General features: G+C 63.3%; 37 protein-coding genes. 9 read left to right on the forward strand and 28 right to left on the reverse strand.

The window, feature by feature from the left end; genetic code table 11:
- From GE027_RS11190 to GE027_RS11205, 4 genes are all read right to left on the reverse strand, one after another.
- On the reverse strand, positions 1 to 5,440 hold a 5,440-nt coding region (locus GE027_RS11190; RefSeq protein ID WP_153557284.1), incomplete at its 3' end, for a beta strand repeat-containing protein.
- A gap of 165 nt (positions 5,441 to 5,605) precedes the next feature.
- Positions 5,606 to 13,099 (reverse strand): dockerin type I domain-containing protein, encoded by a 7,494-nt coding sequence (locus GE027_RS11195; RefSeq protein WP_153557285.1) that lies wholly within the window; start codon positions 13,097 to 13,099, stop codon positions 5,606 to 5,608.
- The gene (locus GE027_RS11200) at positions 13,096 to 13,584 is read right to left on the reverse strand and encodes a response regulator (RefSeq protein ID WP_153557286.1); all 489 of its coding nucleotides are present in this window, start codon (positions 13,582 to 13,584) and stop codon (positions 13,096 to 13,098) included. Before GE027_RS11200 ends, GE027_RS11195 begins: the two co-directional genes overlap by 4 nt.
- Before the next feature lie 245 nt (positions 13,585 to 13,829).
- Positions 13,830 to 14,948, reverse strand: coding sequence for a sigma-54 interaction domain-containing protein (locus GE027_RS11205; protein WP_153557287.1), 1,119 nt, complete (start codon positions 14,946 to 14,948; stop codon positions 13,830 to 13,832).
- 329 nt (positions 14,949 to 15,277) lie between these two features.
- On the opposite strand from GE027_RS11205, the gene GE027_RS11210 reads away from it, so the two are divergent.
- Both GE027_RS11210 and GE027_RS11215 read left to right on the forward strand, forming a co-directional pair.
- Positions 15,278 to 16,315 (forward strand): Lpg1974 family pore-forming outer membrane protein, encoded by a 1,038-nt coding sequence (locus GE027_RS11210; RefSeq protein WP_153557288.1) that lies wholly within the window; start codon positions 15,278 to 15,280, stop codon positions 16,313 to 16,315.
- A gap of 205 nt (positions 16,316 to 16,520) precedes the next feature.
- Positions 16,521 to 16,724, forward strand: coding sequence for a hypothetical protein (locus GE027_RS11215; protein ID WP_162006687.1), 204 nt, complete (start codon positions 16,521 to 16,523; stop codon positions 16,722 to 16,724).
- Between the two features lie 312 nt (positions 16,725 to 17,036).
- On the opposite strand, the gene GE027_RS11220 is transcribed toward GE027_RS11215, so the two are convergent.
- From GE027_RS11220 to GE027_RS11235, 4 genes are all read right to left on the reverse strand, one after another.
- Entirely contained in the window at positions 17,037 to 17,642 is a 606-nt protein-coding gene (locus GE027_RS11220; RefSeq protein WP_153557290.1) for a hypothetical protein, read from the reverse strand.
- A 236-nt stretch (positions 17,643 to 17,878) separates the two neighbouring features.
- Positions 17,879 to 18,616, reverse strand: coding sequence for a hypothetical protein (locus GE027_RS11225; protein ID WP_153557291.1), 738 nt, complete (start codon positions 18,614 to 18,616; stop codon positions 17,879 to 17,881).
- Positions 18,609 to 19,235, reverse strand: coding sequence for an imidazole glycerol phosphate synthase subunit HisH (gene hisH / locus GE027_RS11230; protein ID WP_153557292.1), 627 nt, complete (start codon positions 19,233 to 19,235; stop codon positions 18,609 to 18,611). Before hisH ends, GE027_RS11225 begins: the two co-directional genes overlap by 8 nt.
- Before the next feature lie 131 nt (positions 19,236 to 19,366).
- On the reverse strand, positions 19,367 to 21,145 hold the full coding sequence (locus tag GE027_RS11235) for a response regulator (protein ID WP_153557293.1): 1,779 nt from the start codon (positions 21,143 to 21,145) through the stop codon (positions 19,367 to 19,369).
- A 484-nt stretch (positions 21,146 to 21,629) separates the two neighbouring features.
- On the opposite strand from GE027_RS11235, the gene GE027_RS11240 reads away from it, so the two are divergent.
- Positions 21,630 to 23,600 carry a hypothetical protein gene (locus GE027_RS11240; RefSeq protein ID WP_153557294.1) on the forward strand — a complete coding sequence of 657 codons (1,971 nt, stop codon included), beginning with the start codon at positions 21,630 to 21,632 and terminating at the stop codon, positions 23,598 to 23,600.
- A gap of 240 nt (positions 23,601 to 23,840) precedes the next feature.
- Positions 23,841 to 25,799, forward strand: a complete 1,959-nt coding sequence (locus GE027_RS11245; protein ID WP_153557295.1) for a RecQ family ATP-dependent DNA helicase — start codon at positions 23,841 to 23,843, stop codon at positions 25,797 to 25,799.
- Between the two features lie 255 nt (positions 25,800 to 26,054).
- Here GE027_RS11245 and GE027_RS11250 read toward each other — a convergent pair whose 3' ends face one another.
- The 16 genes from GE027_RS11250 to GE027_RS11325 all read right to left on the reverse strand — a co-directional run bounded on the left by GE027_RS11250 (position 26,055) and on the right by GE027_RS11325 (position 41,608).
- Complete coding sequence (locus tag GE027_RS11250; protein ID WP_153557296.1) at positions 26,055 to 27,512, reverse strand: RecQ family ATP-dependent DNA helicase; 1,458 nt, start codon at positions 27,510 to 27,512, stop codon at positions 26,055 to 26,057.
- Between the two features lie 184 nt (positions 27,513 to 27,696).
- Positions 27,697 to 29,694: an ATP-dependent helicase gene (locus tag GE027_RS11255; protein WP_153557297.1), complete on the reverse strand. Its 1,998-nt coding sequence runs from the start codon at positions 29,692 to 29,694 to the stop codon at positions 27,697 to 27,699.
- 52 nt (positions 29,695 to 29,746) lie between these two features.
- Positions 29,747 to 30,982, reverse strand: a complete 1,236-nt coding sequence (locus tag GE027_RS11260; protein ID WP_202617391.1) for a DUF819 family protein — start codon at positions 30,980 to 30,982, stop codon at positions 29,747 to 29,749.
- Positions 30,983 to 30,991: 9 nt separating this feature from the next.
- Positions 30,992 to 31,213: a translation initiation factor IF-1 gene (infA, locus tag GE027_RS11265; RefSeq protein WP_153557298.1), complete on the reverse strand. Its 222-nt coding sequence runs from the start codon at positions 31,211 to 31,213 to the stop codon at positions 30,992 to 30,994.
- Between the two features lie 755 nt (positions 31,214 to 31,968).
- Positions 31,969 to 32,904, reverse strand: a complete 936-nt coding sequence (locus tag GE027_RS11270; RefSeq protein ID WP_153557299.1) for a lactate/malate dehydrogenase family protein — start codon at positions 32,902 to 32,904, stop codon at positions 31,969 to 31,971.
- Positions 32,905 to 33,063: 159 nt separating this feature from the next.
- On the reverse strand, positions 33,064 to 33,948 hold the full coding sequence (locus GE027_RS11275) for a class II aldolase/adducin family protein (protein WP_153557300.1): 885 nt from the start codon (positions 33,946 to 33,948) through the stop codon (positions 33,064 to 33,066).
- Between the two features lie 120 nt (positions 33,949 to 34,068).
- Positions 34,069 to 34,347, reverse strand: coding sequence for a EutN/CcmL family microcompartment protein (locus GE027_RS11280; RefSeq protein WP_153557301.1), 279 nt, complete (start codon positions 34,345 to 34,347; stop codon positions 34,069 to 34,071).
- 2 nt (positions 34,348 to 34,349) lie between these two features.
- Positions 34,350 to 35,087: a hypothetical protein gene (locus tag GE027_RS11285; RefSeq protein WP_153557302.1), complete on the reverse strand. Its 738-nt coding sequence runs from the start codon at positions 35,085 to 35,087 to the stop codon at positions 34,350 to 34,352.
- A 338-nt stretch (positions 35,088 to 35,425) separates the two neighbouring features.
- Positions 35,426 to 35,680, reverse strand: coding sequence for a EutN/CcmL family microcompartment protein (locus GE027_RS11290; protein ID WP_153557303.1), 255 nt, complete (start codon positions 35,678 to 35,680; stop codon positions 35,426 to 35,428).
- A 121-nt stretch (positions 35,681 to 35,801) separates the two neighbouring features.
- Positions 35,802 to 37,280, reverse strand: a complete 1,479-nt coding sequence (locus tag GE027_RS11295) for an aldehyde dehydrogenase family protein (protein ID WP_153557304.1) — start codon at positions 37,278 to 37,280, stop codon at positions 35,802 to 35,804.
- Positions 37,281 to 37,300: 20 nt separating this feature from the next.
- Positions 37,301 to 37,609, reverse strand: coding sequence for a EutN/CcmL family microcompartment protein (locus tag GE027_RS11300; protein ID WP_153557305.1), 309 nt, complete (start codon positions 37,607 to 37,609; stop codon positions 37,301 to 37,303).
- 88 nt (positions 37,610 to 37,697) lie between these two features.
- On the reverse strand, positions 37,698 to 38,903 hold the full coding sequence (locus GE027_RS11305) for an acetate/propionate family kinase (RefSeq protein ID WP_153557306.1): 1,206 nt from the start codon (positions 38,901 to 38,903) through the stop codon (positions 37,698 to 37,700).
- A 29-nt stretch (positions 38,904 to 38,932) separates the two neighbouring features.
- Entirely contained in the window at positions 38,933 to 39,202 is a 270-nt protein-coding gene (locus GE027_RS11310) for a BMC domain-containing protein (protein WP_153557307.1), read from the reverse strand.
- Positions 39,203 to 39,350: 148 nt separating this feature from the next.
- Complete coding sequence (locus GE027_RS11315; RefSeq protein ID WP_153557308.1) at positions 39,351 to 39,644, reverse strand: BMC domain-containing protein; 294 nt, start codon at positions 39,642 to 39,644, stop codon at positions 39,351 to 39,353.
- A gap of 436 nt (positions 39,645 to 40,080) precedes the next feature.
- Positions 40,081 to 40,800, reverse strand: coding sequence for a phosphate propanoyltransferase (gene pduL, locus GE027_RS11320; RefSeq protein WP_153557309.1), 720 nt, complete (start codon positions 40,798 to 40,800; stop codon positions 40,081 to 40,083).
- Positions 40,778 to 41,608, reverse strand: coding sequence for a DeoR/GlpR family DNA-binding transcription regulator (locus tag GE027_RS11325; RefSeq protein WP_153557310.1), 831 nt, complete (start codon positions 41,606 to 41,608; stop codon positions 40,778 to 40,780). The genes pduL and GE027_RS11325 overlap by 23 nt, the downstream gene beginning before the upstream one ends.
- A gap of 419 nt (positions 41,609 to 42,027) precedes the next feature.
- On the opposite strand from GE027_RS11325, the gene GE027_RS11330 reads away from it, so the two are divergent.
- The 4 genes from GE027_RS11330 (at position 42,028) to GE027_RS11345 (ending at position 47,407) form a co-directional block, all read left to right on the forward strand.
- Entirely contained in the window at positions 42,028 to 44,061 is a 2,034-nt protein-coding gene (locus GE027_RS11330; RefSeq protein WP_162006688.1) for a hypothetical protein, read from the forward strand.
- A gap of 56 nt (positions 44,062 to 44,117) precedes the next feature.
- Positions 44,118 to 45,038, forward strand: a complete 921-nt coding sequence (locus GE027_RS11335; RefSeq protein ID WP_153557312.1) for a MotA/TolQ/ExbB proton channel family protein — start codon at positions 44,118 to 44,120, stop codon at positions 45,036 to 45,038.
- A gap of 105 nt (positions 45,039 to 45,143) precedes the next feature.
- Positions 45,144 to 45,551 (forward strand): ExbD/TolR family protein, encoded by a 408-nt coding sequence (locus GE027_RS11340; RefSeq protein WP_153557313.1) that lies wholly within the window; start codon positions 45,144 to 45,146, stop codon positions 45,549 to 45,551.
- A 134-nt stretch (positions 45,552 to 45,685) separates the two neighbouring features.
- The gene (locus tag GE027_RS11345; RefSeq protein WP_153557314.1) at positions 45,686 to 47,407 is read left to right on the forward strand and encodes a prenyltransferase/squalene oxidase repeat-containing protein; all 1,722 of its coding nucleotides are present in this window, start codon (positions 45,686 to 45,688) and stop codon (positions 47,405 to 47,407) included.
- Here GE027_RS11345 and GE027_RS11350 read toward each other — a convergent pair.
- Positions 47,404 to 48,114 (reverse strand): hypothetical protein, encoded by a 711-nt coding sequence (locus tag GE027_RS11350; protein WP_153557315.1) that lies wholly within the window; start codon positions 48,112 to 48,114, stop codon positions 47,404 to 47,406. The genes GE027_RS11345 and GE027_RS11350 overlap by 4 nt on opposite strands.
- Positions 48,115 to 48,400: 286 nt before the next feature.
- On the opposite strand from GE027_RS11350, the gene GE027_RS11355 reads away from it, so the two are divergent.
- Positions 48,401 to 49,777 (forward strand): DUF2254 domain-containing protein, encoded by a 1,377-nt coding sequence (locus GE027_RS11355; protein ID WP_153557316.1) that lies wholly within the window; start codon positions 48,401 to 48,403, stop codon positions 49,775 to 49,777.
- Between the two features lie 369 nt (positions 49,778 to 50,146).
- On the opposite strand, the gene GE027_RS11360 is transcribed toward GE027_RS11355, so the two are convergent.
- The 3 genes from GE027_RS11360 to GE027_RS11370 all read right to left on the reverse strand — a co-directional run bounded on the left by GE027_RS11360 (position 50,147) and on the right by GE027_RS11370 (position 57,424).
- Positions 50,147 to 52,324 (reverse strand): c-type cytochrome domain-containing protein, encoded by a 2,178-nt coding sequence (locus tag GE027_RS11360; RefSeq protein ID WP_153557317.1) that lies wholly within the window; start codon positions 52,322 to 52,324, stop codon positions 50,147 to 50,149.
- Between the two features lie 65 nt (positions 52,325 to 52,389).
- On the reverse strand, positions 52,390 to 54,858 hold the full coding sequence (locus GE027_RS11365; RefSeq protein ID WP_153557318.1) for a DUF1549 and DUF1553 domain-containing protein: 2,469 nt from the start codon (positions 54,856 to 54,858) through the stop codon (positions 52,390 to 52,392).
- A gap of 130 nt (positions 54,859 to 54,988) precedes the next feature.
- Positions 54,989 to 57,424: a serine protease gene (locus tag GE027_RS11370; RefSeq protein WP_153557319.1), complete on the reverse strand. Its 2,436-nt coding sequence runs from the start codon at positions 57,422 to 57,424 to the stop codon at positions 54,989 to 54,991.
- Between the last annotated feature and the right edge of the window lie 247 nt (positions 57,425 to 57,671).

The raw sequence follows: 57,671 nt of genomic DNA on the forward strand, positions 1-57,671 counted from the left end.
CTTGATCATCTCCGGTGGGGAACGTCGGGGCGCCGTTGGGTTCAGCGGCGTTGCTTTCACCATCGAAGGCGTTGCCGGCGGGATCGACAAGCGTGTCGCGGATGGTCAGGGTGTAGCGATCATCGGGCAGCGGTTCGGCAAACACCAACTCCACCGTCGCCGTAGCGATCTGGCCTTCGACCGGAGTGGCGTTGACCACGCGCACCGATTCAATAGCGACCAGTCCCGAATGGTCGCCACGGACTTCGAAGTGCCCCAGTCGCTGGGCCACCAGTTCATCCAGTGCCGGATACAGATCACCGGGAGCCCGACCGTTGGGGACAGCGCGGCCCAGTAGATCCGCCGGCAATCGATCTTCGCGATTCAGAATATCTCTCAGATTCAGCACCAGACTGTTAACCACCGGCGTGGGGCCTTGCGTCTGGCCATCGCTGCCTTTCAGACCGAACAGGTTGTACTGCGGATGGGTGGGGATCTGGATCGCTTGCAGCGGTCCGGCGCCGTCGGGATCGTAGACCTGCGGCCCGACCAGATCGACTTCGACCAGGTTGATCTCGTAGATATTGATTGCGTTGTCGGTCGCCCCGGTTACCCGCAGATGATAATCCGTCAACGTATCAGCACTGAAGGAGACCACGTCGCCATCGGCCACGTCGGTGCTGGCGGCGATCAAGGTTCCATCGGCGCGGTAGACGGCCGCATTCAATTCGCCGCCGCCCGGCAGACCGGCGATGCGATCGAACAGGACTTCGAAACTGAACGTGCCGATCTTTGGTGCTCGGAAGCGATACCAATCTTCATCGCCAGGCAGGTTCAGCCCGGTCGCAAAGGGATTGACCGCGGCGGCAAAACCGATGTTCGCTTTGACCGTGGACTGGAACAGATCGGGCACTTCGGTGGGATTGACCAGGCTGTCGTTCTGCTCAAACGGATCGGCGTGGAAAACCACCACACGTCCGGCACCGTCGGCACCGGTACCGCCGGTAATGGGATTCAGCGGCAGGATGTCGACGCGTTCGATCTGCTCATACACGATCGGTGGCAGCATACCCACCTGGACCGAACCGGCTCGCAGATCATGCGATTCACGGTGCAGGATCAGGTCGCCGGGACCAACGTCTTCGACAACCAGGCGGTCACTGGCCAGCGGTCCGCCGCCTTCGACCTGAACCTGCAACGTGGCTCCGGAATCGGCCACCACCAACACCTGGTCATCGCCGCTGGACGCATCGGCGACCGCGATCTCGGTGCTTGCCGCCAGCGTGACCGGCTTGCGAGCGGTCCCCAGCGAATCGACGACGCTGACCGTTCGAGCGGCCATGTCCACGATCATTTGGTCATCGGCGGCGGTGGCCACGGTCGAGAGGACATCGGCCGAGCCGCCCCCAGCGTCGACCGTGAAGGTCCCACCAAAATTGTCAAACGTCATCACGGGGACGGTCGCGTCGGAGTGTTCGACGCGGCCACCGGTGGGGGTCAGCGGCAGGTACATCAACCGCTCGTCGCTGACGCCGCCCAGCACATTCAGGTCGCTGGCTGCCGCTAGCGGATTGACCAGAACCAGATTTTCCAAGCTGGTATAAAGCACATCGCCCAGGCCCGGTTGACGGATCGTTTGCGCCGGGATGTCCCAGGTGACATTGCCACCGCCCACTTGATAGCTCAGGGTGTCGCTGCCAAACGCCGTGTTGACGGCAATCGTCACGCCCGCTCCCGGCGTCACGTTCACGTCATCGACGTCCGTACCGATTTCCATACTGATGGTGTCGGCATCGGTAGTGTCGTGCAGAAAGGTCGTTTGTTGATCGCCAAAGGTGATGGTGGACGAGCCCGTGCCGCCGACGACCGTGGCGCTGCTGTTCACGCCGGGCAGGTCGTCGGTCGAAGCGGCAAAGACGTCGACCCCGGTGCCGGTATTGAATGTCCGCATCTCGAGACTCTGATACTCGACCGGGGCGTACACGACCGCGGTGTCCGGTGTAGCGCCCTGCGTCACCCACTGAAACCCGCCGCCGTTACCGACCTGGGGGCTGAACAGCACGGTATCGTTGCCGCCCGCACTCGGCTCGTTCACCGTCAGGCTGTCCACCCCGCCATCGCCGATGAAGCTCAGGTCGTCCATCAGCGTGTAATTGACCGTCACCAAACCATCGATCCCGATCACCCCGTTTTTGGGATTGGCTGCGTCCTGCGTCAACACAAAGGCATCGGCATTTGCGGTGCCTTCGATCCGCAGCGAATCGGCACCATCGGGACCATCGCCATCGACGTTGAACTGCGAGAACTGGGTGTTGCCGCCGAGGAACAGCGAAACGGTGTCCTCGCCCTGCTCGCCGTTGATGTTGACGGTGCTGGGCGCCAGGAAGTTTTGCAGCGTGATGGTAACCTGGCCATCGTTGGCGAAGGTGGCTTCACCACCGCCGAGGCTGCGGAAGCGGATATCGTTGGACGCGTCGGTTCCCGAAACCAAAACCGTTCCGGCTTTGCCCTGGGCATCGAATTCGAGCCCGCCTTCGACGTCGGCAAACTGGATGGCTTGCCCATCGAACTGCAGCGTCGCGGCCACATCGTCTGGAAAAATCGGAGCTTGGAAGTTGGGCGTGGCATCGAGCGACTGCATCTCGATCACGTCCGTCCCGCCACCGCCATCGACGAAGATGCCCTGCTGGAAGATCGGATTGTTGTTGAAGAATTTGGGCACCCCTTGGAAGATCACGCGATCATCGCCGCCTTCCAGATCGATCTGCAGTTGCTCGATACTGCTCAGTTCGGTGATCGTCGTCGTCACCAACAACTGGTCGCCGGCCGAGGCTCCGAACTGGGTCTCGACAATGTTCAGGTTCGTCCCCATCAACGTCAGGTTCGCTCCGTTCCCACTGATGATCGGGGCTGGCGTGCCGGGATTGGGCGACAGGACTTCCACCGTGAAGGGGCCGCCGCTGCCGCCGGTAACGGTTACATTGTTCAGCGCCGGGGATGCTTCCAGCACAAGTTCAACCTGTGCGGCTGTGGCGTTGGCCGGCAGATTGGCTGGGATTGGCACCCCGCCGACGGCCAGGGAGAACGTGCCACCGACGGCATTGGCGGGCAGGGTGATGGTCTGCACGTCGTTGGTGGGCGTGCCACCGGGCTGGGTGGTCGTGACGCTCAGGTTCTGAGCCGTGGCGATCAGATCGTCATCGATCGAGATCAGCGGTTGATTATCGAGTCCCAGATCGTTGACGAAGGTTACCGTGTAGGGCCCGCCAGCCACGCCAGAGACGTCGATGTTCTGCGTCCCACCGATCGATGGCAAAGCCCCCAGGGCCGAGCGGACGGATGAGGGTGCAGCGTTGTAGGCGATCGGGCTGGTCGTTTCGCCGTTAAAAGTCAGGTTAAACGAACCGCCATTAGCCGCCGGAGTGACCGATATCGTTTGGACTTCGTCGACGCCGGCAACGGCGGGCGGGTTGTTGTTGGTCCGTACGGTTAAGGTCGTGTTCGAGCCGCTGGTATCAATTCCAATCAGTGGTTGATCCGTCCCTCCAAGCGCTCCGGTGTACTCGAGGACGTAATTCTTCGCAGCACCGGTGACGAGCAAATTCCCGGCACCGATCGAGGGCAGGTCCGTCAGGATGTTCTGAATCGCCAGCGGCGAAGCGTCCACGGGGATGGGCGGCGTTGTAAAGCCTCCGAACGTATGCGTGAACGTCCCCGTGGTGCCATCGAACGAGACACTCTGCTTCTCGTTCACTTGCAACACACCGTTGGTGGTCGTGGCGACCGAAGAACCGGCGGCGAAGCCGACCAGACTGGAATTGGCCGTGGTCAAGGTGGGCTGGTTGGTCCCGCTGAGAGCCCCTGTAAACTCGATGTCCCAGGGTCCGCCCAAAGCGTTGGGGCTGGTCACCGAAACGTTGTTCGTCCCGCCCACGGCCGGCAGCGCGGCCAGCGCTGCCCGCACGGCGCTGGGATCGGCGTTGTAGGGCAACAGCGCTGTGGTCTGTGCCCCCAATTGCAATGCGAACTGACCGCCGGTCGTCCCGGCGGGCAACGCCACCCGTTGAATCTCGTTGTCCAGTACCGAACCACCGACCACGGTCGGGTCGACCACGATGGTGCCGCCGGTGACCAGTAGGTTCGTTCCGTTGGCAGCCATGTTGGGTTGGTCCATGGCGGCCAGCCCAGCCCCATCAAATTCCACGGTCCATGCGCCGGCCACGCCGCCCACGGTAACCCCGGAAATCGACGTCAGGGCTGCCAGAGCCGTTTCGACATCGCCGGGGGTGGCATTGTGAGCGATCGGCCCGGTCGTCTGGCCATCGAAGGTCAGCGTGAAGGTGCCCGTCGCGCCAGCCGGCAACGCCACCGTTTGAATTTCGTTCTGAGCCGCTCCGCCGGTCGAGCTAGGCGCCAAGTACTCGATCCGCTGCAGGTTGCCACTAGCGTCGCTGACAATGCGAATGATGTCGTTAAAATCACTGCCGGGCACGACCAGCAAGTCGTTTCCTGAACCGCCGTGCACGCGGTAGTCCACCACATCGAACCGGTTATTCACCACCAGCTTGTCGCGGCCTTCACCGCCGAACAGTGCGATCCGCGGGTTGACCGGCGGCGCGATCTGGGTGACGCCCAAAACCTCGATCGGGTCGGTGCTACCACCGCCCATCAACACGTCGTTGCCGATCCCGCCGTACACTTCCTGGACGACGCCGGACAATTCCGAAAGGTCGGCCGTGTCGTTGCCATCCAAGAGATGCAGTTGGATGCCACCGCGACTGCCACCGCCCAGGATGTCAACGACTTTGATTAATAGATCATCCACCGGTCCGGGGATGACGCCACCGATTAAGTCACCAACGTTCAAAGAAGGAATGATCGTCGTGTCGAAGACTTCCAGTTCCGGAAAGATCGTCGTGTTCAGAACCTGATCGGCCGCCTCGAACAATTGTTGCACCTCCGACGGAAGGAACTGAGACAGGGCGTCGGGGTTGGGCACAATCGCTTCCACATCTGGAAAGTCCAAGCCCAGCAGATGCGCGGCCGGAATCTCCACGCCGGCAATGAATTCCACCGTAAACTTAAAATCCTCCAGCAGGTCGTCGTTAAACGCCGGCAGGTTCCGCTGCACGAAAATGTCGTCGTTCTGTTCGTTGATGTACAGGAATAGATTGAGCAGATCGCCGGAGACCTTGACGTCATTGGCTTCCTGGGGAAACGCGTGGTACATCACCGAGATGTCCTGCGGCGGTGTCGCGTTCAGCGAGGAAGAGGGAATCGACGACAGCAACGCTGAAAATCCCGCATTGACCAGTTGAGATTCGACCGTGCTGACGGTCAATTCCGGCAACACCACCGCCAACAACCGCCGGTCCTCTAACTGCTCCCCAGCGAGCGTCGTGTGGAGCTTTCTTCGAAGGGCACGTCGCGTGGGACGAACAGAACGCTTTCGGACGGTCATATCAAGCTCCGGAGCCGGGGGGGCGCACAACTAGAGGGGGTGACTACGTTGATCAACTAGGTGGGGGATTACAAGGATTTTCCGGATTTTTCTGACTGTTCCGATTTTCACGACTCCCGACCACCTCCGCTTCGAAGGTGGACGATTGCAGTTTGCCGGGTTGATTCAGCGTTCCGAGGCCAACAGCGTCAGCGTCGCGTCCAACTCGCGCTGCGCCGCTTCTTGGGTTTCGGAAGTGGCGACATCAAGCGTTTCGCCGGGCCAGTAAGGCGCAGCCGATTCGACGCGGCCGCCAGCGTCCAGCACGGCCAGTTCATCCGCGGCTGAGTACAGGTTTGCGGCGACCTCGGCGTCGATGTCGAGGGATTCGGCCGTCTTCGCCGCTTCGCCCTGTGGCGAGTAGGCCCGGCCAACACGCGCCAACCGGTTCACTTCGTTCACCACCCGCAGCATGTCGAACGGTTCGATTCGGCCGCTGCCGTCCACGTCGGGCATCATCCCGCCGCGCTGCACCCCGCCCGCTTCCATCGTCACTCCGGCCGCGAACGGGCCCATGCCGTAACGGTTCAGGTGGTTCAGCACCATCAGTATGTCTTGGGGATTCACCGCCCCGTCGCCGTTGACGTCGTAAGCGTTCTGGCCATTGGTCGCCCTCAGCCCCACAACCGATACCGTCTCGCCCGTCCCGGTGGCCGGCACCACAGGCGGGTCAAAGTTGCCCACGACCGGCAGCGCTTGCTCATCACCGAAACTCGCAAAGATGTCCGGACCGAACGGCTCGGGTGTGAAGTGCACGACGTTGCCAAGCAAGCCCTGCGGATCGGCGACGATCCGGTCGGTGACCGGCACCACCGGCTTGCCGCCGTTTTCAATCGACAGCACCAAACGGTCCAAGTCCGTGTAGGCCGCCGGATCGACCGTCTTGATCAGCGTTCCTTGAGCCACGCCGACCGTATTGTCCCAGTCATAGACTTCACCGCTGGGAAGAATGAAGAACCACTGGTTCGACGCATCCAAGAACCATTTTTCCTGCGCACCGTAGGCGTTGAAGAACGTGCTGGTGCTGTACTGGAAACCGTACTGTTGGTCCAGCGCCGCCAGCGGATCGCCCTGGCTGGTTAGGATCATCCAGTCGGATTGTTCGCCTGGTGCCACGCCCTCGGCGGCGGGGTTGTACAGACCGATATCGTCGATACCGTCGCCGTTGAAGTCGGCGGCCACGGGCAACTCACGCACGCCCGGAAATCCGAAGGTGAACTGGACGTCGGTAAAGCCGTCCAGGCCGTCGGCGGCCAGGTCCAGCGAGAACACGTCGTCGGCCCAGGCTCCGAGATCATCCTGGCCATCGCCATCGAAGTCGCCGGCGATGGGCAGCCCTTCCATATTGCCTGCCAGTGCCAGATCGACTTCGAAATCGTGATCGGTGTCCAGATACCAAACCACATCATCCTTCAGCCCCACCTCGTCACCGTTGACCGCATTGCCGTCGAAGTTACCGGCGAAGGGACGTCCGTTGACCTGAGTCGTTTCGAAGACCACCTGATCGGCCACGCCGTTGTTGTTGGTATCAATCATCCAGCGGAACTGTCCGGCAACCTGGCCGTAGGTGGCCAGTTTGTCGAAACCGTCGGCCACGTCGCCCGCACCGGCCACGAAGTTGCCGGCGAAGGTGTAGTCGGTTTGGAAGCCCAGCTTGTAGACGATGTCCTCGTTGGTATCGTCGCCGCCGAGGCCTTCGGGATCGAACTGGTTATTGCCGTTGGTATCGATGTACACGCTGCCCAGCGCGAACACCCCGATTTCCGCTCGCGTGTCGACGGTAAAACGCGCCACAAAATCACCACCGGCCTGACCGTCGCCGCTGGGGAAGGTGGGCAGACCGCTGGGTTCGGCCGCGTCGGCATCTCCGTCGAGCGCATTGCCCGCCGGATCCACGACCGCATCGGAGATCGTCAGCGTATAGCGATCGTCCGGCAGCGGGCGTTCGAAGTCGATACGTAGGCTGCCCGTGGCGGGACTGCCCGGCAGCAGCGGATCGGGCAGGAACGTCACACTGGTGATATCGATGCGACCGTTGTGATCACCGACCACCTGATAGTGGGCGGGATTCTCTGCCGGGTTGCCCGCTACGCCACTTTGCAGGGCGTCGTACAAGAAAGCCGCCACGCGATTGGGCAGATCCTGCACCGACACGGTCAGGGAATCGATCACCGGCGTCGGTCCATCGGTCGGTTTAACATCGAACAGGTCGAAAGCCGGCGCGTCGGTGATGAATACGTCGGTGACCTGCGGTCCTTGCGTGTCCACAAAGACGTCCAGGAACCCATACTCACCGCGGTTCCCCGCCAAGTCTTCGCCTTGCACCGCGATCTGTCGCAGTCCGTCGAAAGGAAAACCCGCCGAAGGATCATTCAAGTCGAAGGCGCCGCTGTGTCGCCACAGCCCGGCGGGAAAGGCTTCATCACCGTCCAAAGGCGCCGCGACGGTCAACCCTTGGTAGACATCCGAAGCGTTGACCACCAACGGCGATACCGGAGCGCCATCGGCCCACATCCGCACGATGGCATTCGCCTCGGCCAGGCCGACGAACCCCGGTGCCGTCTGGCTGGTGATCCGATCGACGATGGTCAGCGGATGTCCTTCCACGCCCGTATCGGTGGTCGCCGGATCCAAACGCACGGTCGGAGGGGCCGGAGGAAGCGTGTCGAGCGTCACCTGCAGTATGCCGCCCATCGCGCCGCGTCCGAGTTGGTCCGGCACAGCCCGGTCGCGCACCCACACCGCAGCTTCGATGAAGTTGTTGTGCCCTTCGATCAGGTCGCCCGCGGCCGCAGTGAACTGCCACGTGTTGCCCACGCCGGTGTAGAACGCAAAGCCGATCGAGACCTCGTTGTTAAAAACTTCCACGCCGTAGTCAAAAGCGGCATCGGGCGTATCGTTATCGGTCGTATCGGGCAACAGGTTCAGATTCAGGAACGTATCTAGACGGTCGTCGTCCAGGATGATGTCGAAGGTGGAGGTGGCAATCCGGGTCACATCGTCGCTGTCGTGACGCCCGGAATCCGAAGCCGCCTGCAGGTCGACGATCGCCGGCACCGGAGCGGCTTCGTTTTCAACCGTCACGTTGTAGACATTGATCGCATCGTCGACGCCCTCGACGCGCAGGTAATACGTCTGGTCTTCCACGGCCCCGTGGGTCAGTCGCAGGCCGACAAGGTTGCCGGCGGCGTCGAATAGGTCGGTGGCCGTGCCCAACGCGTTCCCATCGGAATCGTAAACCGTGGCGGCCAGCGTTCCCCCGCCCGGCAATCCGCTGCGTCCATTGGCCAGGGTTCCCAGCGTCTCGAAATACAAGCGGTAATCCAGCGTGCCGGTCGTGGCCGCGGTGACCTGATAGAAATCGCGATCATCGCCGCTGGCGCCATCGATGGTGGGGTCCAAATTAATTGTGGTGTTGGCTCCCAGGAATGTGGCACTGGGCAGCGTATCGTTGGGTTCGAAGGGATCTGGTTTAAAAACGATCCAGCGTCCGCTCGCATCGACGCCGGTCGCGCCGGTCAGCGGATCAGCCCCGTCGACGATGGCCACTTCGACATTCTCATAAACCACCTGCGGGACGAGACGTTCGCCAACGGCTTGTGGGTGATCCGGAGCGATCGTAAACGTCCCCGCATCGGGCGTGCGAGATAAGCGTTGCAGCACGGTGTCGCCCAAACCATTGTCGACGACCACCAAGCGGTCGCCGACGCGCGAATCGCCACCGCGAATGTGGTATCGGGGCACGACGGTCGCAACATTACTCGCGTTGGAAAACAGGTTGTCAGCGATCTCCAGACGTACCGTATCATCGCCGGCGAACAGATCGACTTGAACATTCTCGATGCCCGTCAACGACTCGAATGCGGACAGTCCATTTAGGACTCGGGTCAGGTTGGACGCATTGAGTTGCAAGAGTTCCAATTGGTCGTCAGTGGGCAGTTCGTGGTCGGTCGCAAAGATTGCCAACGTGTCGACGCCTTGGTCGCCAAGGTAGATATTGTTGCCAATGCGAGGGTTCGCTCCATCGCCACGTGGGTCACCCCCGGCCAAGGAATCGTCGCCCTCACCGCCGCTCAGCACATCGTTGCCGAAACCACCGACCAGGGTGTCGCGTCCTTCCTCACCAAACATCGAGAACGGTGTATCCACGGATACATTGCGAGCATCCAATACGTCATCGCCGCTGCCGCCACGCAGCTGCACGGATTGAAACGTCGTGGCTGAGGCATCGGCCACCGCATCAAAACGCATCGTGTCGTTGCCGGCCGCACCGAGCACTTCGATTGTCTCCAAGCCCGTGGGCAACGCGGCATGATCGCCGACAAAAACGTCATCCCCTTCGCCCAGGTTTACCAACAGATTGGTCTTATTGACGAATTCGATCGGTTCGAACTGGTCGATCGTGATCCGTGCTGCCGGTGCACCCAGAATCGTTGCTTCGGCGTAAGTCACCTGGTTGTCGTCCTGCAGCAAACTGGCCAGGGTGGGAACCGTACTAACGGAGAAATCGACAGCCGCAACGTTGCTGACCACCGGTTCCAGTTCCTCAAACCAGACCGTCTGCTGGCCGCCGGCGTCGAGGATTTGATGTCGTCCCGAACCCGGCAATTGGCCCACGCCCACGGCTTCACTATCGTAGGTTACGGTCAGATCATCGGTGTGCATGGTCAGCACGTCGAAACCGCGATCGTAGCCGACCTGGGTGATCACATCGTCGATCGGTGGCAGGAACGAACCGACAGGAAAGTTCGGCTCGGTAGAGCAAGTTCCATCGCCGTTGTAGCGAATGCCTTCGGGCACATCGATCAGGCCGTTGGTCGAATCGACAATCAACTCGTCGTTGCCGCCAACGCCGAAGACATTGATCTGCATGATGGCCGCCAACGGGACCGTAGCCACGGGCAGGGCGGAGTTCAGGAACACATCCAACAGCAGGGGATTGGCAGCACTGCGGACCAATCGGAAGACATCGTCCTGATTGATATGGTTCTCGTCGCCGCAAATTGTCAGCACCGGGGCTTCCTCGAGCACCTGTCGAACGTTGTCCACAACGAACGCTCCGCGTCCCAGCGTTCCGACGACCAGCAGGTTGTCGCCCTCGTCAAAGTCCATGTCCCAAACCGGTGCGTTCGGCAGATTGCTGCCCAGTTCCGTCCAGACGTTCGGGATTGTGCTGAGCATCCGATGCACGCCATAACGTCCACCGGCCAGCACCGCTTGGCTGCCATCGTCCAGCGTCACCAGTTCGATGGTCTGCAGGCGGGGATCCGAGAGGTTGCCGCTGATATTGGTCCACGTGGCTCCGGCATCGAAGGTTTCAAACACCTGCGTGTCGGTGGCGACCACTGCGTGCATGAAGTCGTCCGGGTCCATGTCGATGTCGCGGACAAACCCACCGCCCAACGCAGCCGTCGCGTTCAGCGGACCGGCGGCGACCGTTCTCACCAACACATTGCCTCCGACGCCCACGTACAACGCTTCGGGGTTGCCCACCGTACCGTAGGCGATCGCGTTGTTGGAGCTGATAACGCTGGTGCTGATTCTGGCAACGTTATCGCCTCGGTCGGTGGATTCGTAGATCCCGTTTCCGGCTCCGATGATCAGTCGATTCGGAGCCCCTTCATTGACGGCAATCGGCGTGACGAACTGGCCGGTCGGTACGGGGTCGCCGCCCGAGGCCAAGCCGACGGCCACATTGGTGACCACCCCGTTGGCCGCGTTTAATTCACGGCGGCGAAACCCGCCCAGGTTCTGGAAACTGCTATAGCGCAGCGACAGCCCACCACCGATCAAATTGTCCACCGCCACGTCGCCACCATCGGCGGTCGACACGCTGCGGTAGCTAAGGCTGCCGGTGGAGATCTCTTCGGTCGTCCCTGTGTCTTGGTTACCACTGATGATGATGTTGGAGTGATTGTCGTAGGCAACGTCGTGCATCTCGGTGACTTGCAAACCACCAGTCGCGTCGCTCATCAGCGAAAACCAATCGCCGTTATTGTTCTGTGGTGTGGTGCGAAAGTAGATGCCGCCGTCGTCCACTTCCACAAGGACCCCGTCGGCGCGGAAGCGCATCTCACGCGAGTCCGCGTGCGGCGAACTGCTCGATGCCGTGCCACCGCCGACAAAACCGGCGTTCTGCTGGTGGGTCAGATGTTCCCACTGAGGCGAGAATTCATTGTTGGTGGCCCCGGGATCCACCGCAGCAACACTGGCGTCGCCACGGAACAGATTGCCCGAGAAATCGGTCGCGCCCACGGGATTCGGGAAGGGCGAATCCTGCCGGTCGCCGCCGATATAGACGATGTCGTCGTTGGTGGGATCGACGCGGATCGAGAAATGAATCGCTCCCTGGCCGCCGGGTTTTTGCGAGGGGTTCAACCGCGCCAGCTCGCGAGCAAAATCGCCTGCGCTGGCGACGTAAGCACCGTTGCCGGCGCTGCCGTTCAGGGTGAACTGGTTGTTGGTATTAGGCACCGGCGTGACGGTCCATTCGCCATTGGCCGCCGTATTGCCCATCACGTCGTTGATGCGCAACAGGTCTCCATTGCGATAGGGTGCCGCGATCGCCGTGGTGATCACAATAGGCGTGGTATTGGTAGCGTTGGTAATGTCGATTGCCCCCTGGAGATACACCGGCAGATCCATCTCCGTCCAAGTCGCTCCCAGATCGTCGCTGAAGCCGATGTAATTAGACCGGCCCGCTTGCAGGACGCTGGCAAAAATTCGACCGCTGGTCGGCGACACCGCCATCTCGGCGTTGTTGTTGCTGCCAGCGGTGAATGCCGCCGTCAAAGCAGCGTCGGTCGACGCGTTGACCCAGGTGTTGCCCAGGTCGTCGGTGCGGAAGATGCCCACCCCGGCAATGGATACATACAAGCGGTTGTTATTGGTCGGGTCGCTGACCAGGTCGAAAGCGTTGCCGAAGGGCAGGCCATTGGTACCGGACAACAGCTGAAAACTCGCCCCGCCATCGGTCGTTCGATACACGCCCGCGTTGTTGCCGCTGACCAGGATCGTGTTGCCGCGTGGCGCCACGCCCGACACGTTCACGCCCTGCAGTCCGGCGACCGGCGTGTTGCCCAGTTCCGTCCAGGTATCGCCACCGTCGGTCGTCCGCAAAATCCCCGTGCGATCGCCGCCGGCTTGTCCGAAACTGCTGAACCGACCGATGCCCACAACCAGCGTGTTGTTCGTGGCGTCGGTCGGATCAAACTCCAATGCTCCGGTCGACAGCGTGCGGAACTGGTCGATCAACGGCTCGTAGGTGGGATTGGCCGCGGTGAAATCCGTCGACCGCCACACGCCGCCATTGGTTCCTCCCAAATAAGCGATGTCGGCGTCGGTGGGATGCAGGGCCAACGTATGGATCGCTCCGGCCACCGGATCGGCTCCCGGACCGGTGCTGGGAATATTCTCGACCTGACCATTATTGCTGGGCGAAGGCCCGCGGGCGATCCAGTCCGGCGCTCCGGAAAAGCTGACCGCGAGCAAGCGTCGCGACTCGAGCGACTCGACCAGAAGCCGGCGCTGCGAGCGAACGCGAGCCCGACGGGCTGTACTCCGCCGAGAGGCGAAGCGTGATAGGAACTGACGACGGCGGTCCGTAGGTGAAACATTCATTCGGGTGATCTCCGCGAGGGTGGTTCTGGACGTACGGAAAGCGGTTGAGAAGCGGGAGGCGAATCCACCGAAGGTGCGGCTGCCGGATGTTTCCCATCGATGGTCTTGCTCGGATCCAACCACCACAGTTGAGGCGGTTTACATAAATAGCCAGCTGCACCTACCCCTCGAGCCTGCCGTTCCTCCGCAGCAACGTAGCGATCGGCTACCAGAAAGAACCGCGCCCCGACAAAGCGCGGCCGCAAGGAACCGAGCACGTCCACGCCAGTCGCATCGGGCAGATGCATATTGACCAGCCACAACTGCACGGGCTGGCACAAAGCGAACTGCAATGCCGCCCGGCCGCTGTCTAAAAAGTGCAGCTGAACATTCGCCGGACGGGTCTCGTCAACGGTGCGGTAATCGTCCGGTCGTCCATCCACAATCACGGCTTGGACTGACGGCAATGTCACAGAGTGGTTTCCTTGCAGGCTGATACAACGCACGCGACGCGTATACAGCACAAAAGCAAGTGTCGGTCCACCACGCTGCGGCAAACCAGAAAGCGGTGTTTAACCACTGGTGGAATAAGGAGATAAAACATCGAACCGTCGTCCGGGGGCCCGTTCGCTGCGCCCGCCGGGGGACACAACAGGCCACAACTGGGGTATTGTGTGCCAGAGACCGCTGGCTTCTTTCGCACCAACGCCCCGCCGACTCGGTACGCCCGGCGCGAGCCGAGAAGGGCTCGCTAAGACGTCCCGGGTTTTCGCAAACCGTACTTCTTCATCTTGCGAGCCAACACGTGCCGGTCGATCGCCAGCATCCGGGCCGCGGCGCTTTGGTTGTATCCCACGGCCTGTAATGTCCGCTTGATATGCTCCGCTTCCACCTCCGGCAGCGTCCGCCAGCGCGCAGATGCTTGTCGATCACTCGCGCTCGCATCGCCGCCGGCCGTCACGGGATCGCTGGCCATCGCTTTCGTGGGCACAACCGGGTGCGACTGGGCTTGGCCGGCCGGCAAGCAGTGCGGTGCGGGCGGTCCCCGCAGCGGCGACCGATGAATGCGCAGCGCCTGCGGCTGGATGACGTCCTCGTCGGAGAGGATCGCGGCCGATTCGAGCACGTTCTGTAACTCGCGGACGTTGCCGGGCCAGTCGTGGTCCAGCAAGCGGTCCAGGCTGGCCGCGCACAGCGATTTCGCCGGCCACCCGTTCTCGCTGGCCAAGTCCTCGAGGAACTGCTCGGCCAACAGCGGAATGTCCTCCGGGCGATCCCTCAGCGGCATCGTGCCCAGGGTGACGACGCGGAGCCGATACAGCAGGTCCAAGCGAAAATTTCCGTCGTGCACCTCGCGGCCCAGATCACGGTTGGTCGCCGCGATCACGCGTACATTCACCGGGATCGGGTCGTGGTTGCCCACGGGCACGACGCAGCGTTCCTGCAGGCAGCGCAGCAACATCGCTTGAATGGTCGGTTCCAGCTCGCCCACTTCATCCAGAAAGATCGTGCCGCCCTCAGCCGCTCGGAAACACCCCAGCGAAGCGTAATCGGCACCGGTGAACGCACCTTTGACATGCCCGAACAGTTGGCTGGAGCAAAGCGGACCGCTGATCGAGGCGCAATCGACCGGCACGAATGCCGAATTGCAGCGAGGACTGACCTGGTGCAGGCAGCGCGCAATCAACTCCTTGCCCGTTCCCGTGGTGCCTTGAATCAAAACCGTGCTGGCCGAGGGGGCGACCCGCGTGATCTGCTCGCGCATCCGCCGGGCCCATGCGGAGCAGCCCAGAAAGCCAGCCGTAGGATCCTGCGGACCTCCGTGCTCCGAAAACGCTGCGGGCTGACTCGACAAGCGTGGTCCGGACATGGCGTTTGGCCTGACACAGGGGAACTTCGGGAGGGCTCCTTCCCCGAGCCACAGCCGCGGCTGCGGCGTGGCCGGTATCCACGGCACAACCTACCCAACCTACCAGTCCGGCCAACCATGTCAACCATTATGGGGCTCGGGACCCACCAGCGGTGCGGGACAGGAGGACCTTCGCACTCACGCCGATTGTGCCGATTGTTCCAGTGGTCCCGAGCGACCCCCTTGTTCGTGGTGTTCCGCCGGTAACGAACCGATTCAAGGAAACAGGCCCACCGACCTGGTGCGATGGGGAGCATGGAAGGACCACCAAACTTAACAGGATGAACACAATGAGAATGAATTCACGACTCTGGGTGTTGCTGGGAGTACTGGCCGTATTCTGCGGTTCGGCTCGAGCCGAGGAAGCCACCTCCGTGCAGGACTCGGCGATCCAGCTGGCCGCCTGCACCGAGAGCTACGACACCTGTGCTCCGGCTTGCTGCACGCCGCCCTGGGCACACCAGTCGGGCGTGTTTGGCGAACTGCTGCTGCTGCGTGCTCGCGACGCGGAAATCGCTTACGGCATGTCCGTCAACGGCGCGGTTCCCGAAGGACGCGTGGGCGTGCTGGATCCGGAATACGACCTGGGCTTCCGCGTGGGCTTGACCAAGGCGCTCGATCACTGCAGCAGCTTCAGCCTGTCCTACACCAATTTCAACAGCAGCCAGGACGATCGTCTGGACCAGGCAGCTCCGAACTCGATCCAGAAACTGCTGGTCCACCCGGCAGAGCCCAACGCGGCGGCCAACGTGCTGACCGCCTTCGGCGCTTATGACATCGATTTCCAGTTCGCCGATCTGGACTACCGCTTCGTCGTGCTCTCGAACGATTGCACCGCGGCGAACTTCACGATCGGAGCCCGTTACGGAAACCTCGACCAGGAAATGGCCGTGGTCTACACCGGTGCCGGCCTGACCGAGTCGATCACCACCGACATCGACTTCGACGGAGCCGGTCTGCGTCTGGGTGCCGACATCGAACATCACGGCAACCGCGGCCTGTTCGTCTACGGAAAGACCGCAGCCAGCTTCTTGGCCGGTGAGTTCCACGCCAACTACCTGCACGCCAGCACCGCCGATCCGGTCCGCGTCGCTTCGGAGTGGGAAGCCGGTCGCCTGGTCTCGATCCTGGACCTGGAAGTCGGTGCGGGCTGGCAACACTGCTCGGGCCTGCGAGCTTCGGTCGGCTACACGTTCAGCTCCTGGCTCGGCACCGTCAAAACCGACGACTGGATCGACGCCGTCCGCAACAACGGCCAAAGCTTCCGCGACCTGAGCGACGACTTCACCTTCGACGGATTCGTCGGCCGCGTCGAATACCGCTTCTAAGCCGCCGCAGCGCAGCCTTCTCCCCCATCGCAGCTCTTGTAGCCTTTGCCCGGCGATCTTTCGCTCGCGGGGCAAAGGTTTTTTTGTACGCAATCGATACCGGCGCGGCGGAGCACGCCGAGCGTCACCGGCCGAGGCAACGCTGCAGCCGGATCGTGATCGCGGCCCCCGGATCGTGATCGCGGATGGGGCCGCGGGTTGTGAGGTGGGGTGTTTAAATGCGCGTACGATCGAGTACGAGTACCGCTTCGCTGAGCACGAGCACGAGCACGAGCACATGTACAAGTACAAGTACGAGCACGAGCACGAGTACGAGCACGAGTACGAGTACGAGTACGAGCACGAGCACGAGTACGAGCACGAGCCGGAACCATCGCGGGCACTCGAGTTCGCGAGTCAGCGTGGTTGAAGCGTCCTATCCTCGGTCGCTGTCGGCACAGAAGACTTTGCGCAGTTCCACGTCAACTTGTCGCAATCGCTGATGCACCTGAGGCAGGGCCGGCCCCGCGACATAGCTCACTTCGACCAAGAGCAAACGAACGGTACCGTCGGCCTGCACCGTCACCGGCCTGCACCGTCACCGGCCTGCACCGTCACCGGCTGCCCGTCACCGGCCTGCACCGTCACCAGCTGCACCGTCACCGGCTGCCCGTCACCGGCCTGCCCTGGGGCGGGCTCGCGAAGCAGGTTCCCGGCAGCACCACTGGCGGGAACCGATTTTTCAGCGGAACGCGTTCGGGGTTTCGGCGCTGTCGATCCGAGGTAATCGTTTGGGCCGGGCGGCGCCGGCCGCCGGCGGTGCCTTCCATGACTCGTTCGCAGACGAGTTCGCAGTCGGCTGGGTCGCGAGACGAGCCTCCGCAGTGGAGACCTGAACAGGCTCCGGCGGCGGAGGGGACGTGCCGCCAGCGCGGGCCGCCAACCGCATCGCTCGACGCGCGGCCTCCAGGCGGGCCATGGCTTGCCGGAGCCGCAGCGGGGAAGCGTGTCGATCGAACCTTGAGGAATCACCCGGACCGGGCTGGGTCGATTCCTGCGGTGCCGCTGGTTGCCCCGCTGGGGGCAGGTCGCCCGGCGGCGACGGCCTGGATCTCGGCTGCGCGTCGGCGGTGCAGAATCCGTCGACCGGATGGTTCACCGGTTGGCCCGCATGGCCAGCGGCACCGCGCCCGGGCACTTCGGCCGGGAGCGTGGCGTAACCGGCATGTCGCAGGGCCGGTTCCCACGCCTCACGACGCGTACTGCACTCCCGGTGAGTGCAACCACCCACCAAGAACAACAGCGTGCCGCCGAGCAGCCAACAGGAAATCAAGCGGGATCGGGTCACGGCCAGAAAGCCTCCTCGGAGCGGAATCAGCAGCAGGAAATCGACCGATCTCCGGCTACTTTGCGAATCGACCGTCCGCTTATGACGCGTTGATCGATTATCCGGAGCCTTCCGCCCAGATCGTCGGAGCGTCCGGACCATGCGGCAAAACTGAAAGACCCGCCCCAGCCGCCAGAACCGGCTCAGCCGCTAGACAGCGTTCAGCCAAGAGAATCGGCTCAAGCCCGAGACACCGCTCAGCCGCCAGAACCTGCGGGAGCGTCACAGCTTATCAAGGCCGCGGTGAACTGCCAGCGAACGGTCTGGGGCAGGGGAGTCTCCAGCGACCGCGCGGCGGAGAGCCAAAGCCACTGGGCCGCCGGATCGGTCTGCCAGGCCAGTTCATCATCGGCCGCAGCGGGCAGGGTGCCGCCGCGACCGGGAGTTGCCGGACGCGTTGCAGTCAGTTGCAAACGGTGACCGCGGAGCGGACCGGCGAGTGCTAGCAGTGCGCGGTTCTGCTCGATCTCCAAGACCGCTCCCTCGGCAGCGATCCGGTACAGGCTGCCCAGATAGCCGGCCGGCCGGGCAAAGCGGCACGCGATATCAAACTTGACGCTCGCCAGCTCTCCGGCATTCCCTGTGGAGGCTCCCGGCGTGCCTTCGACACTGCTGCTCCAGTGTCCACAGCCGGCTTGCCCCACGGCCAGGATCGCGTCGCCGGGGCCGATGGGCTCGACCGAGACCTGCTGCAGCGGCGGATCGGCAGGCCACTGCTCGCTCGCCGGCAGCGGCAGCCCCGCCACCACGGCCGGCCCGGATGCCAGCAGAACCTGCTGGCCCGTACCGGCAGGCTCGCCGGCCAAGACGCCGAGGATGCGATGCGAGAAACGATCCTCGGCCCAGTGGCACTCCACGGCCAACCCGGCCGAACCGCCGTCGCGGACTTCGATGCGCCGCACTTCACGGTCCTCCACCGGCTGTGAATCAACCATGTTCGACCGCCGTGGGCAGCCGAGCAAAGCGTTCCAGCAGTCGCAGGCCGTTGGCTTGACTTTTCTCGGGGTGAAACTGGGTGGCGTACAGGTTGCCGCGCCGCACCATCGAGCAGAATTCGCCGCCGTAGTCGGTGCTCAGGGCGATCACCGAGGGATCGGAGGGCACGACATAATAGGAATGCACAAAGTAAAAATAGGCTCCGTCGCTGTCGTCGCCCAGAACGGGGGCGGGCTGCCGCACGCGAACCGTGTTCCAGCCCATGTGCGGGACCTTCATCGGGGCGGCGCGTTCGAACCGCACCACCTCGCCGCCCAGCACGCCCAGGCCGTCGAAGCAGCCGCCTTCATAGCCCTTTTCGAACAACAACTGCAGCCCCAAGCAGATCCCCAGAAAGGGTCGATCGGTAGCGATAAAGTCCCGGATCGGCTCGACCAAGTCGCGGCGTCCGAGCTCGGCCATGGCGTCGCCAAACCCGCCCACTCCCGGCAAGATCAGCTTCTCCGCCGTCGCGATCTCCTGCCCGTCGCTGCTGATGCGGGCTTCCAAGCCAACGCGTTCGATGGCCTTTTGGACACTCCGCAGGTTGCCCATCTGGTAATCGACAATGGTGATCATCCGGCAAGCTCGTCAGCACAGAACAAAAAGACAGGAAACGGCAAAGGCAATTGCAGAAAAGCAAAGGCAACCGCACCGAAACCGTTGATCCTAACGCGCTTCGGAGAACCGACAAGCGGGACCGCGGCCGCTCAGGCTTTGGCCCGCACCGCCTCGTTGGACTCCAGGATCGTTTCGACGACGTCGATCAATTGATCCAGGCGGAAGGGTTTGAACAGCACGCCCTTGGGATGCAGCCCGGCTTGGCGAGCCTTGACGATCGAGTGGCCGGGGTCGTAACCGAATCCGGTCATCAGCACCATCGGAACATGGCTCATGATATCGCTCAGTCGCCGCATCACCTGGTAACCGCTGAAGTCCGACAGGCGGATGTCGCTGATGATCACGTCGTAATCGACTTGGCCGATACTGCTGCGGACCATGGCCACGGCTTCTTTGCCCTCGTGAGCCGTTTCGACGATACAGCCGTAGCGTTCCAGCAGGTTGTGGGCGTCGTTGCGAACCGAATCGTCGGCGTCGACGACCAGGATGTGCTTGCCCCGCAGCATCGGATGCTGGGGCCCTTGGGCGCCGGCCGGCACGGCTTCCAGGGGCGTCATCCGCTGGCCGATCTGCTGGATCGTCTGTTTGATATCGCGGGCGTTCTGCAGGACGCGGCGAATCCGCTCGATCATCTCCGGCGAGTGACCGATGTAGGATTCCATCACGTTGACCGCGTCGTTGAGGATTTCGTCGACCGGCAGGGCCACGGCGCTGTGGATCGCATCACAGCTCTGCTGCGCCGTGTTGGCTTTCTGGGCAACCAACAATTCCAGCGTGTTCAGGGCGAAGGCGACATCGCGGGCAAAGATTTCCAAGAACTGCAGATCGTCCTCGCTGAACGCCGCCGGCTCGGGGCTTTCGACGTTGATCGTCCCGAGCACCTGGTCGTGCAGGATCAGCGGCACGGTCAACGAGCTCTTGGCTTCGGCCACGCCCGGGATGAACAGGGGATCGTTGGCGACATCGTGGCAGATATAGCTGATCCCGCGGGAGGCGACAAAGCCGGTGACGCCGTTGCCCTGGGGATGGGCGAACAATTGCCGATCGGCGGCCGCTTGATCGATCCCGACGCTTAACAGCGGCATCAGCACGCCGGTGGCCTGTTCCAGCAGGCGGATCTCAATGACTTCGAAGTTCAGCAGATCGCTCAGGTAGACGCGGATGTTCTCTTTGAGCAATTCAATCCGCTCATCGACCTCCATCAGAAAGATCTCATCGGGCCGCAGGTCGGCCAATTCGCGACCCGCCTTGTGAATCGCCGCCAGTTTCTGTTGCTGGAGGATCTCGTCGGTGACCTCACTGACGGTGACGATCAACTGGTGGGCGGCCCGGGCGTCCTCGAGGGCCCGGGAGTCCTCGAGGGCCCGAGCGTCCTCGAGAGACTGGGCGTCCTTCAGCGGCGCGGCATGCACGTGGAAGTAACGGTTGTCCTGCGTCAACAGCGTGCTGCTGCTTTCCTGATCGGTCGCCAACGCGGTGTGGAAGGGACAGAAGTCGGGTCCCATGATCTCGGGCTGGCCCAGCAGGGCATAGAAGTTGGTGCCTTTGGCGACGCCGCCCGAAGCGTCCAGCGTCTGGGGGTCGGCCCAGCGAATGATCCGGGCGTTGGCCCACAGGACCTGGAAGTCTTGATCCAGCAGGGCCACGCCTTGGGGAATGTCGCGGAGCATCCCGGCGCTGTGCTGCAGATGCACCAGCTCGCTGCCGACGGGCAAGCGGTCGCGGTCGATCCAGATCGCATCGAACGCTTCGCTGGCCAGCCGATCCATCGCTTCGGTGGCACTCTGCACCTGCACAATCTCAGCCTCGGCCGGCGGCGGACCATCGGTCGGGCGGTTGCCAATGCAGAGAATTCGTGGTGCGTTCATTCCCAAACTCACCCACCCCCAAGGTGCCTTCGTGCTACTTTCGCTCGCGACAGCAGCCCCACAGGGGATAATACGCGACTTTACGCCGGTCGCTATCCCTCTTTCCAGTGGATTCTATGACTTCTTCAACCGCCCGCCCGGGCCCGCGCGCGATCCTAAGCTGCCGCGGCCCGGCGGACAAGATCAATCATCGTCGTTTTGGGCCCCGCGAGCCCACTGAAAAATGCCGCGGCCGCTGCTCGAAAATCGCCCAGAATGACTGGAAAACGCGCGGTTTTTGAGAAGGTTGTACGGTAACCGACCAGGCCTCTCGCGTGCACTTACAGTTTTTCTATTTTCCCTGTTCGCGCGCTCCAAAATATGCTTGACACCACTACCCACAGGTCTACATTCAAGGCCGGGTGGTTAGCCCAGACTACGCAGCCGTTAAACTTCCTCGTTACTCAGTCCTGCGTCGGCGGGACCTTTTGAAAGGGTTTACTTCATGAGATCACGGTTTATGAGCGTGGTATTTGGCTTGATGGCGACGGCATTGGTTGCCTCGCAAGCCTTTGCCCAGTGTGGAGACTGCAGCGGATGCGCTGCCGGCTCCGGATGTGGTGCCGTCGGTGGCGGTGCCTATGCAAGCGGCCCGGTCGCAGCAGGTGCTGCGTGTGGCCCCGAGGTCACCTATCAAGAACGCACGGTTTACACCAACCAATTGGTTAACCGCACGCGGCTGGTGCCCGTAACCACCTATCAGCGCGAAACGCGCACCCGTACCCGCACCGTGACGCGCTGCGTCGCTTCGGTCCAGACCCGCACCCAGACCTACACGGTCAACGTGCCCCAGACCAAAACGCGGGAAGAAACCTACACGGTCAACGTGGCGGTTCCTTACACCGAAGAGGAAACCTACACCGTGCAGGTTCCCGTGACCACGCAGCAGGAACAGTCCTACCAGGTCTGCGTCCCCTACACCGAGAACGTCGAGCAGACGTATCAGGTGCAGGTGCCTTACACCGAAGAGGTGCCGTACACCGTGACGGTCTGCTACACCGAGCCGGTTGAACAGGCCTACACGGTGCAGGTTCCCGTCCAGAAGACGCGCACCGAAACCTATCAGGTGGCCGTGCCGTACACCGAAACCGAAACCCGGGAATACCAGGTTCAGGTTCCGGTCCAGGAAACCCAGGAATACCAGGTCACCGTGCCGTACACCGAAATGGTCGAACAGACCTACACGGTCCAGGTCCCGGTCACCGAACAGGTCGCCCAGGACTACACCGTCCAGGTGCCTTACACCGAAACCGTCACCCAGGAATACCAGGTTTGCGTGCCGCGTCAGGAAACCCGTACCGCCATGCGAACGGTCACCAAGTGCGTGCCCGTGACGACCATGCGGACGGTCACCGTCAACGAAGGTCACTGGGTCACTGAAGAAGTGCCTGTGGCTGCGGGCTACTCGGCCGGCTACGGCGGCGGATGTGGCGTGGCCTACGGTGGCTGCGGCGGCGGATGCGGATCCTGTGGCGATTGCGGCGGATGCGTGAGTGCCTGTGGTTGTGGCGCTGCGGCCCCGGCCCCGGCCCCCTGCACCGTCACGCGTCGTCGTTACGTCTGCACCCCGGTGACCAAAGAAGTCCCCCAGACGACCTACCAGCGTCAGACCCAGCAGGTGCCCTACACCTACACCGTCACGGTCAACAGCTACGAAACCCGCACCCGCGAAGTTCCGGTCACGCGTTACCGCACCGAAACCCGCCAGCGGATGGTCAACGTCTGCCGCTATCAGAGCGAAGAGCGGACCCGCCAGGTACCGGTGCGCCGCACCCGTACCGAAACCCGCACCCGTCAGGTCACGCGGATGACCACCGAAACCCGCACCCGCGAAGTTCCGGTCACCCGCACTCGGATGGAAGAGCGCACCCGCGAAGTTCCCTACACCGAGATGACCACCGAGCAGCGGACCCGGACCGTGCACGTGCAGCGTACCCGTCAGGAAGAGCGCACCCGCACCGTCACCCGTTGCCGCCTGGAAACCCGCACCCGCACGGTGCCGGTGACCCGCCAACGCATGGAAACCCGCACCCGCATGGTGCCGGTCACCACGATGCAAACCGAAGAGCGGACCCGTACGGTCCAGCGCACCCGCATGGAACCGCAAGAGCGCACCCGCACGGTGACCTACACCGAGTACGTGCCCGAAGAGCGGACCCGCGAGTACAACGTGACCGTGTACAACCAGGTCCAGGAAGAAGTGCCCGAGACTTACACCGTGTGTGTCCCCGTGACCACGCAGCGTGAAGTCCAGTACACTGAGTGCGTCCGCGTTCCGCAGACCGTTACCGTGCCGGTTTACAGCAGCGGTGCCGGCTACGGCGGATGCACCAATTGCGGTGGCGGAGCCAGCTACTCTGGCCCCGTCCAAGCGGCTCCGGTCGCAAGCAGCGGTTGCGCTGCCTGTGGTGGCTGAACCGACCCAGTTCAGTAGCTTTTGATTCGCCGTCGACCGCTCGCTGAAGCGGTCGACGCGCCACAGAACGCACCGTCGCGGCGACGACCCCGTCGGCTCGACAAATCCCTCGCCCCAGCAGGCCCTTCGCGGCTTGCTGGGGTTTTTTACTTGACCAAACGCTGCCCTTTAGTACACTACGCCAATTAGGCATACGATCTTTTCTATTCGGGGGAATCCGTGATGGGCAGTGAATCAGCGATGACTGGGTCGACACATTCGGCCTCGGCGACAGAAACGCGCGAGCTGGAATCGCAGCGGGCCTCGAAAGTCCTTCAGCAGCGGTTCGGGCTGGATTCCTTCAAGCCCGGCCAGCAGCGGGTGATCGGATCGCTGTTGGCCGGCCGCAACGCGGCGGCCGTATTTCCCACCGGCGGCGGCAAGTCGCTGTGTTATCAGCTGCCCAGCCAGGTCCTCGAGGGCACGACCCTGGTCGTCTCGCCGCTGATCGCCCTGATGAAAGACCAATGCGATGCGTTGGCCCAGCGCGGCATCCCGGCGGCCCGTCTGGACTCGTCCCTGACCGGGGCGGAGCTGCAGCAGGCCATGCGCGACATTCGCAGTGGCAAAACCAAACTGCTGTACGTCGCCCCGGAACGGTTCTTTAACGAGCGGTTTCGGGCCTCGATCGCTTCGTTGTCGATCTCGCTGTTTGCGATCGACGAGGCGCACTGCATCAGCCAGTGGGGACACAACTTTCGTCCCGACTATTTGAAGCTGGCCGAATTGACCAAACGGCTGGAGGTGCCGCGCGTGTTGGCCCTGACGGCCACCGCCACGCCCGAGGTTTTAGAGGACATCTGCGGGGCGTTCAACATCGCGCCCGAAGACGCGGTCCGCACGCCGTTCTTCCGGCCCAACCTGCAACTGCGCAGCCGCGTCCTGACCTCCGAAGAACACCTCCCGACGCTCACCGACCGTCTGCGTTCGCGCCCCGCCGGCCCGACGGTCGTGTACGTGACGCTGCAGCAGACGGCGGTCGACGTCGCGGAGCATCTGGCGGCCGCGGGCGTGAATGCCCGCGCCTACCACGCGGGCATGGAGCCCGAGGTGCGCAGCCGGATCCAACGCTGGTTCCTGGAAAGCTCCGACGGGGTGGTCGTGGCCACGATCGCTTTCGGAATGGGCATCGACAAATCCGACATCCGTTACGTGTATCACTACAACCCGCCCAAGTCGCTGGAGTCCTATGCGCAGGAGATCGGCCGGGCGGGTCGAGACGGACAGGATTCGATCTGCGAGATGTTGCTGGTTCCCGAAGACCGCGTGGTCCTGCAAAACTTCAGCTACGGCGATACGCCTCCGCGGGCGTCGGTACAGCAATTGATCGAACTGGTCGCCGGCCAGGGCGATCGCTTTCATCTGAGCTACTACAAGCTGTCGTCGGAAACCGATATTCGCGTGCTGGTCCTCCGCACCCTGCTGACCTACCTGGAACTGGATGGATACATCGAAGGCACCTCGCCGCGCTACGACCATTATCAATTCAAACCGCGAGTGGGTTCGAAAACGATTCTGGATCATTTTGAAGGCGACCGGCGCAAGCTGGTCGCCGGCATCCTGGCCTCGAGCGTCAAAGCCAAGATCTGGTTCACGATCCCGATTCCCGTAACCGTGCGCCGCTTGCAACAGCCTCGCGAACGGATCGTCCGAGCCATCGATTACATGGCCGAACAGGGGTGGATCGAAGTGCGCACCTCGGAACTGGTCCACGGCTATGAGAAACGTCAGCCCATCGTCGATCCCGCGGCGTTGGCCGACGAATACTTCGAGCGTTTGCACTGCCGCGAACAGAGCGACATCGAACGCTTGGATGCGGTGCTGGAGCTGGCCACGGCGAGCAGCTGTCAAGCGGCCAAACTGTCGGCCCACTTTGGCGAACAACTGGACCAGACCTGCGGCCGCTGTTCCGCTTGCCTGCACGAAGGCCCGTTCCAGTTTCCGGCGGCCAAGTTCAACGGCATCGGCCGCAGCGCCCGCGATGCCGCAGTGCAGATGCAGCGAAAGCATCCCGACCTGCTCGACACGCCGCGGGCTCAAGCGAGGTTCTTGTGCGGGTTATCGTCGCCCCGGTTTGTCGCCAAGCGGTTGACCCGCGAGCCGCATTTCGGCGTCTGCGACCACATCCCCCTCGCCGACGTCGAACAGGCGCTCAGCTAGACGGCGCGAGCGCCCGCGAACCAAGCCGAAGCTCGCGCGTACGGTTCGCGGGTTTCGTGGCTACGGATCGTTTGTGGCGGCGCCCCTCCTAGCCGACGGCGCGAGCCGTGGGTCTCACGCCCATAGACATCGCCCGCCGCGGACGGTCAATTCGCAACGGTGCCGGCAGCGAAAACACAGGATGTTAGAACCACCGCGCTAACGCAACTCGCCGCGGGATGCGGGCCCGACGCTCGCGCGTACGGCTAACGGGTGTTACGGAACCCCAAAATACTTTTCCAAGAACGCTTTGCGGTCGTCGCTTTGGCGGTACTCGACCAAGGCATACAGCCGTTGTTGGTCCGCGCGGCGTTTCTCTTCCAACACTTGATTGTCATCAAAGGGCGCTGGGACGCCATCGATATCGCCGCACAGCCGCAGCGATTCGGGCGGCCGGGGGCCTTCAACCAGACCGTGGCGATCCAGCAGCGCCAGAGCGGTGGCCAGTCGGTGATCATGCCGGCTGACCGCCTGCAACTGCTCGTTCAACCAATCGACACCGTACGCCTGCACCTCCTCGGCACGATCGCGCAGGTAGTGAAACAGGCGGCCGTAAAAATCGGCATCGGGGTTCCGCCAACCGATGAACTGCATCTGCGTCATCAGGTCCGCCTGGTCGTACAGCAACCGACACACCGCCGGCTCGCCATCGCGGCCCGCCCGGCCGATCTCCTGGTAGTAGGCCTCCAGCGATCCCGGCACCTCGGCGTGCAGCACGAAGCGGATGTCCGGCTTGTCGATCCCCATCCCGAACGCATTGGTCGCCAGCACCAACGGGCAATCGTCGCTCATGAACCGTTCCTGAATGCGACGTCGCTGCCGCCGATCCAGGTCGCCGTGGTAACACAGGTGATCCACGCCCCGCACCCGCAGTAGCTCACTGATCCGCTCCAGCGACTTGATCAGCGAAAAGTAAACGATGCCGCTGCCGGTGGAACCATACCGGGGGTCGTCGAGCACCGTTTCGATCTGCGCGACCTTATCCGCGTCGTCCCAGACATCGACGGCATCCAGTTCCAGATTCTCACGCTCGATCCCGCTGTTAAAGATCCGCACCGACTCGGGCTCCAAGCCCAATTGCCGCACGATGTCGGTTTGACAAGCGGGCGTGGCGGTGGCCGTCAGCGCCGCGGTCGTCGGATTACCCAACAACTGCCGGATCTCGGCCAAACGGGTGTAGTCGGGTCGAAAGTCGTGTCCCCATTGGCTGACGCAGTGGGCCTCGTCGACCGCCAGCAGTCGGATCCGCCGTCGCTGGACAACGTCGCGAAACGACGTTTTCCGAAACCGTTCGGGTGTCACATAGACCAGCCGATACTTTCCCTCCGCTATTTGCTCGTAGCGCTCACGGCGTGTCGCAGCATCGAGCGACGAATTGATGAACGTCGCGTCCACGCCCTTGCGGCGGAGAGCGTCGACCTGATCCTTCATCAGCGCGATCAAGGGACTGAGCACCAGGACCAGGTCGGGTGAGTCCTCGTCGGCCAGCAGAGCCGGGATCTGATAACACAGCGACTTGCCGCCGCCGGTGGGCATCAACACCATCGCGTGGCGACCGTCGAGCAAGCGAGCGATCACGTCGGCTTGGAAACCGCGAAAGTCGTCATGCCCAAACACCTCCCGCAACACGCGGCGAGCGGACTGCATCAGATTGTTAGGAGAAGAAGGTGGCATCACGGACAACTCCAGTGGCATAGGCTTCCAGCCTGTGAAAACCAGTGGCATAGGCTTCCAGCCTGTGAAAACCAGTGGCATAGGCTTCCAGCCTGTGAAAACCAGTGGCATAGGCTTCCAGCCTGTGAGGTGGATACTGCCTTCACAGGCTGGAAGCCTATGCCACACCCAGCCCATGCCACACTCACACGCGTCGCGGCTTGGCTTTGCGGTACTTGTTGGGGTTCTCGGCCTTGCCGGTGATCTCGTACAGGAACCGGCTGGGGGTGGTCGGCCGCGGCTTGCCCCAGCGTCGCCGGGTCAGGGCCATCGACAAGGTCAGCGTCTCCTGGGCTCGCGTCACCCCGACGTAGCACAGCCGCCGCTCTTCGGCGATATCGTTCTCCTCGCCACTCTTCACACTCCGGCTGTGCGGCAACACGCCTTCTTCCATGCCCACCATATAGACGATCGGAAACTCCAGGCCCTTGGCGGCATGCATGGTCAATAACCAGACGGCGTTGCGCTGCGCCAATTTATCTTTCTCGTTGCCCATCTCGCGGCCGGCCAGAGCGGTTTCGCTGAGGAAGCCGGCCAGATCGGTTTCACGGTCGCGATCCTCGTAGGCCGCCACAGCATTGATCAATTCCTGAATCGAATTGGTCCGCGCCTCGACCTCCTCGGGTTCGTTGTACAACCGCCGCACCTCGTCGAAGTACTGCGTGCGTTCGATCAGGGTTCGCACGGCGCCGGCCAGCGAATCGACGGTGGCTTCGCGCACATCGTCCAGCAGCCGGCGAAGCGATTCGATGCCTCGCTGGGCCGCAGCGGGCAGGTCGCTGGTCGCCGACGGATCGCTCATCACCTGCCAGGCCGGGCGGCCGGATTTGACCGCTCGCGAGACGATCTCTTGGACCGATTTATTGCCCAGTCCACGCGGCGGCGTATTGATCACTCGCAACAGCGAGATTTCGTCGTCGGGTTGGTCGACCCATTTCAGGTAAGACAACAAGTCGCGGATTTCGCGGCGGTCGAAGAACGACTGGCTGCCCAACATCACGTAAGGCACATTCATCTTTCGCAGCTCGGTTTCGAACAACCGCGGCTGTTCGTTGGTGCGAAACAAGATCGCCACGTCGCGGGGTTCATAACGACCGCGGTCCAGCAGGCGAGCGATCTCGCCGACGACCAATTTCGACTCTTCGGTCTCGTCCTTCAACTGCAGGATCCGGGGGCGTTGGCCCACGGCCCGCACCGGCCGCAACATCTTGTCGTGCCGCGTGGTATTAAAGCGGATCAGGCGGTTGGCCATTTCCAAGATCTGGCCGCTGCTGCGATAGTTCTCTTCCAACCGCACGACCGTGGCGTCGGGCCAGTCGTTGCGGAAATTCAAAATGTGCGTCACGTCCGCGCCGCGCCAGCCGTAGATGGATTGATCGTCGTCGCCCACGACGCACAGGTTGCGATGCGACTGGGCCAGCGATTTGATGATCCGGTACTGGCTGCCGTTGGTGTCCTGGTACTCGTCGACCAAGACGTGGTCGTAGCGACCGGCTTCGATCTCACGCACCTCGGCGTCCTGCTCGAGCAGCAGTTCCGTATTGACCAACAGATCGTCAAAGTCCATCGCGCCGCAGGACCGCAGCCCATCCTGGTAACGGCGGTAGGCGCTGGCCGCCAGGTGTTCCTTGTCGGTGCGAGCGACGGCTCCGGCATCGGCCGGCAGGACGGACTGGTTCTTCCATCCGCCGATGATCGCTAGCAGGTCGCCGGGTTTGAGCGCCGTGCCGGGCAAGCGGAGGTCGCGAAGCACGTTGCGAGCCAGCGATTCCTGGTCGCTGCGGTCGTAGATCGCGAACTTGGTCGGGTACCCAATGCGTTTGGCATGTCGCCGCAAGATCCGTACGCATTGGGAGTGAAACGTCCCGATCACGGGTTTGGGCGGTTGCGCTTCGCCCTTGCGGCGCCGCTTGGGTTTGGCCGGACCGATCAGGGCCCCGATCCGCTCCTGCATCTCGCCGGCGGCTTTGTTGGTGAACGTGACGGCCAGAATCCGGTCCGGAGCCGTTCCGTGGCGGATCAGGTTGGCGATCCGAAACGTGACCACCCGCGTTTTTCCGGTCCCCGCGCCCGCCAGCACAAGCATCGGTCCGGACAGCGTCTCGACGGCCTGCTTCTGGGCCGGGTTTAATCCATTACTCATAGCTGCGAAATCCTACCCAGCGAAGCGGTGGGCGAAAAGCCAGGATGGATTGCTACACCGCCTCGGCAGCCGCCCGCATCATCTGGGCACAGAACCAGGCCGCGTAGGTTCCCAAGGCATACCCCACCACGGCCAACAGGACTCCGACCGGAGCCAGGGCAGGATGGAACGCACCGGCGACGACCGGTGCACTGGCCGCTCCGCCGATATTCGCTTTGCTGCCCACGGCCAGAAAGAAGTAGGGGGCCCGGATCCACCAGCCCACCAGAACGAGCAAAACCACATGGATCAACATCCACACGCCGCCGACCAAAAACATTTCCGGTTTTCGCAGCAGCGCGCTAAGGTCCATCTTCAATCCGATCGTGGCCACCAGGATGTAGATGAACACCGTGCCCACGCTGGACGCGCCGACCGCTTCCAGCCGACGCAGGCGAGTGAAGGAGTAGATCACGCCGGCGGTGGTCGCCAGAATGATCAGCCAGAAGAACGACGAGTCCAAACTCAGCCGCGATAGGTTCGGGCGTGTTGCGGCGATCCACGGTGCCAGCTGGTCAGCCACCGCATGACAAATCCCCACCGTCCCGAAGGCGACCGCCCCGATGACCATCAGATCGGTGGTGTTGGGGATGCGTTGTTCGGCCTGCTGGCGGGCCTGCAGTTTGGCTTTCAGCGTTTCGATACTGGAGGCGTCGGCTTTGGTAAAGCGGTCGATCGCCTGGCTCTGGCCGACCCCCAGCAGCAAAAAGAACATCCAGATTTCGGCGACGATCACGTCGACCGAAACCATCACGCTGTACAGTTCGGCCGACGGTTCGAAGATGCCTTCCATGGCCGCTTGATTGGCGCCGCCGCCGATCCAGCTGCCCGCCACCGTTGCCAGTCCTCGCCAGACCGCCTCGGGACCTTCGCCGCCGATCAGGTCCGGGCGCACCGAACCGACCAACAGCACCGCCAGCGGACCGCCCAGCACCACGCCGGCCGTGCCGGTCAGAAACATGATCAACGCCTTGGGCCCCAGACGCACGATCTCGCGCAGGTCGATGCTCAGGGTCAGCAGCACCAGGCAAGCGGGCAGCAGATAACGCGACGCCACGTAATACAGCTGCGACGCCTCGGGGTCGACGATGCCGAACAACGTCAACAGCGAGGGCAGAAAGTAGCACAGCAGCAGCGAAGGAACGAATTTGTAGAATCGCTGAAAAACGGCTAGCGAACTGTGCGCGGTCCAGAAGATCGCCCCCAGAATGGCCATCAGCAGGCCGAGTACGACGGCGTCGTTGGTCACCACCGCTGTCTAACGCTCTCGATACACGATCCGACCCTTGCTCAGGTCGTACGGCGACAACTCCACGCGAACCTTATCGCCGGGAACGATTCGAATAAAGTGCTTACGCATCCGGCCAGCAACGTGGGCCAGCACCTCATTGCCCGTGTCCAGTTGGACGCGGAACCGAGTATTGGCCAGCGCCTGAGTGACGGTCCCGTCGACCTCGAACGCCTCTTCTTTCTTTCCCAAAATGACAACCTTTCAATAAGAACATTACTTCGCCCATTCCGCCGGGATTGGCAGCGGCGCAACCCTAGCATGGTAAGGAGTATGCAGGTTTTATACCAACCCCCCGGGGTGGGTCTAGCGAAGTTGGGCGGATCGAGCGTTTTTTCCCGCCCAGGGAAGGCTCCGGTAGCCGAAGTCGCCAGACGATTTATTCGAAAACGCATTGCTTATGTGAGCCGTTTGGGCGAACGCCCCGGTTTTGCGGTGACGAAACCGAGGCTAAGCACGTCGCAACCTTTGATTCGGCTTTACTCTCCCACTGGGAGAGTCGGGCTCTTAGGCCCGGAGAGGGTTTTCGTAGGGCCCTCCCCGGGCCTAAGAGCCCGACCCTCCCGCTGCGCGAGAGGGTGTTGTCGCGGGGTTTCACCGAAAGATTCATGCCGACGTGCTTATCGCCAAAACGGCTCACTATATCGACAAGCCGTCAATCCGCCTGACTTTGGGAGATGGGCGAAGGGCCGCAGAGGAGCCACAGACACCGCGGAATACGCAGCCGTAAACTTTGTAAACCCCCAGTCCCTGTGAGCTCCACTGCGACCCTTGACCCGTCGGTCACCAACCGTAGCCGAAGTCGCCAGACTTTGGGCCCGCGATGCTTATCCTCTCGGGCCCGCCAACCCGTCCAAACTCGGGCGAGTTCAGCTACGGCGAGCCGCTCCGTCCAAACTCGGGCGAGTTCAGCTACGGCGAGTTCGATTCTCGAAGGTGACTACGTCTTAGCCTAATCGCTGGGCGACCACATCCAAGGTCTTGCGGAGATTTGCGCCGCTGTTGCGGATCCCTTGAATCTCTTTGGGCCACAGGTCCACTTCCAAGCGATCGATCACGCCGGTGCGGCCCACGACCGTCGGCACCGAGAGGGCCACGTCGCGGATGCCGTAACAGCCGTTCTGCACCGTGCTGACCGGCAGCACGCAGCGGCGGTCCAGCGCGATCGCGTCGATGCAGTCGCGGATGGCGATCCCGACGGCAAAGCCGGCGCCGCCTTTGCGCTTGATCACTTCGGCGCCGCTGCCACGCGTTCGCGTGAACAACTGATTGGCCAGCGACGGATTCCAGCCCGGGTACTTGTCCAGCGGCAATCCGGCGATCGTCGCGCTGCTCCAGATCGGCACCATCGACTCGCCGTGCTCGCCCAGGATCAATGCCTTGGTCTGCGTCGGCGGAGCCTTCAGCTGCTGGGCGATCAAGCTGCAGAAACGGATCGTGTCCAGCTGGGTGCCCAGGCCGATCACCTGGCTGGGCGGCAGGTTCAACCGCTCCGCGGCGACGTAGGTCAGGATGTCGACCGGATTGGAAACGACCAACACGATGGCCGAACTCTTGGGACCGGCCGCCGCGACTTCGTTCAGAATCGAAACGAACAGGTCGGTGTTGCGATTGATCAGGTCCAGCCGCGATTCATCGGGCTTGCGGCGCAGGCCGGCCGTGATGCAGATCACGTCCGAATCGGGAATGTGCTCGTAACCGCCGCCGGTGATGACTTGGTCGGCCACGCTGGGGCCGCCGTGCATCAGGTCCAGGGCTTGGCCCACGGCCAGTTCCTCGTTGACGTCCAGCATGGCGATCTCGCGGGCGATCCCACCGCACTGCAGGGCGTAGCCCGCGCAGGATCCGACCAGTCCGCCGCCGCCGATAATCGATACTTTCATGGATGTGTTCTCGTTGGTTGCTGGGGAGTGTGCTTTCGACATCACTCTCCCTCTGGGAGAGTCGGGCTCTCAGGCCCGGAGAGGGTTTTCCTGGGGGGCCCTCCCCGGGCCTGAGAGCCCGACCCTCCCGCTGCGCGGGAGGGTGTTGTTGTGAGGCTTCTAGCCTTTCATCTGACGCATGACTTCGGCCGTGATCAGCTTGACCAGCTGGTCTTCGCTGGGCGCGCCGCCGCCGCCAGAGTTCTGGCCACTGGAACTCGAGCCGCCGGAGGCCGTTTGGGGTTTGATCGCCGGGGGAGCTTCAAAAGCGCGTCGCTGCACACCGGCGGTCTCCCAGCTGTCGCGGAAGATGTCGTTGGCGCAGATGTCGCAGTCCTTGTACTCCTCGGTGTTCCGCGGGTCGGCAAAACCCCACTTGTCCTTCAACTCCAGCAGCTCGCGGGATTTCTGTTCGTTCAAGTAGGACACGTTGCCCAGCTGACGCGCGAGCAGCAGCATCCGGCAGTAGGAATCGAGGATCTCGGTCCACCAGTAGGCCCGCTCCACGTTCTCGCCATAGCTGACCGTTCCGTGATTGGCCAGGATCATCACGTTGGTCTTGTGGACGTGGGGGATAATCGTGTCGGCGAAGGCTTGTCCGCCGGGCGTTTCGTACTGGGTGATCGGCACGTCGCCCAAGAACACCTCCACCTCGGGCAGGACGCACTGTGGGATCGGTTCGCGAGCGATCGCAAAGGCGGTCGCGTGCGGCGGATGGCAGTGGACGACGCTGCGGATGTCTTCGCGTTGACGGTAGATCTCCAGGTGCAGCAGCGCCTCGCTGGAGCGTTTCTTGCGGCCGGAGATCTGCTTGCCCGTGCCGTCGATCAACGCGATGTCGTCGGGCTTGAGGTAGCCCTTGCAGTGCATCGTCGGCGTGCACAGAAACTCGTTCTCGCTGACGCGGACGGTGATGTTGCCGTCGTTGGCGGCGGCGAACTGGCGGTTGTAAATCCGTTTCCCGATATCGCAAATTTCCTGTTTCAGTTTATGCAGGCTCTGCATGGCGTTTCTCCGGCGGATAGTGGTGGTTTGGGGGGAGGCGTGTTCGAGTGGGTGTCGGTTGGGATCGTTTATTTATGTGGGGTGCGGTCCGGGGCCGGGCCGTGGCAGCGCGAGCATCGCTCAGACATCCACGTCGTCCAGGACCGCCACCAGGGAAGCATCCAACGGTACGGTTCGCGGATTCAGGGGCTGGGCCGCCTCGGGGCCTTCGGCCATCGCCACGCGGTCGCCAATCCCGGCGCCACACAGATCCCAGGCAACGATCGTCTCGCCGCCGTAGACCGGGGAATCCAGGTCGTCGATCGAATCCAGCTGCTCGACGCAGCGAAGCCGTGCGCCCTCGAGGGAAGGGTGCATCCGGGCCAGGGTGACGGTGCCGATGACGCGGGCGATCTTCATCTTTAACGAGCTCCTTCGGCGGCGGTCGCCTCGGCGGCCGAGCGCGCGCAGCGATCGGCCAACGCCGCGGCCTGGGGAATCGAGATCCGCTGCATGTCCAGGACCCAGACGTTGGGCCGCAGGGCGATCGAGACGCGCTCGAGCTGTTGATGCGAGTCGATGGCCGCGGCGCGAACTCGCTCACTGCGGCACGCCCGGCAGACGATCGCGGCCGGTTCGTTCGACAAGATCACCGCCACCTGATTCGGCGATCCGGCGACTTCGGCAAGCGCTTCATCGACCGTGCCGCTGCGAACCGCGCGGCCGCGCGACAACAGCTGGGCGGCCAGTCCCTGACCACGCGCCGCATCGTCGGCATCGGCGATCCGGACTCGCGACGAGGACTGGCCGGCTGAGCCGCTGGTCCGTTCGGCCGTCGGGTCCTGTCGCTCACGATCGACGCACTGAATCTGTACGCCCCGCTGCTTGGCTTCGTCTTTGGCCGCCGGAGTGATCACCGCTCGGGCGGGCACCACGACGCCGCGGCACCCGCTGGGCAAAACGTTCAACGTCTCCACGGTAATCAGCCGCTGGTCGATTCGCAGCGGCCCGTCGGCATCGGGTTTTGCTGGAGACGTGTCCGAGTGTGCTTGTGGCGCACCGCCGGTACCGGACGGCTGCTGCCGCAGCCGCAAAACCACTTCGCGCACCACTCGCTGGATCAAGCGAGGATCGATCGTGGTGGAAGCGGGTTGGGGCATGGTAAGTAGCTTAGGCGATGTAGTGTGGTGTGGTCGGTTGTGGTGTGGTCCGCAGGAGCCTAACGCAGCAGCCCACGTTCGCAGCAGCCACGGAGTGGCGACATGTGGTAGCCCCAGGCGCGAGCCTGGGGTGCCGCCCCCACACCCGCGCGCCAGTCCCGGAGGGACGGCATGAGTTCGGTGCGATCCTTCATGTCGCCCTTCCAGGGCTTTCGCTTGTATGTATTCCGTTTCCCCAGGCTCGCGCCCGGGGCTACCACAATCAATCGCTCCGCGATTCGAGGACGTTCGTCTCTGTACATTGATTCCGCCGGAGTCAGCAAATCTCAAATCTCAAATCAATCGATCAATCCCAGCACGGTCCAGCGGGCCGGGGTGTTGTCGTCCCCGAGGAGCTCGCGAGTAAAGGCGCCGTCGCTGGTCAACATCACGCGGTCGCCCTTGCGGGAGCCCAAGTGATCGATGCCCAACAGCGGCGGGCCGTCGGGCACGTCGTCCACCCCCAAAGGCTGCAGCACCAACAGCCGCTCGCCGTTCAAGCTGGCGTGCTTGACCGTCGCGCGAGCCGATCCGAGAACGAGTGCAGGTTGCATGGAGGTTGGTTGTTAGTTGTTGGTTGTTAGTGGCATAGGCTTCTAGCCTGTGAAGGCCAATCCACAGGCTCCGAAGCCTTGTGCCACTGTTTTTTCACAGGCTGGAAGCCTATGCCACTGGTTAGACGACGTCGGGGCTGCCGACGACGTTCAGGGCGTCGATCATGCTGCAGCGACGTTCGCGGGTGAACGTGACCGGGCTGGTCACGCCTTCGCCGGTCGGGCCGGCGATCGAGAACGACAGGTAGCCTTCGCCGCCGAGTCCCAAACTGGCCATGCAGGGTCCGTTCTTGACGAACAGCGTGGTGTCGAGGGCGCGGCCCATCTTGGTCATGTTGCGGACGTTGCGCGAGTGGATGATGGCGGTGTGGCGGAAGCCGTGCTCGGCGTGCTTGGCCATCTCGATCGCGTGGTCGACGTCGCGAGCCCGAACGAAGGGCAGAAACGGCATCATCTGTTCGACGCTGACGAACGGGTGATCCTCGTCGGTTTCGCCAAACACCAGCTCCACCGACTCGGGAATGTTCACGCCGGCCGCCGCGGCCAACACCGCAGCGTCGCGGCCGATGAAATCCTTGCAGGCCGCGTCGTGGTTGTCCTCGCCGACCTGAACGATGGCTTTCTCAGTTAGACGCGCGATCTGAGCGGCGTCCAGCTTGACCGCGCCGGCTCGCTGCATCGCTTCCATCATTTGATCGAAGACGCTGTCGACGACGAAGACTTCCTTTTCGGCGATGCACAGCAGGTTGTTGTCGTAGGCCCCGCCCTGGATGATCGACTGGGCCGCCAGATCCAAATCCGCGGTCTCGTCCACGACGACCGGCGGGTTACCGGGACCGGCCACGATGGCCCGTTTGCCGCTGCGCAGTGCCGCCCGGCCCACGGCCGGGCCACCGGTGACGCAGATCAGGGCGATGTCGCGATGGGCGAACAGTTCGTTGGCCGATTCCAGCGTGGGTTCGCTGATCACGCAGATCAGGTTGTCGATGCCCAGCTCGCGATGGATCGCTTCGTTGTAGCGGCGCACGCCTTCGGTCGCCACGCGTTTGCCCGAGGGGTGCGGATTGACGACCACGGCGTTGCCACCGGCCAACATGCTGACGGCGTTGCCGGTGATCGTCGGCAGGCTGTGCGTGACCGGGGTGATCGCGCCGATCACGCCAAAGGGAGCACGCTGGATCAAGGCCAAACCCTTGTCGCCGGCGAAGGCCTGGGTGCTGAAGAACTCCGTTCCCGGGCTCAGCTCGCCCAGGGTTTTCAGTTTTTCGATCTTGTGAACCGGGCGGCCGATGCCGGTTTCTTCCATCTCCATCAGACCCAGCTCTTCGCACTGCTCGATGGCGATCCGGCGGATGATCGCGATCACCTCGTTGCGCTGGCTCATCGAGAACCGCGAAAACTCCTCGAAGGCGTGCCGCGCCGCGGTGACGGCTTCGCCCACGTCGGTGAACACGCCGTTGCGTCCCACGGCGGCCGAACCGCTGGGCGGTGCGGTGTTTGCAGAAACCGCCGAAGCGTCGCCGGAGAGGGGCGGCATCGGGCCGACCTCGGCCATCACCTGGGCGACGACATTGCGAATCAGGTTTTCGTCGAATTGCATGTTTTTACTCAAGTGAGAGGTCACTGACGGTCGTAGACCTGTTGTTTGTCGATGTGAACGCGGTCGACGATGCCGATGATCACGGCATCGATGGGCAGTTTGCTGGTTTCGGGCGTCAGCCGTGCGCTGCTGCCCTGAACGATCAACACATAGTCATCCTCGCCGGCTCCCAAGGTGTCGACCGCGATAAAGGTCCGACCCGTAGTGACCAATTGGTCGCGCGTCTCGCCGTCCAAGCGATACGGCTCGACGACCAACAGCTTGTGACCGGTCATCGACGCAACTTTCTGCGTGCTGACAACCGATCCGGTCACGCGGGCAATGAACATAGGAACTCGACGCAGTCGTACAAAAGGATGGTTGGATTCGGGTAAATGTCGGAGGCAGCGAAACCGCGCGTGGCGCCGGCCATGCCGCTCACGCCGGGTCTTGCTCGAGCACCTGACAGCACTGCCGAGCGACGATCAATTCTTCGTTGGTCGGGACGATCCAGACCTCGGTGCGGCTGTCGGCGGTGTGAATCGTCGCCTCGCCACGCTCGTTGGTTTGCGGCGACGCGTTCTTGTCCGCGTCGACTTCGATCCCCAACGACTCTAGATTACGACACACTTCGCGGCGGATTTCCGCACCGTTCTCACCGATCCCGGCGGTGAAACAAATCGCGTCCGCGCCGCCCAAGGCGACCAACATCCCGCCCAGGTGCCGGCGGATTTCGGCGACGTACACGTCCAGAGCCCGCTGGCAGCGGGCGTTGCCCTCGGCCGCGGCGGCTTCCACGTCGCGGATGTCCGCGCTCAATCCGCTCAGCCCCAGCAGGCCGCACTCGTTGGCCAACCGTCCCAGCACCTCTTCCAGCGATTCGCCGGTGTGCTGCATGATCAGCGGCAGCGCGAAGGGATCGAAATCGCCCACGCGGTTGTTCTGCGGCAATCCGGTTTGCGGCGTCATGCCCATCGTCGTAGCCACGCTCTGACCGCCGCGAATCGCACACAGGCTGCTGCTGCCGCCCAGGTGACAGGAGATCACTCGCGCGTCATCCCGCTCGAGCAGTTCGGCCATCCGCGTGGCGATGTAGCGGTGACTGGCACCGTGAAAGCCCCACTTGCGAATGTTCAGCGTCTCGGTCCACTCCTGGGGGATCGCGTAGCTTTGCCAAGCTTCGGGGATCGTGCGGTGGAAGCCGGTTTCAAACGCGGCGACCAGGGGGATCCCGGCGACGCGGCGGGCCAGAGCTCGCATGGCGGCGATGTAGGGCGGGTTGTGCGCCGGCGCCGCGGCGTTCATTTCCGCCATCGCCTCCAGCACGCTTTCATCGACCACATGCACGCCGGAAATCCGTCCGCCGTGCACCGCCTTGAAACCGATCGCCGACACCTCCGAAGCACTCTTCAGGCAGCCTCGCTCGGGATCGGTCAACTGCTGCAAACACGCCTCCACGGCCACGCCATGATCGGGCACCGATTGCTGCCGGGAATCCGACCAATCGCCGATCGAAACCGTGCACCGGCTGCTCGGCTCGCCGATCCGATCGACCGCGCCGCGCGCCAGCGACGTCTCGTCGCTCATGTCCAACAACTGGTACTTGAAACTGGTCGAACCCAGATTGGCAACCAATACCTTCATGGCCGCGATACTCCTTTAAAGAAACGGTCTTAGCTGAGGAAGGCTTCGCCCAGTCCTTCGGCCGGTCGCGGAATGATGTGGCTGCCGACCAATTCGCCGATCTGGGCGGCGGCTGCCGAACCGGCTTCGACCGCCGCGCGGACGCTGCCGACGTCGCCGCTGACGACCGTCGTGACCAGGCCGCCGCCGATGTCGACGCGTTTGACGATCGCCACGTTGGCCGCTTTGGCCATCGCATCGGTGGCTTCGACCAATGCCAACAAACCTTTGGTTTCAATCAGACCGATTGCTTGATTCATCTGTACGACTCTTTGTTCTCGGGGGGATAGGGTGGTTTGCTTCTTAACCTTTTTGCCAGCTTCCGCCTTCACGGAAGCGTCCGCCTTGGCGGAGGCCGCTTTCTTTGCCATCGAAGGTTTTGCCTTTGCCTTTGCCTTTGCCACCGCACTAGGCGGACGGCATCTTGGTCTTCAGGACTTTGTTGATGTCGTCGTGCGGTCGAGCGATCACTTGCACGCTGACCACTTCGCCGACCCGCCCGGCCGCGGCGGCACCGGCGTCGGTGGCGGCCTTGACCGCCGCGACGTCGCCGGACACAAACGCGCTGACCAAGCCGCTGCCGACTTTGTCCCAGCCCAAGAACTGGACATTCGCCGCTTTCATCATCGCGTCGGCCGCTTCGACCAAAGAGACAAAGCCCTTGGTTTCAATCATGCCCAGCGCTTCGTTGTTATTAGCCATGCAAACTAACCTTTCGAGTAAAGGAGGGAGTTTTGAAGTGTGAAGTTGGTTGTTGGTTGTTGGTTGTTGGTTGTTGGTTGTTGGTTGTTGGTTGTTGGTTGTTGGAAATCTGAAATCTGCTGACTCCGGCGGAATCTATGTATGGCGTGCGAAAATTCGAGCGCAGCAGCCACGGCAGTGGCGACATGCGGTAGCCCCAGGCGCGAGCCTGGGGTGCCGCACCCACACCCGCGCGCCAGTCCCAGAGGGACGACACGAATGCCGGTGCCAGACTTCCTGTCGCCCTTCCAGGGCTTTTGTCCGTAATGTTTACGTTTCCCCAGGCTCGCGTCTGGGGCTACCACATGCCATCGCTCCGCGATTTAGGAATGTTCGTTCCAGTACATAGATTCCGCTAGAGTCAGTAAATCTCCAAATCTCAAATCTGCCGCCTGACCTACCCGTGGCACTTGCAGTCGGCGTCTTGCTTCTTCAGCACGACCGCTTCGGCCTTGTCCAGGTTGCAGGCGTTGCCTTCGTCGGTGTCGATGTGGACCTCCAACTTGGCCGCCTCGTCGGCGCGAACCAACAAGTCGTCAAAGGTGACGCTGCATCCGGGATTCTTGACGGTCAACTGCATCAGGTCGCCGTTTTCGACGCCGTAGTAGCGGCAGTCGTGATGGTTCATGTGGACGTGGCGGGCGGCGCGGATCACGCCGCGGTCGAGTTGGACCGTGCCGGCCGGCCCCACCAACACGCATCCGGGCGTGCCCTCGATATCGCCGCTGTGCCGCGTCGGGGCGTCGATGCCCAAGGAGATCGAATCGGTCAGCGCCAACTCGACCTGGCTGTGCGAACGCGTCGGCCCCAGGACCCGCACGTTGGGCAACATCCGCCGCCGCGGACCGACGACCATCACGGTCTGGGCCGCGGCGTAGAAGCCGTCCTGATACAGCGGCTTTTCGGGTTCCAGCACCGCGCCCTTGCCGAACAGCATCTCCACGTGCTCGTCGGTCAGGTGACAGTGTCGGGCCGAGATACTGACCCGCAGATTCGGCTTGCCATCGACCCAGCCGGGCGGCTGCGAACCACCTCCGGCGGCGCCGGAAGCGTCTCCGGACATCGCACTGCGCAAGGCCTGGCGGACAAGGGATTCAATTACAGCTTGATTGGTCATCGGAGCGGTCCGCTTCGGTAGGAACTTCGTTATCGCTCAATACTAATTTCGGCCCAGCGTCCAGCAGGCGCTTGCGCCATGGACCGGGCAATTTGTGGTCGGTTATCACCGTGTGCACCTCGCCTAACCGGCACAACCGCGACAGGCTGGCCCGGCCAAACTTGCTGCTGTCGGCAATCACCACGGTTCTGTCCGCCGCGGCGATCATCGTTCGCTCGGTTTCCACCAACAGCAGGTTGCTGTTGTAAAACCCCCGCTCGTCGATGCCCGCCACCGACAGGAAGGCCTGACTGACGTTCAACGTCGCCAGCACGTGATTGGCCAGCGAACCGATCGTCACGCCCGTGCGACCGTGCACGTATCCGCCCACCAGGATCAAATCCGCCGTGTCGCTGGCCGCAAACAAATTGGCCACCGGCAGGCTGTTGGTCACCACCTGCAGCGGCCGACCGACCAATTGCCGAGCCAGCTCGTACGTCGTGCTGCCGCCGTCGAGCAGGATCGTTTCGTTGTCGGAAACCAACCGAGCGGCCGCGACCGCGATCGCTCGCTTCTGCTGCCACAGCGAATCCTCACGGCCCTCGAACAACCGCATGCTGGTCGCCGACCCGGTCCAAAACACTCCGCCGTGCGTCCGCCGCGCCTCGCCCTCCTGCTCCAGAAAATCCAAGTCCCGGCGCACCGTCGATTCGCTCACGTCCAACCGCTGAGCCAGGTCGCCCAGAGCGACGAAACCGTGCGTCTGCAGCGTTCGCCGCAGCTCCTGGCGCCGGGCCTCCAAACGCTTCTGCTCGTTGCCGTTGCTCATTGCCATCGGTTCGGGGCCCTCACAGAACTCGGTCGTCGCCGGAAACGGGGAAAGCCGCCGACGGACCGCCCAAAGCTGCCCGCTTTACGCAAGCACCCCAAACCACCCGTCGATGACAGCAAACTACCGCAACGAGATAGATTGTTACAGCTTGCTGAAAGATTTCAATCACATTCTGACGATTTTCTTTCACCTGGTGACAGAATGGTTCCGGCCGGCCAGCCGGGAGAGGGGCCCCAGTTCGCTCTTGTCGCCGCAGGCGGGCAGTTCGTATCCTTGCCGCGGAAAGTCGTTCGGCTGGAACAGCCGAGCTGCTTTGTGGCATAGGCTTCCAGCCTGTGAGCCGGTCCGCTCTCGGCTGGGACAGCCGAGCTACTTTCGGACAGCCGAGTTATTTGGTGACGAGTCCACGGATGAACATGGCCAAGAGAGGACCCACGCGATGGATTGCGATGGCGGTGCTGGGAGGAACCCTGGCCGCGACGGGGATCGCTGCGCCGCCGCAATCGCGGTCCAAGGCCGCGGACGCCGCTTCGCAGCCTCCCGGCGGCGCTTCGGTCACGGCCACCCTCCGCGCCGGCCTGGACCAGTTGGCCGCCGGCGATGCGGCGGCCGCTCACCAAACGCTCGAGGCCCTGATCGATAGCGATACGCTCTCGGTAACCTCCGAGCGGCTCTCCGCGCACATCGCCAACGGCCAGGCGCTGCACAAGCTGCGGCGGTACGAGTCGGCGATGATTCAGTTCGAGCAGGCCCTGGCTGCCGCACCGCCGCATACGGACCAGACCACCCTGCGACTGGCCGTGGCCGATGCGGCTTACCGCTGTGGGCGAACCGACAAAGCGCTCCAGCACAGCTCGGCCGTTCTGGACGGCGACCCGCCAGCGGCCGTGGGGCGTGTGGCGCGGCGGCTGGAGGTCGCTGGCCAGCTGGCGGCCCGGCGTCCGGAGGAGGCATGGCAGGCGTTCGAGATGGCCACACCGGCTGATCAAGCGGACCTGAGGGACCTGGCAGGCCAAATCGGGGCGGCCGCATTGACCGCCCGCCAAGCCCACGTGGCGAGCCGCGCGTACCGGTGGCTGAGCGAACACGACGAAGAACCTGCGGCGCAGCGGCAGGCCGAACTGGGATTGGCCTGGGCGGCGGCCCTGGGTGCGGAACCGCCCGGTGATGCGGCACGGAAACTGCGCGAGTTCGCAAGCCGCTATCCCGGCGACCTGGACGCGCTGCGAGCCCTGCGCGCCGAAGCCGCCCTGTGGCGTCAGTTGGACGATCCGGCCATGGTCGACGCGGCCCTGCAGCGGTTGGTCGAACTGGCCACCGAACAAACCGAACCGGCAGCCCAGGCGATGGCCGTGGCGGCCGTCGATGAGCTGTCCTTGGCGGCGGACCGCGAAACCACGCCAGCGGTGTACGCGGCGCGGCGGCGATTGGTTGTCCAACGAGCGATCGCGGCCACCGCTGGCGAGGACGCCGCCGCCCCAGCCGAATCGATGCGGGGGCGGTATCTCTTGGCCGCCGCCCTGGTCGATGCCGCGGCGGCCAATGACGAAACGTACTGGCAGAGCTGCCGCGAACAGATCCTCGCCCACGCTTCGGCTGCCCAAGTCCTGTCGGCGGCGCTAGTGCGTTTGAACGCCGCCGAACAAGACGCGGCCGCGGAGCGATTGGCGGCCCATGTGTTGGCCAGCCTGGACCCCAGCTTTGCCGATGGCCTACCCGACGCCCAGCTCGCCGCGTGCTGTGATGCCGTCTGCCGCTGGGCCAGCAACGCGGGCCGCTGGACCATGTTGGCCCTGGCCGCCGAAACGGCCGACCCTTCGGCGACCGCGCCTCGCTTGACGCCCCGCAGCACGCGGCTGCTGGCCGAAGCGCTGATGCAAACCCGCCGCACGCATAGCGCCCAGAGTTGGTTCGACGCAGCCGTCGAGGCGGGCGAACGCGACTTTGCCGTCCTGGTCCGCCGGGCGGAGTTGGCCGTGGCGCTGGACGACCTGGAAACGGCGACCACGAAACTGGACGATGCCGCGCAAGCGGTCGCCGATGACGCCTCCAGCCAACGCACCTTGATCGACATCCTGAGGGCCGAACTGGCCATCCGCCGGGCTCACCTGGAACAAGCTCGGGACATCCTCCAGCGGATCGTCCGTGTCGAGCACACCGACCCCCAGGTGCGCTGCCGAGCGCAGTGGTTGATCGGCGAGACCTACCTGCTTCAACAGCGATACCGCGAAGCCATCGAGGCGTATCGGCTGGTCGAATCCTTCGACACGGCCGCCGGCAACTGGACGGCCGTGGCCCTGGTGCAGGCCGGCGGCGCCTACGAGCAGATGGGTCGGCCGCGAGAGGCTGCGACCTGTTACGGCGCGTTGCTACAGCGCTTTGCCGACAGCCAACACGCCGACGCCGCCCGCAAACGACTGGCCGCCCTGGGAGGTGCCATGCGAAGGTAGACCCGGGTTCAAATCCAAAATCTCAAATCTCCATCATCCAATCACCGTCCTCCGCCATGCTTCCGATCTTCTTCTCTGCCGCGCGTTTGCTTCGCCGCTGGCCTCAGGCCGTGTGTCTGGTCGTCGTGGCACTGCACGCGTTGCCCGCTGCCGCACAGTTTCCTCCGCCGCCTGACAACGCCGGCTATGGCGCGGCTCCGATGATCCCGCCGCCGCCGGGCGCCGCACCGGCTGGGCAAACACCGGCGGCCGCGGCGCCGCCGCAAGGCGAGGCAACCGAGGCCGAGGCCGAGGCCGAAGCGTCGGCCTCGCCCAGCATCGTCAGCCGGCTGATCGAGGGCGGGCCGTTGATGATTCCGCTGGGCGTCTGCTCGTTGGTCGTACTGGCGTTGTCGCTGGAACGTTTCGTGGCCCTGCGGCGCAGCCGAGTGATCCCGCGGCCGTTCGTTCGCCGCTTTACCGAGTGCGTCGAGGACGGCCAGTTGAGCTACGACGAGGCGGCCGAGATCTGCGATGAATTCGAATGCCCCGTGGCCGATGTGTTTCATGCGGCGGTCAAGCGGTGGGGCCGTCCGGTGATCGAGATCGAACAGGCGGTCATGGACGCCGGCGACCGCGTCACGGACAGCTTGAGGAAATTCCTGCGAGTGTTCCATGCGATCAGTAACATCGCCCCGCTGCTGGGCCTGTTGGGCACGGTCCTGGGAATGATCGAAGCCTTCGAAACGATGTCGTCGTCGGAAGCGTTGGGGCATCCCGAACTGCTGGCTTCGGGGATCAGCATGGCGTTGGTGACGACCGCCAGCGGTCTGTCGGTCGCGATCCCGGCCTACTTGGCCTACATGTACTTCACCAGTAAAGCCGATAAGTACTTGGGAGAGATCGATGCCTTGTGCCAAAAGGTCATCGATTCGATCAGTGCCGAAGGATTGGAAACCAGCTCTGCTCGCGGACGCAAGAGCCGCCGAGCCGCATAGTAGCGGACGTAGCCGAAGTCGCCAGACTTTGGACCTTCTCGCCGCTTCCATCCAATCTCTGGCGAGATCAGCTACTCGTTTTACTCACCAACACGAGAGTCAGTCATGCGTAGACGCCCGGCCGAAGACGCCACGATGAATCTGACGCCGATGATCGATGTGGTGTTTCTGCTGGTCATTTTCTTCATGGTCGGAGCTCGATTCACCGATCATGAAGAGCGCATCGAAGTGAACGTCCCCGGCGTGGGACCGATGAACCCGATGGTTCGCGGACCGGACCAGCGGATCGTTCAACTCGCGCCCGACGGCACGTTGACTTTGGATGGTCGCAGTGTCAACGCCGAGCAACTGCGCAGCGAACTGCAGTCGGCTCACGCGTCTTATCCGGCCCTGCGCGTAACGGTACGAGCCGACGCCGAGGAATCGCTCAGCCGGTTCACGGAAATCCTGCACGTGTGCCGCAGCAGCGGCGTGGAGAACCTGGGGATCGCGGTCCAGCCCCTCAGGCGCTAGCTCGACGCGTTCCGGCATAGGCTTCCAGCCTGTGAACGCACACGCAAAAGCAAAAGCAAAAGCAAAAGCAAAAGCAAAAGCAAAAGCAAAAGCCCTCGGGCGCGGCGGTAGAGCACCTTTTCGATTGATGGGGTATGTGGAACGATCCGCGGATGATCTGGTCGGTCGCCACGGTCGGTATCTTGCTGATGCTGGCCACGGTGTGGTTGCTGCGCCGAGGTCGACGGCGACGGCCGCGAGCCGCCGCGCTATGTGTCATCCTCTCGGTGGGCCTGCACGTTTTGCTGCTGTGGGTCGTGCCCCTGGTCACCCGTCCGGCCGGCGGGCGGCCTCGGGCCAGCGGTACCGAGCCGACGCCGCTGGCCGAGATCTCGCTATCGGATATCCGCACCGAACCGCTGGCCGACCAGTCGACCGCCGCGGCGGAGGCTGCCGCGGAGCCGCAGACGCCGGCGGCACCGCCCCTGCCCCTGCTGGCCGCCGCCGACCCGGCCTCGGCACCGACGCCGGCCCCCGAAGCCGCGACGGCGATCATGGACCTGACTCCCGAAACGATCGAAGCGGCTCCGGCCGACGCCGCCGAGGTGCCCATCGACGCCGGACTGGACGCTTTGCTGGACCAGTTGTTAGTTGCCCAGGCCGCCGCGGAATTCACTCCGGCATCGGATGAACCGGGGACAATCGAACAAACTTCAGCGGCCCAGCCGGCAGCGGCAAACGAATCGGCCGAAGAGGACCAAGCGACCACGGCGGTCGTTGCGGCCTCCGCTTCGCCCATGGTTCCCGCCCGCGTCGCCTCGGCGCGTGTCGCCGGCCAGCAGCCGGACGCGTTCTCGCAGCGCAGCGGCGACGCGCGGCACGCGGCCCTGCGCCGACACGGCGGCGACCAGCAGACCGAAGCGGCGGTGGAAGCGGCCCTGCGGTGGTTGGCCTACACCCAGCGCGAGGATGGTTCCTGGGACCCGCTGGCCAGCGGCGGTGGGCGCGAACGAGCGCCGCTGGGCGAGCGACGCGCCGGGGCTGGCAGCCGCGCGACGACGGCGATCACCGGCCTGGCCCTGCTGTCGATGCTCGGGCGTGGCAACACCCACCTGGAAGGCCCCTACGCGACGAACGTGCACGCCGGCCTCAGTTACCTGATCCGCAACCAGGCGCCCAACGGATCTTTGGAAGGCAACGCCACGCCGCTGGCACGAACCTACTGTCACGGCATGGCGACCTTGGCTCTGTGCGAAGCCGCCGCGATGACCCAGGACCCCCAAGCGATCGCCGCGGCACGAGCTGCGATCGCGTACACCGAGCGGCAACAGCATCCGACGACCGGCGGCTGGCGCTACCGCCGCGGCGAGACCGGCGACACCAGCCAACTGGGCTGGCAAGCCCTGGCGCTGCACACCGCCGGCAGAGCTTCGATCCCGCTGCAGCCGCGGACGCTGCCGCTGGTCCAGGACTTCCTGCGCAGCGTTCGCGCCGGCGACCACGGCGGACTGGCTCGCTATCGTCCCGGCCAACCGGCATCGCGGACGATGACCGCCGAAGCCATGGCGATCCGGTTGCTGCTCAGCGAAGCGGTCCCGGCCGCGCAGCTGGAGGAAGCCGAACGTTCGATGCTGGAGCAGTTGCCCGGTGACGGCCCCGCCAACTATTACTACTGGTACTACGCCTCGCTGGCCCTACGGCAACGCGGCGGCCCGGGCTGGGAAACCTGGAACTCGCACTTGAAGCAGGAATTGCTGCGGACCCAACAGCCCGACGGCAGCTGGTCGACCGACAGCGTCTGGGGCGGCTACGGAGGCCGGGTCTACACCACCGCGCTGGCCGCCTTGTCGCTGGAAGTCTACTACCGCCACCGCTAGGGGGCGTTCTTATCGTACGGCCCGAAATCGCGGACCCGCCACTCGCCCACCCCCGCTTCGCTGTCCCACATCCGCTGCAGCTCCAACCGTACGCCATCGCTGCTGTTCTGATTGCGATCCACGTAGCGAACCTGCACGCACAGAGCGCCCATGTCGTCATAGATCTGGGGCGACTCGGCCAGCTGCCAATCGGCGTCACGCCCGGCATCCTGGATGCGCATGATGGCGGTTCGGTCCAGGAACTCATCGAGTTGCTCGGAGCAGGTTTCGGAGTTCTGGTAGTAGGCCTTCAGCGGCATCTGGGGGCTCTGCCGTCCGGCCGGCGACTTCGTCAATTCCATCGCCATCTCCCATTCGCCCAAGCTGGTCAACTGCATCCATTCGTGGCCGAATCGTTCGGCGTTGTCGCTCAGCTGCTGCGTGCGCACGCGACTGGCCACGACACTCCAGCAAGCGAAAAAAACGGCCAATAGAATCCCCAACACCGCCGCTCGGCGGCCCACCGGGGGCCCTTCGCTGGAGGGCCGCAGGGCGAACAGCCCCACCACCAGCGTGACCAGCGGGATCAGGATCAACGTGGTCGAAAGCAGCACGACGCTGCTGAGCAACCCGAGCAGCAGCGCCACAAACCCCGACGGCCGAACCGGCGCGGTCGGAATCTCCTGGGGAGCAAGCGAAAACACAGCGGATTCGGATTTCGATTCCATGGCTTGACGAGTTGCGCTGAAGCGAACAGAACAGGGTGATTAGACCACCACAAATGGTGGCACGCCAGTGTCTACGCAATCCGGCCGGATTGGGTTCGGGTGCGATTGGATTGGCGAGCCCCGAAGACGACCACAGGCCCGAGACTAAGCACGTCGGCATGAATCTTTCGGTAAAACCCCGCGACAACACCCTCCCGCGCAGCGGGAGGGTAAAGCCGAATGAAATGTTGCGACGTGCTTACCATAGGTCTGTGGGGCACCGAATCCTCGATCACCACCGCTGGCCATGAAGACTCTGCTGGTAACCTGGTTCACACACCTGCGTGAAAGCTACTGGTTCATCCCGTCGTTGATGGCCACCGGCGCGATCCTCTTGTCGTTCGCCGCCACGGCGGTGGACAACGCCGTAGGCTCGGAGTGGCTCGAGGACATCACCTGGCTGTACGCCAACAAACCGGCCGGCGCTCGAGCCGTGCTGAGCACCGTGGCCGGGTCGATGATCACGGTCGCTGGCGTGACGTTTTCGATGACCATCCTGTCGATCTCCTCGACCACCTCGCAGGTCGGCCCGCGGCTGCTGCGGAATTTCATGCGGGACCGGGGCAACCAAATCACGCTGGGCGTATTCATCGCCACGTTTCTGTACTGCCTGATGGTCTTGCGGACGGTTCGCAACGCCGACACACCGCCGGTCGACGGCTCGGCCGCGGTGGACCTGGCCGAAGCGTTCGTCCCGCATATCGCGATCATGTTGGGGCTGGTCCTGGCCGTCGCCAGCGTGGGCGTCTTGATCTACTTTATCCACCACATCCCCGAGAGCATCCACGTTTCCAATGTGGTGGCCGGCGTCGGGCATGACTTAAACGCCCGCATCGAGGAGCAGTTCCCGACTCGCATCGGCCGCCCGCACCCGGACCCGGAGCAGCGCAGTGGGCAGTCCGATTTGCCGCCCTCGTTCTTTGCTACGGCCCTGAAAATCCACTCCGACGGCCCGGGCTACCTTCAGTTCGTCGACGCCGACGGCCTGTTGGAATTGGCCAAACAACACGACCTGGTCCTGCGACTGAAGGTTCGTCCCGGCGACTTCATCACCGGCCACGACGAGCTGCTGTTGGCTTCGCCGGCCGAGCGAGTCGGCGAGCAGGAGATCAAGCAGATGAAGAGCATGTTCTACTGCGGTTCGCAGCGGACGGCGAACCAAAATCTGCGGTTCGTGCTGAATCAGTTGGTGGAGGTGGCGATGCGGGCGCTCTCCCCCGGGGTGAACGATCCGTTTACGGCCATGACCTGCCTGGACTGGCTGCAGTCGGGACTGATTAATCTGTCCGAACGCAAGATGCCCGACGCGCATCGCTTGGACGAGGAGCATCAGCTGCGCGTGGTCGCCGAACCCGAGACTTTTGCGTCCTTTGCCCAGCTGGTGTTCGACCAACTGCGGCCCTACGTCGCCAGCGACGCCAACGCCACGCTGCACATGATGCGGATGGTCCAGCGGATGTTGCCGCATATCTCCGCTGCCGCCGACCGCCGCATGCTGGTGCGGTTGGCCGGAGCCCTGCGGCGCCGTGCTCGCCAGAACCTGGACGACATTCGCGTCCGGCATCAACTGGACGACGTCTACCGCGAAATCGTACAAGAGCTGAAGGCGGGAGCGACGATCTGAGTTTTGAAATCTCCTGACTCGGGCGGAATCAATTGATAAACAAAATCATTTTCTCCCCTCTCCCCCGGATCCTGGCGAGCCTAAGCGAGTCAGGATTCGGGGGAGAGGGGTCGGGGGTGAGGGGGATTGCAGCCAGGGTTCGTAAGTGATGCGTGCCAATGTGATACGCGGCAAGTACATCGCGTGCAATGAGTCAGCCAGTTGCACCTGAGCCCCCTCACCCCCAGCCCCTCTCCCACCACTGCTTCACTCGCTGACGCTCGCGGCGCCGCGGGGGAGAGGGGAGAAAGCGATTCTTCTCATACATAGATTCCGCCGGAGTCAGCAAATCTGAAATGTCAAATCTGAGACCGATCTTCCATCCTCGCCCTACTCGCCGTAGGCGCTCGTGAACAGGGCGGCTTGGTCCTTGATCCGCTGGCCGGCTTCGTCGTCGCCGGCGGCTTCGGCTGCCTTGGCCAGCTCGCTGCCGCGGCTCTGAAAGCGTTGCAGCTTCGCTTCCAGCTGCTGGACTTTGGCGACCGCAGCTTCGTGGGCGGTCTTGGCGGCGGCGACCGCGGCCTCCGCTTCGCTCAACTTGGCTTTGGTCTCGGCGATGCGTTTATCGGCCGCATCGACGGCCGCCTGCATCTTGTCGGCTTCGCCTCGCAGGGCGGTTTCGGCGGCGGCCAACCCGGCCGCAGCGGCGCGGCCGCTGACGAGCTGTTCACGCGTCTCGGCGACTTTCACCACCAGGGCGGCCCAGGCTTTCTCTTCGGCGGCCAGCGGTGCTTCGCTTGCGGGCTTCTCCGCGACCTGCTTGCGCAAAGCTTCGACGGCCTGCTGTTTCTTGGCCGCTTCGCCCTGCGCCTGATCGCGTTGTTTCACGAGCTCCGCGACGTGCTTATCGGCGGCCACCTTTTCGGCTTTCTTCTGCTCGGCCTGCTGCCGTTTTTCCTGCTGAGCTTTTACGGCGGCGGATTTCTGATTGTTGGCCGCGGCCAGTTGGGTGTTCAGGTCGGCCAGCGTCTTCTCGGCGGCCGTCACCGGCGCCTGCAAGTCCGCGGCGGCTTGCGTGGCGGCGGCGATCCGCTGCTGGAGGGACGGTGGGTTGCCCAGCAGGGGACGAGCCGGCGCCTTGGGATCCTCGGTGCTGTAGGCCAAGAACTGGCCGGTCCAGTCGCCGGCGATCAAGTACTTGCTCTCGTGCGTGATCGTCACCTCCAGGACCTGTTCGGCCATGGGCGCAAAGTCGGCTTTTTTGTTGCCGCTGGAGTCCCACATGCGAACGCGATTGTCCTTGCCGCAGGTAACCAATTGTCCCTTGTGATCGAAGGCCACATCCCACACGCCGCCGCTATGGGCATTGATGCTCTTGATGACTTTGCCTTGGTTCATGTCGAACAGTTTGACCGTGCCGTCGTTGCTGGCCGAGGCCAGGACGTTGCTGTCGTCGCGCCAAGCCAGCGCGTTGATGGCGTCTTTGTGGTCGGTCAGGTTCAGGTAATTGCGGCCCGTTTCGGCTTCCCACACAAACAGGCCGGCCGCGCGGTCGGCGGAGGCCACCAGGACGCCGTCGGGGCTGTAGGCCACGTCCAAAATCCAATCGGTGTGTTTCTTGATATCAAACAGCAACTCGCCATCGGCCAGGTCGTAGATCCGCAGCATTTTCTGCGGTCCGCCCAGAGCGATGCGCGTCATGCGGTCGTTGACATCAGCCCCCAGGACCGTATCCAGTTCATCGCCGACCACGCTCAACCGGTCGCCGGTTTTGACGTCATACACGACGACGATCCCACGCGCCGCATCGGCGCCCCCGCCGGCGATCAGGAAGGACCCGTCACGGCTGAAACGCAGCGATTGGATCAAGCCTTCGGGGAAGGGCAGGATGCCGGCCAGTTCGGCGGTATCGGTGTTGTAGAGGATGATCTGCTGCTGACCGCCGATCGCCACCAGCGGCGCCCAGGGGCTGGCCGCCAGAGAAGTCGCCGCCGCGGCGCGATCGGTGACCACGACCGGTTGCTCGATCACGTCCTCGGGCATCGCTCCGCCGCCTTCGGGTTTGCCGGTCGACGCACCGGCAAAGGCCAACGCGTTGGTTTTCTTCTTTTTGACCTTCGACCCCGAGTTCTCCAGCAGTCCGCCGTTGATCCAGGCTTTGATCAGATTGATCTGTTCCTCGGGCAACTTTTCCTGGTCCGGCGGCATGACCGGCGTGTCCTCGTGGGCGACCAGCATCCACAGCCGGCTGCTTTCGGCATCGCCTTCGTAAACGATCTCGCCGCTGCCGCCGCCGGTCATGGTGCCGCCAAACGTATCCAGGGCCAGACCACCCTTGGCTTCACTCTGGTTGTGACAGGTCAAGCACTTCTCGCGGAAGATCGGTTTGATGTGATCTTCGAAGGTGATCTTTTCCGGTTTCTTGTCCTCCGAAGCCGCTTCGTCGGCCGCCCAAGACACAGAGGTCAGGGATTCCGAGACCAGCGACACAGAGACCAGGCAGGCACAGGCGAGGATGGCAAAGCCCGGACGGCCCGCCGAAGGGTGCGGCAACAGGATGCGAAACATATCGTTTTCAGCTCGTGGGAACCAGTGTTTTCCGTTCGGAGGAACTTGCATTCCGTTCGGAGGAATTAGTGATTGAAGACGAATTCGCGGCTGTTCAGCACGGCCCAGAAGACGTCTTCCAAACCTTGCTGCTCATTGGCGGCTTCGCCAACGGAAACCAGCAATTTCTTCTTCTCTTCCTCGGTCGGGTAACGACTCAGGCAACGGACGTACAGCGCGTCGATCACGCCGGCCGCATCCAACCCTTCGTCTTTCAGCATTCGCTCGACGACCTTGCCCTTGCCGATCTTGCCGGAGATCGCGTTGCCGTTCAGCAGGTGCAGGGCCTGGGAGAGCGAGGGATCGGTGGAGGCTTCGCATTCGCACACGGTATTGCGAGGCGAGCGACCGAAGGCGGTCAGGAAGTAGGTCGAGGTGCGGCCGTCGGCAATCTGCACGGCCCGAGCGCCCAGCGGCAGGCCGCGGAACTTGTCCTTGTCCTCGGTCACCTGACAGATCACGTCCAGCATGCTCTCGGCCGGAATCCGGCGGGGCAGGGCGTGGGCGTAGTTGCGGGTGTCGTCCTCGTTGCTTTCGTTGGTGACGACGCTTCGCTGGTAAGCTTCGCTGGCACAGATGTCGCGCACCAATTGGCGGAAGTCGAAATCGTACTCGACCAGTTTCTGGCCCATGGTTTCGAACAGTTCCGGATTGCTGGCCGGGTTGCTGATCCGGATATCGTCCACCGGATCGACGATCCCCACGCCGAAGAAGTGCGCCCACACGCGGTTGGCCATGGACTTGGCAAAGTACGGGTTGTCGGGATCGGTCAACCACTCGGCGACCACCGCTCGGCGGTCCTTGCCTCGGGTTTCGGCGGGGCCACCACCCAGGTAGGTCGGCGTCATCGTGCGGCCGTCGACCGGATGTTTGACGTCGCCACCGCGGCGGTCGTAGATGATTCGTTCGCGGTAGTCCTCGGCGGTCTTGCGGCCGATCTGGCTGAAGAAACTGGCAAAGCCGTAGTAGTCGTCCATCGTCCAGCGGTCGAACGGATGGTTGTGGCACTGGGCGCACTGAGTGCGAATGCCCATGAAGACCTGGGCCACATTCTCAGCCGTTTTCAGCGTATCGCGTTCGATCTCGTAGAAGTTCGTCGCGGGGCTGCTGAACGTGCCGCCTTCGGCCGTCAACAATTCCCGCACCATCTCGTCGATCGGGACGTTGCGAGCGAATTTGTCGGTCAGCCAGTTGGCGTACAGGAAGGCCGACTTGTAACTGACCTGGTTGCTGCTCTTGATCATCAGCAACTGGGCGAACTTCATCGCCCAGATCTCGCTGAACTCTTTGCGTCCGAGCAACCGTTCGACCAGAGCCGCCCGTTTGTCCGGAGCCGGATCGTTGACGAACTGGTGGTACTCTTCGGCCGTGGGCACCAGGCCGGTGATGTCGATCGTCACGCGCCGCAGGTACTCTTCGTCGCTGCAGATCTCGCTGGGCAAGATCCGCAACTGCTGCAGTTTCTTGCCGACCAGTTGGTCGATGTAGTTACCGGTGATTTCCGGCGCGGTGTACTCCAAACCCTCGGGCAGGACCAATACCTGGGAACCCACCGTGTGGGTATCGAAGCGAGCCATGATGAAGGCTTCGCCGCGAACGCCCGCGGTCACGCCGCCGAAGTCGTCGACTTCGGTGGAAGTCGGATTGTTGGTGGAGAAGGCCGCCAGACGCGAGACGTCCCGCGTGGTGCCGTCGGCATAGTTGGCCACGGCAACGAAACGCTGCGAGGCACCGGTGCCCTCGAGCACGGCTTGGGGCGGATAGAAGTCCACCGAAACGACCGCCGGCGGCTGGTTGTCGGCCGCGTCCTTGGGGGCACCGTTCTCGAGCCATTCCAGCATGGTCGCGTAGTAATCGCTGTCCTCGTCAAACAGTTTACCGCCACTGTGCGGGGCCCCGCCGCTGGCCTTCTTCAACAGCAGGCTGTCCGAAGGCACGGCCAGGTTGATGCGTCGGGCGCCCATCTCGCGGGTGATCCGGTGGTAGTCGCCATCGGGATCAAAGCCGAACAGGCTCAGCCCAAAGCCGTCTTTGCCGCGAGCCGCCCCGTGACAGGATCCGGTGTTACAACCCGAACGGGTCAGCACCGGCATGATGTCTTTCTTGAAACTGATCGGCGGCCGCTGGTCGGCACCGCTGACCTTGACCGGGATCCGCACTTCGGTGCCGTTATAGGAGGCGACCAACTCGGTTTCGCCATCGGCCACCGGCAGCAATTGATTGCCCTCACGCTTGACCAGCCCTTCCTTGGCCAGTTGCCAGTGCACCTGCTCGGTCACGTCCAGCGTGACGCCGTCATCGCGCGTCATCACGGCGACGAAGGCCTGGAAGTCGCGCGCGGAGTTCAGCTGAATCTCCGGCGGATAAACCGCCACGGCGGGCACCGAAGGAGGCTCCGTCGCGGGCACCGAAGCTTCGGGTTCAATGCCCATCGCGGTGACGGCTAAGACCCCGGATAAAACCAGGCTGAACGAAAGTCGGATCAGGTGGGACATGGTCGTTCGTCTAAAAAGCGTTAAGGAATGGGCGGGACAGAGGAAGAAAAAACGGCCGGCGAAAGAGGCCGGCCAAACCGCGGGGCCGATCGGGCCGACACGGCGACGCCGACGGGTCTACTGCTCGGCTCTACTGCTCGGCGCGAGCCTTCCGCAACTGCTCCAGTCGGCTCAGCGGACGTTCTTTGGGCGGCTCCGGTTTGGCTTCCGGCTTTTTCTCTTCTTTGGGTTTCTCTTCGGGTTCGTCCTTCTTGGGCGGCAGCGGTTCGTCGACTCGCAACTCGCCGGTGCCCTGCGTCTGGGTGATCACGCCCTTGTCGCTCTTGATGCGGGCGCGAACATTCAACGTCTTGTGGGTTCCCGGACGAGCGTCTTCAGCAATTTTAATTGGAAAGCTGACCTGCTCGGTTTCCGCGGTGATTTTCTGAATCGGTTCCGGCGAGCTGACTCCCGGCGGCATCCCCACCAGTTCCACTTCGGCTTCGCCCTCGAACTCGCGGGTGACTTCCACGCCCACGGCCACCACGTTCTCGGTGCCCTGTTCGGCAGCCGACTTGGGGAACTCGAAACGGAAGAAGACGTCCTGAACATCCAGCGAGATCGGCGTGGAAGTGATGCGGGCCGAACCGTTACCGACGTCGGCCGTGGCGATCAGGAACATCGGCCACGTGCCGGTGGCGGCCGAACCGTTGGCGGTCAGCGGCACTTCGATCTCGTTGACGTCTTTGGCCAGTTTGCGACTGTTGTTCACACTGACGCCCGGCGGATTGTACAGCGTCTGCAGCGAGATCACCCCTTCGTAGCCCTCGTCGCGTTCGACCTTGACCTTGAAGGACATCGAACCGCTGCGAACCACCGGGACCTGGGGTTGTTCGACCGTCAAGCGGAAGGGCATCGGCTCGGCCACCGACACGGCCACTCCCTTGGTCTCCCAGTTCCACACATGCCGCCGGTTCTGACCCAGCACCAGTTTGTGTTCCTGGATCAAATGGCCCCGGACGTGAGCCAGTTTCTCATCCGTTGGCTGGGCCACCAGGTTCGCCAGCGTGGCATCGCCGGGAGCCTCGGCCGCGGCGGACAGCAGCAGGGGAACGGTCGAGCGGTCGGAGCGCATCGGAAACACGGTTGCCGTAATCCCCTCGGGCAGGTTCAACGCCTCGATGTTCAACTCGCCACCGAAATGCTTGCGCGCGGCGTTGACCATCACGGCCATCTGCCCGCCTCGCGGAACCGGCCACACCACCGCCTGGTCACGATCCAGTTCGGCCAACGACAGCGTCACCTCCGGCTTGGCCTCGGTCACTTCCAGACGGTAGCCGAACTCGGGGCCGCCGTTGCCCAGTTGGTCGTTGATTCGGATCCGATAAAGACCATCGGCCGCGGCGGTAAATTCGCAGTAACTGTCGGGCATCCCTCCGGTGTCGTCGTTTCCGGTCACGCGTTTGGAGTCGGGACCGTAGATGTTGACGACGCTGTCCAGGGGCGAACGCAGGATGTTACGAGCGTACATCTGGACGATGTACTTGCGTCCCTTGACCGCTTCGAACGCAAAATAATCCACGTCGCCCGGCGTCCCGATCACGCCGCACAAGGCACCGGGGACGGAGACCACGGGCGCTTTCTGCAGCGACTCGTTGGGTTCCTCTTCCATAGCCACGGGCAGGTCGTTGACGCGGATGTAGTTGGGCGAAGGCGACACCCCGTTTTCGTCTTCGCTGACCGCCGGAAAGCGATCGTTGGGTTCGCTGGGAAGCTGGATTTGAGCGGAGCGTTTGCTGCCGTCCAGATTCACCAAGTCCGCCGTCAACACCTCGCCGGGACGTCCCCCACCGGGCACCACAGCGACCGGCCGCGGATAAGATCCGATGTGCACGCGATACCGGGCGTCGTTGCTGCCGCCAAAGGAGGCGTCGCGCACCAGCACCGTGTAGGTGCCGTCGGTTTCGGCCGTGTAGGAGCACAGCCCGTCCTGCTGCAGCAAGGGAATATCGTCGCGGGTCGCTTTCTCGAAACGCCCCTCGTCCAGGATCGCGATGTAAGGATCCAGGAACCGGTTGCGTTGATCGCTGGCCAACCGCACCCCTTCGATCTCGGCGACCAACGTCTGACCGGCCTTCAGTTCGACGGCGAACAGATCCTGGTCTTCGGTCGTGATCACGCCTTCGACCGTCGTGTTCAACTCGATCTTCTGGGGCGTGTCGAAATCGCTGTTGGGTTCGACTTCCTGGACGACCGGCATCGCCCCGACGCCCAGCAGGCGCAAGTTCGTGATCCCGGTTTCGGTCACCAGTCGCAGTGGGTACAGCCCCGGCGCCAGCGACGCGTCGGCCGTCACGGTCATCTCGACCTTGGCGTTGTCCAGCGGCTTGACGCCTTCGATCGTCAATCCGGGCAGATCCGCCAATACCTGCCGAGCGTCCTTCAAACGCGCTCCGTGCACGATCACTTTCGTGGCCTCACCACGGCGAACCCCCAGGGGCTCCAGCCGAGAGATCACCGGTTGGGCGGCACTGGCAAAGCTCGCTGCACACAGCAGGGCGGCAACAGCGGGGATCAATCGTTTCATCACAGACTCCGAAAACCAGTGGATGCGTAACGCGGAGCGAAACAGCGAGGCGGGGCGGGGCGGGGCGGGCGGCAGCGCCGCGCGGCGGAACAGGACAGGCGGTGGGAAAACGTCAGGGATTTCAGGCGGGAGACGCAAAGACCCGCTCGCGGAGCGGGCACAAACAAACCAGCATGCGGGCACCCTGACCCCGGCCGCACGCAGGCATGCGGCCGGCACCCACAGCAAACATCCCGGGCAAAAAAGC

Source organism: Roseimaritima sediminicola (assembly GCF_009618275.1).
GTDB lineage: Bacteria > Planctomycetota > Planctomycetia > Pirellulales > Pirellulaceae > Roseimaritima > Roseimaritima sediminicola.

Coding starts and splice junctions, on each gene's coding strand:
- GE027_RS11310 (WP_153557307.1), bottom strand. CDS start 39,202: ATGAATCAAGCAATCGGTCTGATTGAAACCAAAGGTTTGTTGGCATTG.
- GE027_RS11290 (WP_153557303.1), bottom strand. CDS start 35,680: ATGCAACCTGCACTCGTTCTCGGATCGGCTCGCGCGACGGTCAAGCAC.
- GE027_RS11250 (WP_153557296.1), bottom strand. CDS start 27,512: ATGCCACCTTCTTCTCCTAACAATCTGATGCAGTCCGCTCGCCGCGTG.
- GE027_RS11205 (WP_153557287.1), bottom strand. CDS start 14,948: ATGTCCGGACCACGCTTGTCGAGTCAGCCCGCAGCGTTTTCGGAGCAC.
- GE027_RS11195 (WP_153557285.1), bottom strand. CDS start 13,099: ATGAATGTTTCACCTACGGACCGCCGTCGTCAGTTCCTATCACGCTTC.
- GE027_RS11280 (WP_153557301.1), bottom strand. CDS start 34,347: ATGAAGATCGCCCGCGTCATCGGCACCGTCACCCTGGCCCGGATGCAC.
- GE027_RS11255 (WP_153557297.1), bottom strand. CDS start 29,694: ATGAGTAATGGATTAAACCCGGCCCAGAAGCAGGCCGTCGAGACGCTG.
- GE027_RS11270 (WP_153557299.1), bottom strand. CDS start 32,904: ATGAAAGTATCGATTATCGGCGGCGGCGGACTGGTCGGATCCTGCGCG.
- GE027_RS11285 (WP_153557302.1), bottom strand. CDS start 35,087: ATGCCCCAACCCGCTTCCACCACGATCGATCCTCGCTTGATCCAGCGA.
- GE027_RS11300 (WP_153557305.1), bottom strand. CDS start 37,609: ATGTTCATTGCCCGCGTGACCGGATCGGTTGTCAGCACGCAGAAAGTT.
- GE027_RS11305 (WP_153557306.1), bottom strand. CDS start 38,903: ATGAAGGTATTGGTTGCCAATCTGGGTTCGACCAGTTTCAAGTACCAG.
- hisH (WP_153557292.1), bottom strand. CDS start 19,235: ATGATCACCATTGTCGATTACCAGATGGGCAACCTGCGGAGTGTCCAA.
- GE027_RS11275 (WP_153557300.1), bottom strand. CDS start 33,948: ATGCAGAGCCTGCATAAACTGAAACAGGAAATTTGCGATATCGGGAAA.
- GE027_RS11355 (WP_153557316.1), top strand. CDS start 48,401: ATGAAGACTCTGCTGGTAACCTGGTTCACACACCTGCGTGAAAGCTAC.
- GE027_RS11315 (WP_153557308.1), bottom strand. CDS start 39,644: ATGGCTAATAACAACGAAGCGCTGGGCATGATTGAAACCAAGGGCTTT.
- GE027_RS11345 (WP_153557314.1), top strand. CDS start 45,686: ATGTGGAACGATCCGCGGATGATCTGGTCGGTCGCCACGGTCGGTATC.
- GE027_RS11360 (WP_153557317.1), bottom strand. CDS start 52,324: ATGTTTCGCATCCTGTTGCCGCACCCTTCGGCGGGCCGTCCGGGCTTT.
- GE027_RS11340 (WP_153557313.1), top strand. CDS start 45,144: ATGCGTAGACGCCCGGCCGAAGACGCCACGATGAATCTGACGCCGATG.
- GE027_RS11330 (WP_162006688.1), top strand. CDS start 42,028: ATGGCCAAGAGAGGACCCACGCGATGGATTGCGATGGCGGTGCTGGGA.
- GE027_RS11325 (WP_153557310.1), bottom strand. CDS start 41,608: ATGAGCAACGGCAACGAGCAGAAGCGTTTGGAGGCCCGGCGCCAGGAG.
- GE027_RS11350 (WP_153557315.1), bottom strand. CDS start 48,114: ATGGAATCGAAATCCGAATCCGCTGTGTTTTCGCTTGCTCCCCAGGAG.
- GE027_RS11295 (WP_153557304.1), bottom strand. CDS start 37,280: ATGCAATTCGACGAAAACCTGATTCGCAATGTCGTCGCCCAGGTGATG.
- GE027_RS11245 (WP_153557295.1), top strand. CDS start 23,841: ATGACTGGGTCGACACATTCGGCCTCGGCGACAGAAACGCGCGAGCTG.
- GE027_RS11365 (WP_153557318.1), bottom strand. CDS start 54,858: ATGTCCCACCTGATCCGACTTTCGTTCAGCCTGGTTTTATCCGGGGTC.
- GE027_RS11370 (WP_153557319.1), bottom strand. CDS start 57,424: ATGAAACGATTGATCCCCGCTGTTGCCGCCCTGCTGTGTGCAGCGAGC.
- GE027_RS11225 (WP_153557291.1), bottom strand. CDS start 18,616: ATGGTTGATTCACAGCCGGTGGAGGACCGTGAAGTGCGGCGCATCGAA.
- GE027_RS11335 (WP_153557312.1), top strand. CDS start 44,118: ATGCTTCCGATCTTCTTCTCTGCCGCGCGTTTGCTTCGCCGCTGGCCT.
- GE027_RS11240 (WP_153557294.1), top strand. CDS start 21,630: ATGAGATCACGGTTTATGAGCGTGGTATTTGGCTTGATGGCGACGGCA.
- pduL (WP_153557309.1), bottom strand. CDS start 40,800: ATGACCAATCAAGCTGTAATTGAATCCCTTGTCCGCCAGGCCTTGCGC.
- GE027_RS11235 (WP_153557293.1), bottom strand. CDS start 21,145: ATGAACGCACCACGAATTCTCTGCATTGGCAACCGCCCGACCGATGGT.
- GE027_RS11210 (WP_153557288.1), top strand. CDS start 15,278: ATGAGAATGAATTCACGACTCTGGGTGTTGCTGGGAGTACTGGCCGTA.